General features: G+C 69.7%; 56 protein-coding genes (2 of these 56 only partly in view). 18 read left to right on the forward strand and 38 right to left on the reverse strand.

The genetic code is table 11. The annotated features are described in order from the left end of the window. From ACWD4G_RS23285 to ACWD4G_RS23300, 4 genes are all read right to left on the reverse strand, one after another. Positions 1-131, reverse strand: partial view of a hypothetical protein gene (locus ACWD4G_RS23285; protein WP_451296317.1) — the start only. 1,282 nt of this gene lie to the left of the window's left edge; 131 of the gene's 1,413 nt are visible here — the first part of the coding sequence; the start codon lies at positions 129-131; its stop codon lies beyond the left edge, outside the window. After that, positions 121-750: a DUF6114 domain-containing protein gene (locus ACWD4G_RS23290; protein ID WP_451296319.1), complete on the reverse strand. Its 630-nt coding sequence runs from the start codon at positions 748-750 to the stop codon at positions 121-123. The genes ACWD4G_RS23285 and ACWD4G_RS23290 overlap by 11 nt, the downstream gene beginning before the upstream one ends. Positions 751-919: 169 nt before the next feature. Beyond that, positions 920-1,555, reverse strand: a complete 636-nt coding sequence (locus ACWD4G_RS23295) for a DUF6230 family protein (protein WP_451296321.1) — start codon at positions 1,553-1,555, stop codon at positions 920-922. A gap of 716 nt (positions 1,556-2,271) precedes the next feature. Further along, positions 2,272-3,261 carry a tetratricopeptide repeat protein gene (locus ACWD4G_RS23300; RefSeq protein WP_451296323.1) on the reverse strand — a complete coding sequence of 330 codons (990 nt, stop codon included), beginning with the start codon at positions 3,259-3,261 and terminating at the stop codon, positions 2,272-2,274. Between the two features lie 208 nt (positions 3,262-3,469). Here ACWD4G_RS23300 and ACWD4G_RS23305 point away from each other — a divergent pair, with 208 nt between their 5' ends. Next, positions 3,470-4,108 carry a TetR/AcrR family transcriptional regulator gene (locus tag ACWD4G_RS23305; protein ID WP_451296325.1) on the forward strand — a complete coding sequence of 213 codons (639 nt, stop codon included), beginning with the start codon at positions 3,470-3,472 and terminating at the stop codon, positions 4,106-4,108. A 121-nt stretch (positions 4,109-4,229) separates the two neighbouring features. Here the strand turns inward: ACWD4G_RS23305 and ACWD4G_RS23310 are convergent, their stop codons facing one another. The 4 genes from ACWD4G_RS23310 to ACWD4G_RS23325 all read right to left on the reverse strand — a co-directional run bounded on the left by ACWD4G_RS23310 (position 4,230) and on the right by ACWD4G_RS23325 (position 8,009). Further along, on the reverse strand, positions 4,230-5,930 hold the full coding sequence (locus ACWD4G_RS23310; protein ID WP_451296327.1) for an acyl-CoA mutase large subunit family protein: 1,701 nt from the start codon (positions 5,928-5,930) through the stop codon (positions 4,230-4,232). Between the two features lie 94 nt (positions 5,931-6,024). Next, positions 6,025-6,363 carry a DUF3817 domain-containing protein gene (locus ACWD4G_RS23315; RefSeq protein WP_451296329.1) on the reverse strand — a complete coding sequence of 113 codons (339 nt, stop codon included), beginning with the start codon at positions 6,361-6,363 and terminating at the stop codon, positions 6,025-6,027. A gap of 56 nt (positions 6,364-6,419) precedes the next feature. Further along, positions 6,420-6,929: a MarR family winged helix-turn-helix transcriptional regulator gene (locus ACWD4G_RS23320; protein ID WP_451296331.1), complete on the reverse strand. Its 510-nt coding sequence runs from the start codon at positions 6,927-6,929 to the stop codon at positions 6,420-6,422. 306 nt (positions 6,930-7,235) lie between these two features. Then, positions 7,236-8,009: a PepSY domain-containing protein gene (locus tag ACWD4G_RS23325; RefSeq protein WP_451296333.1), complete on the reverse strand. Its 774-nt coding sequence runs from the start codon at positions 8,007-8,009 to the stop codon at positions 7,236-7,238. A gap of 172 nt (positions 8,010-8,181) precedes the next feature. Here ACWD4G_RS23325 and ACWD4G_RS23330 point away from each other — a divergent pair, with 172 nt between their 5' ends. Both ACWD4G_RS23330 and ACWD4G_RS23335 read left to right on the forward strand, forming a co-directional pair. After that, positions 8,182-8,904, forward strand: coding sequence for a response regulator transcription factor (locus ACWD4G_RS23330; protein WP_451296335.1), 723 nt, complete (start codon positions 8,182-8,184; stop codon positions 8,902-8,904). Further along, positions 8,901-10,331: an ATP-binding protein gene (locus tag ACWD4G_RS23335; protein ID WP_451296337.1), complete on the forward strand. Its 1,431-nt coding sequence runs from the start codon at positions 8,901-8,903 to the stop codon at positions 10,329-10,331. The genes ACWD4G_RS23330 and ACWD4G_RS23335 overlap by 4 nt, the downstream gene beginning before the upstream one ends. 95 nt (positions 10,332-10,426) lie before the next feature. Here the strand turns inward: ACWD4G_RS23335 and ACWD4G_RS23340 are convergent, their stop codons facing one another. From ACWD4G_RS23340 to ACWD4G_RS23355, 4 genes are all read right to left on the reverse strand, one after another. Continuing rightward, positions 10,427-10,903: a MarR family winged helix-turn-helix transcriptional regulator gene (locus tag ACWD4G_RS23340; RefSeq protein WP_451296339.1), complete on the reverse strand. Its 477-nt coding sequence runs from the start codon at positions 10,901-10,903 to the stop codon at positions 10,427-10,429. 110 nt (positions 10,904-11,013) lie between these two features. Beyond that, a complete protein-coding gene (locus ACWD4G_RS23345; protein ID WP_451296656.1) occupies positions 11,014-11,811 on the reverse strand; it encodes an AIM24 family protein in 798 nt (265 codons plus the stop codon). 2 nt (positions 11,812-11,813) lie between these two features. Beyond that, positions 11,814-12,464 (reverse strand): AIM24 family protein, encoded by a 651-nt coding sequence (locus ACWD4G_RS23350; protein WP_451296341.1) that lies wholly within the window; start codon positions 12,462-12,464, stop codon positions 11,814-11,816. 1 nt (position 12,465) lies between these two features. Next, the gene (locus ACWD4G_RS23355) at positions 12,466-13,098 is read right to left on the reverse strand and encodes an AIM24 family protein (protein WP_451296658.1); all 633 of its coding nucleotides are present in this window, start codon (positions 13,096-13,098) and stop codon (positions 12,466-12,468) included. A 191-nt stretch (positions 13,099-13,289) separates the two neighbouring features. Here ACWD4G_RS23355 and ACWD4G_RS23360 point away from each other — a divergent pair, with 191 nt between their 5' ends. Further along, on the forward strand, positions 13,290-13,634 hold the full coding sequence (locus tag ACWD4G_RS23360; RefSeq protein ID WP_451296343.1) for a DUF3817 domain-containing protein: 345 nt from the start codon (positions 13,290-13,292) through the stop codon (positions 13,632-13,634). Continuing rightward, positions 13,631-13,939: an MTH1187 family thiamine-binding protein gene (locus ACWD4G_RS23365; RefSeq protein WP_451296345.1), complete on the forward strand. Its 309-nt coding sequence runs from the start codon at positions 13,631-13,633 to the stop codon at positions 13,937-13,939. Before ACWD4G_RS23360 ends, ACWD4G_RS23365 begins: the two co-directional genes overlap by 4 nt. 201 nt (positions 13,940-14,140) lie before the next feature. Here ACWD4G_RS23365 and meaB read toward each other — a convergent pair whose 3' ends face one another. Next, positions 14,141-15,097, reverse strand: a complete 957-nt coding sequence (meaB, locus tag ACWD4G_RS23370) for a methylmalonyl Co-A mutase-associated GTPase MeaB (RefSeq protein ID WP_451296347.1) — start codon at positions 15,095-15,097, stop codon at positions 14,141-14,143. Between the two features lie 61 nt (positions 15,098-15,158). Beyond that, positions 15,159-16,361, reverse strand: coding sequence for an acetyl-CoA C-acetyltransferase (locus tag ACWD4G_RS23375; protein ID WP_451296349.1), 1,203 nt, complete (start codon positions 16,359-16,361; stop codon positions 15,159-15,161). 151 nt (positions 16,362-16,512) lie between these two features. Here ACWD4G_RS23375 and mce point away from each other — a divergent pair, with 151 nt between their 5' ends. The 7 genes from mce (at position 16,513) to ACWD4G_RS23410 (ending at position 26,666) form a co-directional block, all read left to right on the forward strand. After that, entirely contained in the window at positions 16,513-16,953 is a 441-nt protein-coding gene (mce, locus tag ACWD4G_RS23380; protein WP_451296351.1) for a methylmalonyl-CoA epimerase, read from the forward strand. Positions 16,954-17,205: 252 nt separating this feature from the next. Further along, a complete protein-coding gene (scy, locus tag ACWD4G_RS23385; RefSeq protein ID WP_451296353.1) occupies positions 17,206-21,054 on the forward strand; it encodes a polarized growth protein Scy in 3,849 nt (1,282 codons plus the stop codon). Between the two features lie 247 nt (positions 21,055-21,301). Beyond that, complete coding sequence (locus ACWD4G_RS23390) at positions 21,302-22,240, forward strand: cellulose-binding protein (RefSeq protein WP_451296355.1); 939 nt, start codon at positions 21,302-21,304, stop codon at positions 22,238-22,240. Positions 22,241-22,562: 322 nt separating this feature from the next. Beyond that, on the forward strand, positions 22,563-23,540 hold the full coding sequence (locus ACWD4G_RS23395) for an ABC transporter ATP-binding protein (protein ID WP_451296357.1): 978 nt from the start codon (positions 22,563-22,565) through the stop codon (positions 23,538-23,540). Positions 23,541-23,542: 2 nt separating this feature from the next. Further along, on the forward strand, positions 23,543-24,313 hold the full coding sequence (locus ACWD4G_RS23400) for an ABC transporter permease (RefSeq protein ID WP_451296359.1): 771 nt from the start codon (positions 23,543-23,545) through the stop codon (positions 24,311-24,313). A 197-nt stretch (positions 24,314-24,510) separates the two neighbouring features. Then, a complete protein-coding gene (locus ACWD4G_RS23405) occupies positions 24,511-25,800 on the forward strand; it encodes an ABC transporter ATP-binding protein (protein ID WP_451296361.1) in 1,290 nt (429 codons plus the stop codon). After that, positions 25,797-26,666, forward strand: coding sequence for an ABC transporter permease (locus tag ACWD4G_RS23410; RefSeq protein ID WP_451296363.1), 870 nt, complete (start codon positions 25,797-25,799; stop codon positions 26,664-26,666). The genes ACWD4G_RS23405 and ACWD4G_RS23410 overlap by 4 nt, the downstream gene beginning before the upstream one ends. A 17-nt stretch (positions 26,667-26,683) precedes the next feature. Here ACWD4G_RS23410 and ACWD4G_RS23415 read toward each other — a convergent pair whose 3' ends face one another. Then, positions 26,684-27,016, reverse strand: coding sequence for an ATP/GTP-binding protein (locus ACWD4G_RS23415; protein WP_451296365.1), 333 nt, complete (start codon positions 27,014-27,016; stop codon positions 26,684-26,686). Positions 27,017-27,250: 234 nt separating this feature from the next. Here ACWD4G_RS23415 and ACWD4G_RS23420 point away from each other — a divergent pair, with 234 nt between their 5' ends. After that, complete coding sequence (locus ACWD4G_RS23420) at positions 27,251-28,279, forward strand: LLM class flavin-dependent oxidoreductase (RefSeq protein ID WP_451296367.1); 1,029 nt, start codon at positions 27,251-27,253, stop codon at positions 28,277-28,279. 147 nt (positions 28,280-28,426) lie between these two features. Here ACWD4G_RS23420 and ACWD4G_RS23425 read toward each other — a convergent pair whose 3' ends face one another. Beyond that, the gene (locus ACWD4G_RS23425; protein ID WP_451296369.1) at positions 28,427-28,819 is read right to left on the reverse strand and encodes an SCO5389 family protein; all 393 of its coding nucleotides are present in this window, start codon (positions 28,817-28,819) and stop codon (positions 28,427-28,429) included. Positions 28,820-29,212: 393 nt separating this feature from the next. On the opposite strand from ACWD4G_RS23425, the gene nucS reads away from it, so the two are divergent. After that, complete coding sequence (nucS, locus tag ACWD4G_RS23430; RefSeq protein ID WP_451296371.1) at positions 29,213-29,884, forward strand: endonuclease NucS; 672 nt, start codon at positions 29,213-29,215, stop codon at positions 29,882-29,884. A gap of 253 nt (positions 29,885-30,137) precedes the next feature. Here nucS and ACWD4G_RS23435 read toward each other — a convergent pair whose 3' ends face one another. The 3 genes from ACWD4G_RS23435 to ACWD4G_RS23445 all read right to left on the reverse strand — a co-directional run bounded on the left by ACWD4G_RS23435 (position 30,138) and on the right by ACWD4G_RS23445 (position 34,459). Then, positions 30,138-32,729, reverse strand: a complete 2,592-nt coding sequence (locus ACWD4G_RS23435) for an ATP-binding protein (RefSeq protein ID WP_451296373.1) — start codon at positions 32,727-32,729, stop codon at positions 30,138-30,140. A 382-nt stretch (positions 32,730-33,111) separates the two neighbouring features. Then, on the reverse strand, positions 33,112-33,435 hold the full coding sequence (locus ACWD4G_RS23440) for an STAS domain-containing protein (protein WP_451296375.1): 324 nt from the start codon (positions 33,433-33,435) through the stop codon (positions 33,112-33,114). A 175-nt stretch (positions 33,436-33,610) separates the two neighbouring features. Continuing rightward, positions 33,611-34,459: a 3-hydroxyacyl-CoA dehydrogenase family protein gene (locus ACWD4G_RS23445; protein ID WP_451296377.1), complete on the reverse strand. Its 849-nt coding sequence runs from the start codon at positions 34,457-34,459 to the stop codon at positions 33,611-33,613. 177 nt (positions 34,460-34,636) lie between these two features. Between ACWD4G_RS23445 and ACWD4G_RS23450 the strand changes: the two genes are divergently transcribed. Then, positions 34,637-35,209: a cob(I)yrinic acid a,c-diamide adenosyltransferase gene (locus ACWD4G_RS23450; RefSeq protein WP_451296379.1), complete on the forward strand. Its 573-nt coding sequence runs from the start codon at positions 34,637-34,639 to the stop codon at positions 35,207-35,209. A 6-nt stretch (positions 35,210-35,215) separates the two neighbouring features. On the opposite strand, the gene ACWD4G_RS23455 is transcribed toward ACWD4G_RS23450, so the two are convergent. Next, complete coding sequence (locus tag ACWD4G_RS23455) at positions 35,216-35,791, reverse strand: hypothetical protein (protein WP_451296381.1); 576 nt, start codon at positions 35,789-35,791, stop codon at positions 35,216-35,218. A 153-nt stretch (positions 35,792-35,944) separates the two neighbouring features. On the opposite strand from ACWD4G_RS23455, the gene ACWD4G_RS23460 reads away from it, so the two are divergent. The 3 genes from ACWD4G_RS23460 to ACWD4G_RS23470 all read left to right on the forward strand — a co-directional run bounded on the left by ACWD4G_RS23460 (position 35,945) and on the right by ACWD4G_RS23470 (position 39,795). Beyond that, positions 35,945-37,141, forward strand: coding sequence for a sensor histidine kinase (locus tag ACWD4G_RS23460; RefSeq protein WP_451296382.1), 1,197 nt, complete (start codon positions 35,945-35,947; stop codon positions 37,139-37,141). 28 nt (positions 37,142-37,169) lie between these two features. Beyond that, positions 37,170-37,811 (forward strand): response regulator, encoded by a 642-nt coding sequence (locus ACWD4G_RS23465; RefSeq protein ID WP_451296384.1) that lies wholly within the window; start codon positions 37,170-37,172, stop codon positions 37,809-37,811. 151 nt (positions 37,812-37,962) lie between these two features. Continuing rightward, positions 37,963-39,795 (forward strand): glycosyl hydrolase family 18 protein, encoded by a 1,833-nt coding sequence (locus ACWD4G_RS23470; protein ID WP_451296386.1) that lies wholly within the window; start codon positions 37,963-37,965, stop codon positions 39,793-39,795. Positions 39,796-39,862: 67 nt separating this feature from the next. Here the strand turns inward: ACWD4G_RS23470 and ACWD4G_RS23475 are convergent, their stop codons facing one another. From ACWD4G_RS23475 to ACWD4G_RS23560, 18 genes are all read right to left on the reverse strand, one after another. Next, the gene (locus tag ACWD4G_RS23475) at positions 39,863-40,318 is read right to left on the reverse strand and encodes a DUF2550 domain-containing protein (protein ID WP_451296388.1); all 456 of its coding nucleotides are present in this window, start codon (positions 40,316-40,318) and stop codon (positions 39,863-39,865) included. Positions 40,319-40,451: 133 nt separating this feature from the next. Further along, positions 40,452-40,826, reverse strand: a complete 375-nt coding sequence (locus ACWD4G_RS23480) for a F0F1 ATP synthase subunit epsilon (protein WP_451296390.1) — start codon at positions 40,824-40,826, stop codon at positions 40,452-40,454. A gap of 126 nt (positions 40,827-40,952) precedes the next feature. After that, positions 40,953-42,389, reverse strand: a complete 1,437-nt coding sequence (atpD, locus tag ACWD4G_RS23485; protein WP_451296392.1) for a F0F1 ATP synthase subunit beta — start codon at positions 42,387-42,389, stop codon at positions 40,953-40,955. Then, a complete protein-coding gene (locus tag ACWD4G_RS23490) occupies positions 42,389-43,306 on the reverse strand; it encodes a F0F1 ATP synthase subunit gamma (RefSeq protein WP_451296394.1) in 918 nt (305 codons plus the stop codon). The genes atpD and ACWD4G_RS23490 overlap by 1 nt, the downstream gene beginning before the upstream one ends. Before the next feature lie 21 nt (positions 43,307-43,327). Continuing rightward, positions 43,328-44,926 carry a F0F1 ATP synthase subunit alpha gene (gene atpA, locus ACWD4G_RS23495; protein ID WP_451296396.1) on the reverse strand — a complete coding sequence of 533 codons (1,599 nt, stop codon included), beginning with the start codon at positions 44,924-44,926 and terminating at the stop codon, positions 43,328-43,330. Positions 44,927-45,045: 119 nt separating this feature from the next. Further along, positions 45,046-45,867, reverse strand: coding sequence for a F0F1 ATP synthase subunit delta (locus ACWD4G_RS23500; RefSeq protein ID WP_451296397.1), 822 nt, complete (start codon positions 45,865-45,867; stop codon positions 45,046-45,048). After that, entirely contained in the window at positions 45,864-46,406 is a 543-nt protein-coding gene (locus ACWD4G_RS23505; RefSeq protein WP_451296399.1) for a F0F1 ATP synthase subunit B, read from the reverse strand. The genes ACWD4G_RS23500 and ACWD4G_RS23505 overlap by 4 nt, the downstream gene beginning before the upstream one ends. 41 nt (positions 46,407-46,447) lie before the next feature. Further along, positions 46,448-46,678 carry an ATP synthase F0 subunit C gene (atpE, locus tag ACWD4G_RS23510; RefSeq protein ID WP_007384721.1) on the reverse strand — a complete coding sequence of 77 codons (231 nt, stop codon included), beginning with the start codon at positions 46,676-46,678 and terminating at the stop codon, positions 46,448-46,450. A gap of 75 nt (positions 46,679-46,753) precedes the next feature. Then, positions 46,754-47,581 carry a F0F1 ATP synthase subunit A gene (gene atpB, locus ACWD4G_RS23515; RefSeq protein ID WP_451296401.1) on the reverse strand — a complete coding sequence of 276 codons (828 nt, stop codon included), beginning with the start codon at positions 47,579-47,581 and terminating at the stop codon, positions 46,754-46,756. A 225-nt stretch (positions 47,582-47,806) separates the two neighbouring features. After that, a complete protein-coding gene (locus tag ACWD4G_RS23520) occupies positions 47,807-48,244 on the reverse strand; it encodes a hypothetical protein (protein ID WP_451296403.1) in 438 nt (145 codons plus the stop codon). A gap of 404 nt (positions 48,245-48,648) precedes the next feature. Next, positions 48,649-49,941, reverse strand: a complete 1,293-nt coding sequence (locus ACWD4G_RS23525; protein WP_451296405.1) for an MraY family glycosyltransferase — start codon at positions 49,939-49,941, stop codon at positions 48,649-48,651. Between the two features lie 129 nt (positions 49,942-50,070). Continuing rightward, positions 50,071-51,309 carry a serine hydroxymethyltransferase gene (locus ACWD4G_RS23530; protein WP_451296407.1) on the reverse strand — a complete coding sequence of 413 codons (1,239 nt, stop codon included), beginning with the start codon at positions 51,307-51,309 and terminating at the stop codon, positions 50,071-50,073. Between the two features lie 249 nt (positions 51,310-51,558). Next, complete coding sequence (locus tag ACWD4G_RS23535) at positions 51,559-52,233, reverse strand: arsenate reductase/protein-tyrosine-phosphatase family protein (protein WP_451296409.1); 675 nt, start codon at positions 52,231-52,233, stop codon at positions 51,559-51,561. Continuing rightward, positions 52,230-52,877 (reverse strand): L-threonylcarbamoyladenylate synthase, encoded by a 648-nt coding sequence (locus ACWD4G_RS23540; protein WP_451296411.1) that lies wholly within the window; start codon positions 52,875-52,877, stop codon positions 52,230-52,232. The genes ACWD4G_RS23535 and ACWD4G_RS23540 overlap by 4 nt, the downstream gene beginning before the upstream one ends. 68 nt (positions 52,878-52,945) lie before the next feature. Further along, positions 52,946-53,785 carry a peptide chain release factor N(5)-glutamine methyltransferase gene (prmC, locus tag ACWD4G_RS23545; RefSeq protein ID WP_451296660.1) on the reverse strand — a complete coding sequence of 280 codons (840 nt, stop codon included), beginning with the start codon at positions 53,783-53,785 and terminating at the stop codon, positions 52,946-52,948. A gap of 75 nt (positions 53,786-53,860) precedes the next feature. Continuing rightward, entirely contained in the window at positions 53,861-54,937 is a 1,077-nt protein-coding gene (gene prfA / locus ACWD4G_RS23550) for a peptide chain release factor 1 (RefSeq protein WP_451296413.1), read from the reverse strand. 140 nt (positions 54,938-55,077) lie between these two features. Further along, complete coding sequence (gene rpmE, locus ACWD4G_RS23555) at positions 55,078-55,299, reverse strand: 50S ribosomal protein L31 (protein WP_030574381.1); 222 nt, start codon at positions 55,297-55,299, stop codon at positions 55,078-55,080. Positions 55,300-55,677: 378 nt separating this feature from the next. Next, positions 55,678-55,780, reverse strand: the 3' portion of a protein-coding gene (locus ACWD4G_RS23560; RefSeq protein WP_451296415.1) for an LCP family protein. Its footprint extends 1,031 nt past the window's final position; the window shows 103 of its 1,134 coding nt (coding positions 1,032-1,134); its start codon lies off the right edge, out of view; its stop codon occupies positions 55,678-55,680.

A 55,780-nucleotide genomic window follows, 5' to 3' on the forward strand; every position in this document is an offset into this window, starting at 1 on the left:
AGGGCTATCGCTTTGCCCGCCGGCATCTTCAGCCGGGTGAGAAGGGGCTTCTTGGGCGCCGCGTGCCGCGGTCCGGATCTCGCACGGGACTCTCCCACCGAAGTCCCGTGGGTCACCTCGTCAGCCGGCACTGTGCCTCCCGTTCGTCCCGTTCGTGGGGGTGGTACCTGACAGGTCGTCACCCTCGCCGCCGACCGCCCCGTTCAGCGAGCCCGCCGGCTCGGGGGCGTCGGACTTCAGCAGGGGGTCCGTACCTGGTTGTGCCGTGGTGTGGAGCTCTTCGTTCTGGGGAGCCGGGGCCTGAGCGGAGGCCTTGCCCGGCATCGAGTACGTGGACGGCACCGCCGCCTCCTCATGACCCGGCGACCAGGAGATGGCGAGGGCGCCACCGATGAGCGCGGGCAGGAAACCGAAGCCGAAACCACCGAGGTTGGCGACCGGGATGGAGACCAGCGCCAGGAGGATCGCCGCGGTGCCGGCGAAGGTGCGTACATGCCGCTGGAACCACAGGCTGATCCCGAGCACCACCAGCAGTACGCCGATGATGAGCGAACCGGCGCCGGTCGTCGTCGACATGGCGAGCGTCAGATGACCGATCTGCAGATTCGCGTACGGCAGGTACATGATCGGGAAACCGCCGAGCAGCACGAACAGGCCCGCCCAGAAGGGACGAGAACCCCTCCAGTCGCCAAAGCGCCGCCGAAAGGCGCGGAGATAGTCTTCGTTCTGCCCCGTTGACTCGGCGCTCATGGACAACAGCTCCCTGGAACGGTGTTGCTGTGAGAAGTTCGCGTACGACACGTAGTACGAAGCGCGCGTACGGGAGTTCACGTACGGAGTTCGCGCGCGGGGTACCCCCCGCGGCGAGGGGGACGGGCGGGCGAGAAAGCCGATGCCCCCTCACCCGCCCAGGGAGTGCCTAGTAGCACTCCACGACGCCCTTGTGGAGCGACATCTTGAGGTTGCTCAGCTTGAAGGTTCCGGCGGTGGTCGCCCACGCCGTCTGCTTCACATCGGTCAGCGTCGCGCTGTCGGCCTGCTGACCGAACGCGTACGGGTTGGCCTGCTCCGAGCCGCCCTTCATGCCAGGACCCTTGCTGGCGTCCTTGGCCGCCACACCGATGTCGATGCCCTTGAAGACGGCGTCCGCCTCAAGGTCCTCGACGTCGATGTAGAGGTTCTCGGCCTCGACCTTCTCGCCACCGGTACCGGCGGTCAGCTTGAGGCTGACGCTGCCGAGGATCGGGACGTTCGGGGTGACGACCGACTGGCACATGTTGGTGATCGACGCGGACTTGAACGCCGAAACGGCGACGGGGTGAACCGTCTTCTCGCCCTTGAGGGTGTAGCCCTCGTCGAGCGCTCCGTACTGCGAGAAGCCCGTACCGTCGAGCCGGTCAGCCGTCACCTTGAACGACTGGCCCGACACACTGAACGACGCGGCGAGAGCGCCCTGCGCGAGGGCGACACCTATCGCAGCCGTGGCGGCGACGCTGGGCACCATGACCACAGCGAACCGCTTCCATCTGGTCCCGCCACGCACCTGGGACTCCATATTTCCTCCTTCTCGGACGTACATCTCCTGCCACCGGCTCGCCCCTTGACGGCGGCTCGGCCGGGCAGGGATGGGAGAAGTGCTACGTCCTCGGGAAGGGGAGCGCCCGCGCTCGGCGGCGCGAGAAGCGCCCGAATCACCGGCGATCACCCCCGAGCGACAACCACTGGTCGCGCCTGACACGCATCACGCACAACCTGCTGGACAGGCTCTGCCGTTGAGCAGAGACCCCCCTGTCCAAGAGTCGGCGCCACTGTCGCCGGCTCTACTCGGTGGGGACCCAGAAAACCCGTTGACCCGACTGGCTGGCGGGGTGCGGGAACGGACCGAGCGTGGCCGATCGTGGTGCATTCTCGCCGCCCTCGCAAGGGGGGTCGTTACTCGCTAGTAACGGAGGGATAACCGAACAACGACCCATCGACATCGGGCGACGACCGAGGGTGGCACCCCGTGAGCCGACAGACCGGTGGAGAGTCGGACAGAGTCCCGCAGAACGACGGTTCCGGCTTACTGCCAGTAACAGCGGCCGCGATTATCAAGATTTGATAAAGCGCGGCCGCGTGTCGCTGGGTCGACAAATCTTCCCCGCCAGCCCCACCCGTCCCGGCAGTTCGCGACGCGGTTCGCACGCGTATCGGAACGCACGCGCGAACGCCGTGGCGAACACGGTCGGAACGCGATGGCGAACGAGGCCGGAACGCCGTTTGCGAACCGGATCAGAACAACGCGCGCGCCAACGCCCTGCGCGCCGCCGTCACCCGCGGATCGTCGCCACCCACCACATCGAACAGCTCAAGCAGCCGTACGCGTACGGTCTCCCGGTCGTCCCCCGCCGTACGCCGCACGGTGTCGACGAGTCGCCCGAAGGCGTCCTCCACATGGCCGCCCACGAGATCGAGGTCGGCGGCGTCGATCTGCGCCCGGGCGTCACCGGGGTTCTCGGCCGCGGCCTTGCGCACGTCCTGCGGGTCCATGCCCTGCACCCGCTCCAGCAACTCGGCCTGGGCGAGGCCGAGTCTGGCCTCGGTGTTGCCCGGGTCGTCGCTCAGTACGTTCTTGTACGCCCGCACCGCGCCGCCGAAGTCACCCGCGTCCAGCGCCTGTACGGCGGCCGCGAGCAGATGGTCGTACGGGCCGGCCGGGACCTGGGGCGCGGCCTCCACACCGGCGCCGGCGCCGGCGCCCGGCTCGGCGTCCGGGTCCACCACGAGCCCGGTGAGCCCGAAGCGCTGCTCGGCGACCTGCACCAGCTGGTCGAGGGTGGCGCGGATCTGCTGCTCGGGGGCGGCCCCCTGGAAGAGCGGCAGCGCCTGGCCCGCCACGATCGCGAACACAGCCGGAATCCCCTGAATCCCGAACTGCTGCATCAGCATCTGATTGGCGTCGACATCGATCTTGGCGAGCACGAAGCGGCCGTCGTACTCGACGGCCAGCCGCTCCAGCACCGGGCTGAGCTGCTTGCAGGGCTGGCACCACTCGGCCCAGAAGTCGATGACGACGGGCACCTCGGCGGACCGCTGCAGAACCTGGCTCTCGAACCCGGCCTCGTCGACATCGATGACGAGATCGGCCGGGGAGACGGCCCCTCCCCCACCCTCCCGGGCGGCCTCGGCACGCGCCTGCTCCGCCTTCGCCTTGGCCTCCTGGGCCGCCTTCACCGCGGCGAGGTCGACGACTCCGCTCATGGACATGTTCCGTGGCTGCATGAGTACATCCTCCCCCCTCCGGGCGCACGCGTGAAAAGCGATCGATGAGCCGACCGCGACGACGGCCGGCCGAGGTGCTGGACTCCCCCTCACCCTTTCGCTACGAGTCGTAGCGTAACTGTGTCCGCGAGGGCTATGTACCCACTCCCCCGTGATCTGTCTCACGATGACGGCGAAGTTCTGGTGAACGGCCGGATATGGTCGGCGAATGGAGAGCCGCACCCCCGCGTCCCGTGCCGTGGGACGCCCGCGCAGCGCCGCCGCGGACGCCGCGATCCTGGCCGCGACCCGAGCGGCTCTGGTCGACCTGGGCTGGTCGAAGCTGACGCTGGGCGATGTGGCGACGCGCGCCGGAGTCGCGAAGACCACGCTCTACCGGCGCTGGGCGGGCAAGAACGAGCTGGTCGTGGACGCCGTGGCCGAACTGTTCGACGAACTCCGCCTTCCCGACCGGGGCAGTCTCGCGGCGGACATCGAGGGGGTGGTCCTGCAGTTCGCGGCGATCCTGGCCCGCCCCGAGACGAAGAGCGGGCTGATGGCCGTACTGGCCGAGTCCACCCGCGACGACGCCCTGCGCGAACGCATCCGCATCTCCATCGTCGACCGCCAGAAACGCCTCGTCCTGGAGGGCCGCGCCCGCGCCGAACACCGGGGCGAACTCCTCCCGGAACAGACCCCGGAGGAGGCGGCCCGCACGGTGGACCTGATCTTCGACATGGTCGCCGGCGCGGTGGTCCACCGCACCCTGTTCACCGGCAAACCAGCGGACAAACCCTGGGTCCACAATTTCACCAACCTCCTCCTCCAGGGCCTCACCCCTCAACGGGACTCCGGGCCTATGCGATAGCCCTCACCGGGGGCCGGGCCGATGCCATTGGCCTCACCGGGAGGCCGGGGCCGATGTCATCTGCCTCACCGGGCGTCCGGCCTCGCGCCGGAGTTCCCAGCGGGAGTCCCGGCATAGCGCCTCAGAAGACGGGGGGTTCGGTGTAGGCGCCCCATTCCGCGCGGAGCGCCCCGCAGATTTCCCCGAGGGTGGTCTCGGCTCGGGCGGCGGCCAGCATCGGCTCGATCATGTTGGCTCCGCCCCGCGCGGCGTCCAGCAGGTCGTCGAGGGCGCGTCGTACGGCGGCGGCATCACGCGCGGTCTTCCTCCCCGCCAGCCCCCGCACCTGCTCCCGCTCCATCTCGTGCCCGACCCGGAGGATCTCCAGGTCCCCGGTCACGGACCCCTGGTGGACGTTCACCCCCACCACCCTCTTCTCCCCCTTCTCCAACGCCTCCTGATACCGGAACGCGGACTCGGCGATCTCCCCCGTGAACCACCCGTCCTCGATCCCCCGCAGAATCCCGGAGGTCATCTCCCCGATGGGATGCCGCCCATCGGGATGGGCCCGCAACCCCCGCTCCCTGATCCCTTCGAAGATCCCCTCCGCCTGCTCCTCGATCCGATCGGTCAGCTGCTCGACGTACCACGAACCCCCGAGCGGATCGGCGACGTTGGCGACCCCGGTCTCCTCCAGCAACACCTGCTGCGTCCTGAGCGCGATCTCCGCCGCCCGCTCGCTCGGCAACGCCAGCGTCTCGTCGAGCGCGTTGGTGTGCAGCGAGTTGGTGCCGCCGAGCACCGCGGCGAGCGCCTCCACCGCCGTGCGCACCACGTTGTTGTACGGCTGCTGGGCGGTCAGCGAGACTCCGGCGGTCTGCGTATGGAACCGCAACCACTGCGCCCGCTCCGACCGCGCCCCGTACACCTCCCGCATCCACCGCGCCCAGATCCGCCGCGCCGCCCGGAACTTGGCGATCTCCTCGAAGAAATCCACCTGGGCGTCGAAGAAGAAGGACAGCCCCGGCGCGAACACGTCCACGTCCAGCCCCCGGCTGAGCCCCAGTTCGACGTACCCGAACCCGTCCGCCAGGGTGTACGCCAGCTCCTGCGCGGCGGTCGCCCCGGCCTCCCGGATGTGGTAGCCGGACACGGACAGCGGCTTGTACGCCGGGACGCGGGCCGCGCAGTACTCCATCAGATCCCCGATGAGCCTCAGATGCGGCTCGGGCCCGAAGAGCCACTCCTTCTGCGCGATGTACTCCTTGAAGATGTCGGTCTGCAGCGTGCCGTCGAGTACGGCCGGATCGACGCCCTGCCGCTCGGCGGCGACGAGATACATGCAGAACACCGGCACCGCCGGCCCACTGATCGTCATGGAGGTGGTGACGTCCCCCAGCGGAATCCCCCGGAACAGCACCTCCATGTCGGCGGCCGAGTCCACGGCCACCCCGCAGTGCCCGACCTCCCCCACCGACCGGGGATCATCCGAGTCCCGCCCCATGAGCGTCGGCATGTCGAATGCCACGGACAGCCCACCGCCCCCATGGGCGAGGATCATCCGATACCGCTCATTGGTCTGCCCGGCACTCCCGAACCCGGCGAACTGCCGAATCGTCCAGGCCCGCCCCCGATACCCGGTCGAGTACAACCCCCGCGTGAACGGAAACTCCCCCGGCCACCCGATCCGCTCGAACCCCTGATACACATCCCCCGCCCGAGGCCCATACACAGCCTCGACCGCCTCCCCGGACAACGACGAGAAGTCCCCCTCCCGCCGCCGAGCAGCCTCAAACCGCCCCTGCCACCGCCGCCGCCCCTCCTGGATGCCCTCAGCGTCCATACCACCAAATTTACTAGGGCGTCCTAGCACATGCCCACGGCAGACCGCCGTACGCGCTCCGTACGGCGGTGGGGCCGACCGATGGGGTCGGCGCTCAGGCCTTGGCGGTCACGGGCGAGGCGTCCTTGGCCTCGACCCCGAGTTCGTGGGTGATACGCCGCTCCACGAAGAAGGCCGCGGTGGGGATCGTGCCCGCCAGCAGCACCCACAGCTGCTTGCGCACCGGCCACTTCGCCTTGGAACCGAGATCGAAGGCGAAGACGAGGTACAGGACGTACAGCCAGCCGTGTGCGATACCGATGACCTGGGTGAAGCTGTCGGCGCCGTCCAACTTGAGCAGATACTTGGCGATCACACCGAGGGTCAGCAGGACCAGCAGCACACCGGTGACATAGGCCATGACGCGATAGCGGGTGAGCACGCTCTTTTTCATGCACCCGAGCGTAACCACCCGTCTCGAACGATCTTCGGGCGCCCCTCGACGTGCGCTCAGCCCTCCTCGAAGTCCCCCGCCGCCACCCGCAGGGGTCGGAGCATGGCGAAGATTTCGGCGCATTCCTCTGCGTCGTAGGCGCTGAGGCCGAAGTCCATGGACATGAGTTCGCGGGTGGCGGCCTCGCAGACCTCGCGGCCCTTGTCGGTGATGGAGGCGAGGGTGCCCCGGCCGTCGTTGGGGTTGGGGCGTTTGTCGACCAGGCCGGACTTGACCAGGCGGTCCACGGTGTTCGTCACCGATGTGGGGTGCACCATCAGCCGCTCGCCGATCTTCGACATCGGCAGCTCGCCCTTCTGGGAGAAGGTGAGCAGCACCAGCGCCTCATAGCGCGCGAAGGTCAGCCCGTACGGCTTGACGACCGCGTCGACCTCCGCCAGCAGGATCTGCTGGGCGCGCATGATCGAGGTGATCGCGGCCATGGACGGGACGTTTCCCCAGCGCTGCCTCCAGTGCTCGTCGGCGCGCGCGATGGGATCGAAGGAGAGGCTGAGCGGCTTCGGCACGACATCGACCTTACCGGCCGGTCACATCATGGTCAGCCCCGTCTCGCTTTTCGGTCCCGCCTCCCTGAAATCCCCCCACCCCACCCGGACTCACCACCGGCCGGGTGGGGTGGGGGGGAGCGGGGCTCCGGCGGGGCGACCTCGCGTATCGGGGCGGCCTCGTATACGGGGCGGCCTCGCATACCGGGGGCCGCACACGGCGGTAGGGGCACCCGGTGTCGGGTGCCCCTACCTGTGGGGGGACGGGGAGGCGTCGGTCGCCCTCGGGGGCTCGGCGACGTCGGCCCCTCCGCCGGGGAGGGAAGGTCAGTCGTCCGAGCGGTCCGCCGTCACCTTGGCGGAGTCGAGGTCCACCCGCCAGTCGCTGCCGGTGCCGTCGGCGGCGGTGGTGTCGACGCTCCACGCCTGGTCCGCGCTGTCCTCGTCGAGGTCGACGGAGGTGACGGTGCCCTTGGCGGCACCCGCCTCGGCGGCCTCGGCTGCGGTCACGGAGCTGCCCTTGAGGGCGGCCCGGATCGCCTCGGTCTCGGCGGCGTCGTCCCCGTCCTCGTCCCGGTCGACATGGGAGCCGAGGACCTTGCCGGTGGCCGGGTCGATCTGGACGCTGTGCCAGGTCCCGCCGTTGGTGAAGAGGTCGACGTCCCAGACGTGGGTGTTGCCCTCGTCGTCGAGGTCGGCGGACACGGCCGTACCGGCCTTGTGCTTGAGGGCGGCCTCGATGGCGTCGGCCGCCGTGATCTTCCCGGCCTTGGCCTCGGCGGCGTTCTCGGCCTTGTCGTCGGCGTCCTCGTCCGTGTCCCGGGCGGCCCGGTCCTCGGCGCGGTCGGCGGCCTCGTCCTGAGCCGTGTCGCCGCCGGCGTCACTGCCGTCGCCGGCGTCACCGCCGTCGGTGTCGTTGACGTCCACGTCGTCGCGGTCGTAGCCGTTGCCGTCGTCCGAGTTGTCGTCGCCGTCGTTCGACACGGTCACGGTCTTCTTCGCGGGCGCCTCGTCGTCGCCCGAGACCGCGATGGCGGTGGCGGTGCCGCCGCCGATCAGGGCCACGGCCGCGATGGTGGCGATGACGATGTTGCGCTTCATGGGATTCCTCCAGAATGCGACTGGTCGCAACCAGTAACGGATGGTGTCGCCGGTTGCAGTCGGCTTGTCCGCCTCGTCTGCTGTCGACGGGAACCAATCTGGCGGAGCGTCACTGAAGCAGACCTGAAGCCGCCTGAAGACCGCTTCAGGTTCGGTTTGCCAAGCTGAAGCCATGCGCCCACCCGTCTCCCACCACCGCCCTGTCCGAGGCGCTTCGCGCCGCACCCCTCGATTCTTGATCGCGGAAGACGAGAAGCGACTCGCCGTGTCGCTGGCCAAGGGCCTGACGGCCGAGGGGTACGCCGTGGACGTCGTCCACGACGGCATCGACGGCCTGCACCGGGCGAGCGAGGGGTCGTACGACCTCGTGATCCTCGACATCATGCTCCCCGGCATGAACGGCTACCGCGTCTGCGCCGCCCTGCGCGCCGCCGGCCACGACGTACCGATCCTGATGCTCACCGCGAAGGACGGCGAGTACGACGAGGCCGAGGGCCTCGACACGGGCGCCGACGACTACCTCACCAAGCCCTTCTCATACGTCGTCCTGGTCGCCCGGGTGAAGGCCCTGCTCCGCCGCCGGGGCCCGGCCGGCGGCGCCTCACCCCTGCACACCGTGGGCGCCCTCAAGCTCGACACGGCCGCCCGGCGGGTGTTCCTCGCGGAGGACGAAGTCGCCCTCACCACCAAGGAGTTCGCGGTCCTGGAACAGCTCGTCCTGCGGGCCGGCGAGGTCGTGTCCAAGGCCGACATCCTGGAGCACGTCTGGGACTTCGCCTACGACGGCGACCCCAACATCGTCGAGGTCTACATCAGCACCCTGCGCCGCAAGCTCGGCCCCACGCTCATCAAAACGGTCCGCGGGGCCGGTTACCGCCTGGAGGCCCGCCCATGAAGCGCCGTCTCGCCTCCGTACGGGCCCGCGCCACGCTCGCCGCGACCGTCGTCGTGGCCATCGCCCTGGTCGCCGCGGGAACCGCCGTACTGCTCTCACTGCGGTTCACCCTCATCGACAAGGCGGACTCGGAGGCCGACTCCGTGGCCCGCAACGCCGCCTCGGCGCTGGCCAACGGATTCGCGTACGACGAGCTGAACCTGCCGGACGGCGACGAGAACCCCGTCGAGGTCCTGGACCGGAACAACACGCCCGTCGCCGTCGGCGAGGACGTCGAGGGCATGAACGTGACCGAGGTCGCCTCGGACCGCCTCAACTCCGAGACCAACGACGACGCCGACGACAGGGCCGAGGGCGACCGTGAGGCGGAGGACGAGGACACCCTCGCACCAGGCGGGATCGCCGACGAGACCTGGTACGGCGAGGGCACCGCGACCGTCGAGGGGGAGACGGAGCACTACCGGTTCGCCGCGGTCGACGTGATCACCCCGGGCGGGGTTCCGCTCACCGTGTACGCGGGCGCCCCGCTCTCCGTCGAGGAGGACGCCGTCGACACCGCGCTGACGACGATGCTCATCGGTCTGCCCCTGCTGCTGCTGACGGTCGGCGGGGTGACGTACACCGTCACCCGGCGGGCCCTGCGCCCCGTCGAGGGCATCCGCGCCGAGATGGCCGCGATCACCGCCTCGGAGGACCTCTCCCGTCGCGTCCCCGAACCGGACACCCACGACGAGATCGCCCGCCTCGCCCGTACGACGAACGAGACACTGGCCGCCCTGGAGACCTCGGTGGAACGCCAGCGCGCCTTCGTCGCCGACGCCTCCCACGAACTGCGCAGCCCCATCGCGTCCCTGCGCACCCAACTCGAAGTGGCCGCCGCGCACCCGGAGTTGCTGGACCTGGACGGCGCGGTCGAGGACACGGTCCGCCTCCAGTCCCTGGCCGCCGACCTCCTCCTCCTGGCCCGCCTGGACGCCGGCGAACGCCCCGCCCCGAACGCCCACTTCGACCTGGCGAAGGTGGTGAGGCAGGAGACCGCCGACCGGCCCGGCGTGACCGTCGAGGCGACGGCGGACTCCCTGGAGGTGAACGGCTCGAAGGCCCAGCTCACCCGAGTCCTCACCAACCTCCTGGACAACGCCCAGAGACACGCCAGAAGCCGGGTGACGGTCACCTTGCGCACCCAGCCCCCCTGGATCGTCCTGTCGGTGGCCGACGACGGCTCCGGAGTCCCCGACCCGGACCGCACCCGAATCTTCGAACGCTTCGTCCGCCTGGACGAGTCAAGAGCGAGGGACGAGGGTGGAGCCGGCCTGGGCCTGGCAATAGCAAGGGACATCGCGGTACGCCACGGAGGCACGCTGACGGTGACCGACTCCCCAGAGGGGGGCGCCCTCTTCGAGCTTCGGCTACCCCAGCAAACCTAGGGGCGCGGGGAACTGCGCGACCAGCCGAACTCAGCCGGCAGCCGACAACACCCCGCAGCCCCCACGGCGCTCCATTCGGCTCTCCCAGCGGAGCGCTACGGCTTACCCCGGTGGCTCCGAAGATGCTCCGCAATCGGAGTCAAAGACGTCCGCAACTCCTCCAACGCCTCCGCCGGCAGCAGATCAATGAAGTGCCGCCGCACGGAGGCGACATGATGTGGCGCCACCTTCTTCATCGTGTCCATGCCGTGCTCGGTGAGCACGGCGAACAGCCCCCGCCGATCGGACTCGCAGTTCTCACGCCGCACAAGATCCGCGTTCTCCATACGCGTGATCTGGTGCGAGAGCCGGCTCTTGGACTGCAGGGTCGCGGCGGCGAGGTCGCTCATCCGCATCCGCAGCCCCTCCGACTCGGAGAGGTTCACCAGGATCTCGTAGTCGTTCATTGTCAGGCCGAACGGCTGCAGATCCCTTTCGAGCTGGTGCATCAGCAATCTGTTGACGTCCAGATGGGTGCGCCAGGCGCACTGCTCCGCATCGGTCAGCCAGCGCGTGGCCGTCTCGGTCTCCATGAATGAAGTCTACCTAAAAGGTTGAAAGGCGAACTACTGAGGGTTGCGGTGGTACGGGTGGAACCGTGACGGCGTGCACACGTTCGACGTCACACTCCGCAGACTACCGCTCACAGCCCGAAGCGACGCTGTAGGTCTCCGAGCTGTCCGGGAAGGCGCGGTGCACCGGCCTGGCCGCCGTGACCCCCGACCATCCCGCCGCCACCAGGCACTCCCGGCTCGTGCGGGACCATGCCCGTGGCCTGCTCCGCCATCAGCGTCTCCGACGACTGGAGCAGCACCGTACCGGCCCCGACGAACTCGAACTGGTGCTCCTCGCCGGAGGCTCCGCCGAGGCCCGTCAGCGCACGTAGACCGCCCATCACGCCCTGCATGTACCCGTGGTCGTAGTGGTGGCACGGGGACGGGCAGTCGGCCCAGCCGACGAGGGCCTGGGGATCGACCCGAATGGGGGGTTCCATGAAGACCACCGGACCGTTGGAGGCCGCCACGAACTTCCCGGTCCCGATCAGCGTCAGGAACCCCGGAACGATCGACTGCTTCAGCGCGAGACTTGGCTGAAACGCGAGAAGGTTGCCCGAGCGAATGGTCAGATTGCCCTCGTCCAGATCGTACGAATTGACGTCGAAGGCCCGGTCGGCGAGGAGCATCTTGCCGGAGCCCTGTGCCACCACCCAGTCGCTCGCGTGCAGAGGCGAATGGAACGACGTACGCACGAGACCGTCCAGCCGGCCGTGCCCGATGCCGTTGAACTCCATCTGGCCGTAGTAGGCGATCATCTTGCCCTTCTGCAGGAACCACTGGCTCCCCTTGAGTTCCACGCAGAAGGTGTAGTTGTTGACGTTGTCGTCGCTCGGCAACGTCATGGGGTCGAAGACGGTCGGGCCGGCGCCCGGGGCCCCGTACATGCTCACAGCTTCTCCTCCGAGGCCTGGACGTACACCGCACCGCTGCCGCTCAGCTCCAGCTGGAACGCCTCGCCGGAGCCGCGGCCCACCATGTCGCGCCAGCCGAGCGCGGTGGAGAGCTTGTTGCGTACGTCGCCGTGGTGCGCCACATACGCCTGGGGGTCCACATGGACCGGGCGCTGGGGGGTGATCGGGACCTCGAAGACACCGCCGTGGGCCATCACGGCGACCGCGCCGTGGCCCTTGAGGGTGGTGGTGAACAGGCCCTGGCCGCTGATCTGGCCGCGCACCATGCCCATGACGCCGCCCTGCGAGCCCATGAACATCGTGCCCTGCTGGAGGGTGCCCTCGAAGGCGAGCAGCCGGTCGGCCTCCACGTAGAGGGTGTCGCCGGTGAGCTGGATGACCTGGATGTGGTGGCCGCCGTGGCCGAAGAGGACCGTGCCGTTGCCCTCGACCGACATCAGCGGGGTGTCCTCGTTCGCCACCCGGCGGCCGATCATCGACATCACGCCGCCCTGGCCGCCGGCCATGTTCGGCGTGAACGACACCTCGCCCTTGTAGGCGAGCATCGCACCGCGCTGGCTGAACAGCCGCTGACCGGGCATCACGGTCGCCTCGATCATCTTGGAGTTGATCTCACGGAAGGCCATGTCACACCTCCCCCGCGATCGTGTTGCGCTCGCTCGGCTGGACGTAGACCAGGCCCTCGCCCTCGAAGCGGATCTGGAAGGCCTCGCCGCCGCCCTCCCCGAGGAACGTGCGGAACGTCACACCGGACTGGAACGACTGCTGGAGATTGCCCTGATGGGCGATGTACGCCCCCGGGTCCACCGTCAGCGGGTACTGGTGACTCACCCTCAGCACCACCGCCGGGCCGTCCGACATGATCGCCGCCTGGCCGTGGCCCTCTATCGTCGTCGTGAACAGGCCGTTGCCCTGCGAGGCGCCGCGCAGCCCCGTGAAGCTCGTGCCCGTGCGCAGCCCGGAGTCCGTCGCGAGCAGATTGCTCGACTCCACGTACAGCTTGTCCCCCTGGAGATTCACGAGGTTGATCTCCGAGGCGCGGTCCGCGAACCAGCAGGTCCCCCGCCCGGTCACCTCCATCAACGTCATCTGCTCACCGGTCAGGCGCCGCGTCACCATCCCGCGCAGCCCCTCACCGCCGCCGCTCAGCTTCTTGAACGACATCTGACCGTCGTACGCGACCATCGAGCCGTTCTTCGCCTTCACGGCGTCCCCGGTCATCTCGACGGCGAGCACTTTGCTGCCTTGAAGTCGGAACATTGCCACGGGGTGACGGTAACCGGCCGAGGGTGGGACAGGACAGGTCCCAGAGGTGTATCTCGACCCTGAGGGGACCCCTAGGGCGTCGGGAGATTGACGGATGCCAGAATGGGCGGCGCTTGTGCTTCCGTTCACAAAGACCCGACACGCGAGTGCGCCGACTCGCCCGCCGACCCCACCGAAGGTGACCCGTGGACATCAAGACCGCCTCCGCCCTGCGCCGACTGCGCCTCGTCTCCGCACCCGAAGCGGTGTCGTTTCTGCTGCTGCTCGTCTGCTCGGTGCTCAAGCGCACGACCGACTTCAACGCGGTGCCGGTGATGGGCTGGGTCCACGCGATCCTGTTCATCCTGTACCTGATCTTCTGGGCGGACGCCTGGAACCGTACGAAGTGGTCGCTCAAGACCGCCGCCCTGTACTTCATCCTCTCGGTCCTGCCCACCGGCGGCTTCTTCGCCGACCGCAAGCTGCGCCGTGAGGCCGAGGACGCCCTCATCGCCTCCCGCGCCCGCAAGGAAGGGATCGTGAACGCGTGATCGTCGCCTTCTCGGTGACCCCGCTCGGCGTCGGCGAGGACGTGGGGGAGTACGTCGCCGACGCCGTCCGAGTGGTCCGCGCATCCGGTCTGCCGAACCGCACCGACGCCATGTTCACGTCCATCGAGGGCGACTGGGACGAGGTGATGGACGTCGTACGGCGTGCCGTGGCCGCCGTCGAGGCGCGGGCGCCCAGGGTGTCCCTGGTCCTCAAGGCGGACATCCGCCCCGGGGTGACGGACGGGTTGACCTCGAAGGTCGAGACCGTGGAACGCCTGATCGCTCCGCTGGGTGGGCCGCGATAGGTGGGGGCCGAGATGGGTCGTCTGTCAGCTGACGCGCCGTCGTGGCTGGTCGCGCCCACGCGGCGGAGCCGCATATCGACACAGCCCCGCGCCCCTTTAGGGCGCTGCCGAACCGTAGGTCGGGGACGCGTCCCTCCTCGAACGGCCCGGCTGCCCCCGATGCGGCACTCAGTGCCACAGCGTGCGTGTGGCCTCCTGCGCTCACCCCCGCGTAAGGCCCGCGATCAGTTCGTCGGCCGCACCGTACGGGTCCAGTTCCCCCGCCACGATCCGTTCCGCCAGCGCGCTCAGTCGGCGGTCGCCGTGCAGGTCGCCGATGCGTTGGCGCAGGGCCGTGACGGCGATCGTCTCCACCTCGTGGGACGCCCGTGCGCGCCTGCGGTCGGCCAGGACGCCGCGCTCCTCCATCCAGGCCCGGTGCTTCTCCAGGGCCGCCACGACCTCGTCGATGCCCTCGCCCCGTGACGCGACCGTCTTCACGATCGGGGGGCGCCAGTCGCCGGGGCGGCGGGCCTCGCCCAGGCCGAGCATGTGGTTGAGTTCGCGGGCCGTGGCGTCGGCGCCGTCGCGGTCGGCCTTGTTGACGACGTAGACGTCACCGATCTCCAGGATTCCCGCCTTGGCGGCCTGGATGCCGTCGCCCATGCCGGGGGCCAGCAGCACCACGCTCGTGTCCGCCTGGGAGGCGATCTCCACCTCCGACTGGCCCACGCCGACCGTCTCGACCAGGATCACCTCGCACCCGGCCGCGTCCAGGACGCGGATCGCCTGCGGGGCGGCCCAGGCCAGGCCGCCCAAGTGGCCGCGGGTCGCCATCGAGCGGATGTAGACGCCGGGGTCGGAGGCGTGGTCCGACATCCGGACCCGGTCGCCGAGCAGGGCGCCCCCGGAGAAGGGGGACGAGGGGTCCACGGCGAGGACGCCGACCCGCTTGCCCGCCCGGCGGTAGGCGGCCACCAGCGCCGAGGTCGACGTCGACTTGCCGACGCCCGGCGATCCTGTCAGCCCCACCACGTACGCCCCGCCGGTCAGCGGGGCCAGCGTCCGCATCACCTCGCGGAGCTGTGGGGACGCCCCCTCCACCAGGGAGATCAGCCGGGCGACGGCACGTGGCCGCCCCTGTCTGGCCTGGGCCACCAGCGTGGGGACGTCCTGCATCACAGCTCCGATCGAGTCGGACCGGTCGGAGGAGACCGACCAGGTCAGACGTACAGCGTCCTCAGGCCTTCGGTACCCGCACGATCAGCGCGTCCCCCTGCCCGCCGCCGCCGCACAGGGCCGCCGCGCCGACGCCGCCGCCCCGGCGCTTGAGCTCCAGCGCCAGATGCAGGACGAGGCGGGCGCCCGACATGCCGATGGGGTGACCGAGGGCGATCGCACCACCGTTGACGTTCACCTTTTCCGGGGAAACGCCCAGGTCCTTCATTGACTGGACGGCCACGGCGGCGAAGGCCTCGTTGATCTCGACGAGGTCGAGGTCGGCAACGTCCAGGCCCTCCTTCTTCAGGGCGTGGTCGATCGCGTTCGACGGCTGCGACTGGAGCGAGTTGTCGGGTCCGGCGACGTTCCCGTGGGCGCCGATCTCGGCGAGCCACTGAAGGCCCAGCTCCTGGGCCTTCTCCTTGCTCATCACGACCACGGCCGCCGCGCCGTCGGAGATCTGCGAGGACGTACCGGCGGTGATCGTGCCGTCCTTGGCGAACGCAGGGCGCAGCTTGCCCAGGGACTCGGTCGTGGTCTCGCCCCGGATGCCCTCGTCCTGGCTGAAGACGACCGGCTCGCCCTTGCGCTGCGGGATCTCGACGGGGGTGATCTCGGCGTCGAAGAGGCCGTTCTTCTGGGCGGCGGCGGCCCGCTGGTGCGAGAGCGCGGCGATCTCGTCCTGCTCGGGGCGCAGGATGCCGAGGCGGGTGTTGTGCTTCTCCGTGGACTCGCCCATGGCGATGCCCTCGAAGGAGTCGGTGAGACCGTCGTGCGCCATGGAGTCGAGCATCTCGATGGCGCCGTACTTGTAGCCCTCGCGGGACTTGGGCAGCAGATGCGGGGCGTTGGTCATGGACTCCTGGCCGCCCGCGACGATCACGTCGAACTCGCCGGCGCGGATCAGCTGGTCGGCGAGGGCGATCGCGTCGAGGCCGGACAGGCACACCTTGTTGACGGTGAGCGCCGGGACGCTCATCGGGATGCCGGCCTTGACGGCCGCCTGGCGGGCCGGGATCTGGCCCGCGCCGGCCTGGAGCACCTGGCCCATGATCACGTACTGCACCTGGTCGCCGCCGATCCCCGCACGGTCGAGGGCGGCCTTGATGGCGAAGCCGCCGAGGTCGGCTCCGGAGAAGGACTTCAGCGAACCGAGCAACCGTCCCATGGGCGTACGTGCGCCCGCGACGATCACCGAGGTCCGGCCGTTCGTTCCAGTCATGAGATGCGATCCCCTTCCAGCTGCTAGGACAGCCGAGGAGTGAACGAGGGTTTACTTCGAATGTACTGAGTGGCACTCCGTGCCGTCACCGGGCTGTCAGTGTGATCGCTGGCACGTTGCGTAACCGTCGTGGGAGCGCTGCACTGACTCCATGCTGACGCGAATCGACCACATCGGGATCGCCTGTTTCGACCTCGACGCCACCGTCGAGTTCTATCGGGCGACATACGGCTTCGAGGTGTACCACTCCGAGGTCAACGAGGAGCAGGGCGTCCGCGAGGCCATGCTCAAGATCAACAGTACGGATGACGGCGGCGCCTCCTACCTGCAGCTTCTGGAGCCGACCCGGGAGGACTCCACGGTCGCCAAGTGGCTGGCGAAGAACGGCGAGGGGGTCCATCACATCGCCTTCGGTACGGCGGACGTGGACGGCGAGGCGGCCGCGATCAAGGACAAGGGCGTACGCGTCCTGTACGAGGAGCCTCGACGCGGTTCCATGGGGTCACGGATCACGTTTCTGCACCCCAAGGATTGTCATGGCGTACTGACAGAACTGGTCACTTCGGCGCCAGTTGAGTCACCTGAGCACTGACCCCCGTACATATGGGCCGGTAGGGTTGGGGTCGGCCGTCCCCTTTCGGGGTGACGGCCCGGGTCCTGCCGCCTTCCGGATGACGGGGATGGCGGGGTCCAAGGGCCGGGGTCCAGGTTTCGGGGGACGAGGGTTAGGGCGGCAGCCCGTGCTCCGCCGTTGATCTGACACCATTCCCCGGGGGCGCCGTTCGCCGGTTGGACGGAGCTCGTTTGCCAGAGGTTGCGACCAGGGGACGGATGGGACCGCGCAGTGCGGGGCTACGAACGCCAGGAGCGAGAGCCGGCGGCTGACGTCGACCACCTCTCTCGGTTCGAGGCCGAGATGGAGCGGCTGAAGACCGAGCGGGAAAAGGCGATCCAGCACGCCGAGGACCTCGGCTACCAGGTCGAGGTGCTGCGCGCCAAGCTGCACGAGGCGCGTCGCACCCTCATGTCCCGGCCCGCCTACGACGGTGGCGACCTCGGGTACCAGGCCGAGCAGATGCTCCGCCAGGCCCAGATGCAGGCCGACCAGATGCGCGCCGACGCCGAGCGCGAGCTGAGCCAGGCCCGGGCGCAGACCCAGCGGATTCTCCAGGAGCACGCCGAGCAGGCCGCCCGCCTCCAGGCGGAGCTGCACCAGGAGGCCGTCACCCGCCGCCAGCAACTCGACCAGGAGCTGTCGGAGCGCCGCCAGACGGTCGAGTCGCATGTCAACGAGAACGTGGCGTGGGCCGAGCAACTGCGCGCCCGCTCCGAGGCCCAGGCGCGCCGTCTGGTCGACGAGTCGCGCGCCGAGGCCGACCAGGCGCTGGCCGCCGCCCGCGCGGAGGCCGAGCGGCTCACCACCGAGGCCCGTCAGCGGCTGCAGAGCGACGCGGAGGCCGCGCGCGGCGAGGCCGACCAGATCCTGCGCCGGGCCCGCGCCGAGGCCGAGCGACTGCTGAACGCGGCGTCCACCCAGGCCCAGGAGGCCACCGACCACGCCGAGCAGCTGCGCTCGTCCTCGGCGAACGAGTCGGATGCCGCCCGCCGTCAGGCCGCCGAGCTGAGCCGGACCGCCGAGCAGCGCATGGCGGAGGCCGACACCGCCCTGCGCGAGGCCCGCACGGAGGCCGAGAAGCTGGTCAACGAGGCCAAGGAGAACGCGGCCAAGGCCCTCTCCAGTGCCGAATCGACCAACGAGCAGCGCACCCGTACGGCCAAGGAGCAGGTCGCCCGGCTGGTCGAGGAGGCCACGAAGGACGCCGAGGCCACCAAGGCGGCCGCCGAGGAAGTCGTCGCGGACGCCAGGGCCGAGGCCGAGAAGATCGTCGCCGAGGCCTCCGAGAAGGCCCGCTCGATCACCGCCGAGGAGTCGGCGTCGGCGCTCGCCAAGACGGCCAAGACCGCCGAGGACGTGCTGAACAAGGCGTCCGAGGAAGCCCGGAACACGACCAAGGCCGCCGCCGAGGAGGCCGAGCGCATCCGTGCCGAGGCCGAGGCCGAGGCGGACCGGCTGCGTGCCGAGGCGCATGACATCGCCGAGCAGCTCAAGGGCACGGCGAAGGACGACACCAAGGAGTACCGCGCCAAGACGGTCGAGCTGCAGGAGGAGGCGCGTCGGCTGCGCGGCGAGGCCGAGCAGCTGCGCTCCGAGGCGGTCGCCGAGGGCGAGAAGATCCGCGCGGAGGCCCGCAAGGAGGCCGTCCAGCAGATCGAGGAGGCGGCCAAGACCGCCGAGGAGCTGCTCGCCAAGGCCCGTACGGACGCCGATGAGCTGCGGCAGACGGCCACCGCGGACAGCGAGAAGGTCCGCACGGAGGCCATCGAACGCGCTTCGACGCTGCGCCGGCAGGCCGAGGAGACCCTGGAGCGCACCCGCAAGGAGGCCGAGCGGTATCGGGCCGAGGCCGTCGAGCAGTCCGACGAGCTGAAGGCGGAGGCCGAGCGGGCCGCGCTGGAGCTGCGCGAGGAGACCGAGCGGGGCGTCGAGGCCCGCAAGGCGGAGGCCGCCGAGGAACTGGCCCGGCTGCACGGCGAGGCCGAGGCACGTCTCGCCTCCGCCGAGGAGGCGCTCACCGACGCCCGCTCCGAGGCCGAGCGCATCCGCCGCGAGGCCGGCGAGGAGACGGACCGGCTGCGTTCCGAGGCCGCCGAGCGGATTCGTACGCTCCAGGCGCAGGCCGAGGCCGAGGTGCAGCGGCTGCGGGACGAGGCCGCCTCCGACGCGTCCGCTTCCCGCGCCGAGGGCGAGGCCATCGCCGTACGGCTCCGGTCGGACGCGGCGGCCGAGGCCGAGCGGCTGAAGTCGGAGGCGCAGGACACCGCCGACCGGGTACGGGCCGAGGCGCAGGCCGCGGCCGAGCGGCTGGCGACGGAGGCGTCCGAGACGCTGGCCGCCGCGCAGGAGGAGGCCGCCCGGCGCCGCCGCGAGGCCGATGAACTCCTCGGTGCCGCCCGGCAGGAGGCCGACCAGGAGCGTGAGCGGGCCCGCGAGCAGAGCGAGGAGCTGCTGGCCTCGGCGCGCAAGCGCGTGGAGGAGGCCCAGGCCGAGGCCGTACGGCTGGTCGAGGAGGCCGAGCGGCGTGCCACGGAGATGGTGTCGGCCGCCGAGCAACACGCCCAGCAGGTACGGGACTCGGTGGCCGGGCTGCACGAGCAGGCCCAGGAGGAGATCGCCGGTCTGCGCAACGCGGCGGACCACGCGGCGGAGCGTACGCGCCGGGAGGCCGAGGAGGAGTCGGACCGGGTACGCGCCGACGCCTACGCCGAGCGGGAGCGGGCCTCGGAGGACGCGGCCCGGGTCCGGCAGCAGGCGCGCGAGGAGACGGACGCCGCGAAGGCGCTCGCCGAGCGTACGGTCGCGGAGGCCATCGCCGAGGCGGAGCGGGTGCGTTCGGACACCGCCGAGCACGCCCAGCGGGTGCGTACGGAGGCTTCGGACACCATCGCGCGGGCCGACCAGGACGCCTCGCGCACCCGGGCGGAGGCCCGTGAGGACGCCAACCGCATCCGGTCGGACGCGGCCACCCAGGCCGACACCCTGATCACCGAGGTCACCGCCGAGGCCGAGCGGCTGACGCGGGAGACCAACGAGGAGGCCGAGCGGGTCCGGGCCGAATCGGTGGCCGCCGCCGAGCGGTTGGTGGCGGAGGCGACGGACGACGCCGAGCGGATGCGGGCCGAGGCCGCCGAGATGGTCGGCTCCGCTCAGCAGCACGCCGAGCGGGTCCGCAGGGACGCCGAGCGGGCGCGCGACGAGGCGGAGGACGAGGCCGAACGGATGACGTCGGCGGCGCGCGAGGCGGCCGACCGGATGCTGGACGAGGCCCGCAACGCCGCCAACAAGCGGCGCTCCGAGGCCGCCGAGCAGGTCGACAAGCTGATCTCGGAGACCGCCGCCGAGGCCGACAAGCTGCTCGCCGAGGCGCAGAAGCAGTCGCTGCAGACCACCGCGGACGCCGAGGAGCGGGCCGACTCCATGGTGGGCGCGGCCCGCAAGGAGGCCGACCGGCTGGTCTCCGAGGCGACCGTCGAGGGCAACTCCATGGTGGAGAAGGCCCGTACGGACGCCGATGAGCTGCTGGTCGGTGCGCGCCGGGACGCGACCGCCATAAGGGAGCGGGCGGAGGAGTTGCGCGACCGGATCACGGCCGAGATCGAGGCGCTGCACGAGCGCGCCCGCCGTGAGGCGTCGGAGACGATGAAAACAACGGGTGACCGTTGTGACGCGCTCATCAAAGCGTCCGAGGAACAGTTGGAGAAGGCGACCGCGAAGGCCAAGGAGATCGTTTCCGAGGCGAACTCCGAGGCGGGCAAGGTCCGTATCGCGGCGGTGAAGAAGGCGGAGGGTCTGCTCAAGGAAGCCGAGCAGAAGAAGACCACGCTGATCCGCGAGGCCGAGGAACTCAAGGCGGAGGCGATCCGCGAAGCCCGCCGTACGGTCGAGGAGGGCAAGCGGGAACTTGAGGTGCTGGTCCGCCGCCGCGAGGACATCAATGCGGAGATTTCCCGTGTCCAGGACGTCCTGGAGGCGTTGGAGTCTTTTGAGGCCCCGTCGAGCGGCAAGGACGGTGGAGTCAAGGCGGGCGCCGCGGCGGGTGCTACTCGATCGGGTGGCAAGTCGTCAGACGGCTAGCGGGGCCGGGCCGTTGCGGGTATGGTCCCGCGCCGCCCGGTCACCCGGATGTCGCCATGGACACCAATTTGTGTTCTTTCTGTGCTTGCCAGGGCCTTGATGCAAAGTTTCTGGCAAGTATTCCGATGGTCGGCCACTCAAAAGGGGTGTCATTCTCCAGATCAAACGTGCATCTGCTCGATGACACGCCGCTTCGCCCCCTAGGATTCCACCTATCACCTCACCGGTCTCATTCGACAGGAACCCCATGAGCGACACTTCCCCCTACGGCTTCGAGCTTGTGCGGCGTGGATACGACCGCGCTCAGGTGGACGAACGTATCTCCAAGCTCGTCTCCGACCGTGACTCCGCTCTCGCCCGTATCACCGCGCTCGAAAAGCGCATCGAAGAGCTGCACCTCGAGACGCAGAACGCCCAGGCCGCGGTCACCGACGCCGAGCCGTCCTACGCCGGGCTCGGCGCCCGCGTCGAGAAGATCCTCCGCCTCGCCGAGGAGGAGGCGAAGGACCTGCGCGAGGAGGCCCGCCGCGCCGCCGAGCAGCACCGCGACCTCGCCGAGTCGGCCGCCCAGCAGGTGCGCAACGACGCCGAGTCGTTCGCGGCGGAGCGCAAGGCCAAGGCCGAGGACGAGGGCGTCCGGATCGTCGAGAAGGCCAAGTCCGACGCCGCGCAGCTGCGGGCCGAGGCGCAGAAGGACGCGCAGTCCAAGCGCGAGGAGGCGGACGCCCTCTTCGAGGAGACCCGCGCCAAGGCCGCGCAGGCCGCCGCCGACTTCGAGACGAACCTCGCCAAGCGGCGTGAGCAGTCCGAGCGCGACCTGGCCTCGCGTCAGCAGAAGGCCGAGAAGCGGCTCGCCGAGATCGAGCACCGCGCCGAGCAGCTGCGGCTGGAGGCGGAGAAGCTCCGCACCGACGCCGAGCGTCGTGCCCGCCAGACGGTGGAGACGGCCCAGCGTCAGGCCGAGGACATCGTGGCCGACGCGAACGCCAAGGCCGACCGCATCCGTTCGGAATCCGAGCGCGAGCTGGCGGCCCTCACCAACCGCCGCGACAGCATCAACGCGCAGCTGACGAACGTGCGCGAGATGCTGGCGACCCTCACGGGTGCCGCGGTCGCCGCCGCCGGCACCCCGGCGACGGACGACGAGCCGATCTCCCGCGGCGTTCCGGCCCAGCAGACGAGGTAGCCACCAGCCTGGTTCACAAGGGCCCGCACCCCCTCCGGGGCGCGGGCCCTTCGGGTTCGCTTAACCGCGGGCAATCGTGCCGCTGGGGCGGCACGGGTGGGCGCGGCGGCACCCTGTGAGCGCCGGTAAGCGTGACTCCGGCCCGGCCAGCACCGTCGTACGGTCGCCCAAATAGCTCGGGGGTGCGTGCAGTATCGCGGCTACAGACCGTGCGTGGCTGGTCGCGCAGTTCCCCGCGCCCCTATTGGGGCTGGCCCAGCTGCCACAGTCGGCCAAGCCACCTCCGGTGGCACCCTCTCCGTGGCCCCCTTAGCGTGGCCGCATGATCGAGCTCGACGGGCTGACCAAGCGGTATGGCGAGAAGGTCGCGGTGAACAATCTGACCTTCGCCGTGCGGCCCGGCATGGTCACGGGGTTCCTCGGGCCCAACGGGGCCGGGAAATCGACCACCATGCGGATGATTCTGGGCCTGGACCGGCCCACGGCCGGCGACGTGCGGATCGACGGGAAGCACTACGACGGACTCCACGACCCGCTCAAGTACATCGGCGCGCTGCTGGACGCCAAGGCCGTACACGGCGGCCGTAGCGCCTTCAACCATCTCCTCTGCCTCGCACAGAGCAACGGCATCCCCAGGGCCCGGGTGCGCGAAGTACTCGACACGGTGGGGCTCACGGCGGTCGCCCGGAAGAAGGCCAAGGGGTTCTCCCTCGGGATGGGTCAGCGCCTCGGCATCGCGGGCGCGCTGCTCGGTGACCCGCGCATCCTGATGTTCGACGAGCCGGTGAACGGGCTTGATCCGGAGGGGATTCATTGGATTCGGAATCTGATGAAGTCCCTCGCGGCACAGGGTCGTACCGTGTTCGTTTCCTCGCATCTGATGAGCGAGATGGCACTGACCGCCGATCACCTGGTCGTCATCGGCCAGGGCCGGCTGCTCGCCGACACCTCCATGGCCGACTTCATCCAGCGCAACTCCCGGTCGTACGTACGGATTCGCACTCCCCAGCGGGAGAGGTTGCGCGATGTGCTGTACGAGGCCGGGATCACCGCCGTCGAGGCGGGCAACGGCACGCTCGAAGTGGACGGGGGCAAGTCCGAGCAGATCGGGGAACTGGCGGCGGAGCATCAGGTCGTGCTGCATGAGCTGAGTCCGCAGCAGGCCTCGCTGGAGGAGGCGTTCATGCAGCTCACGGCCGAGTCCGTGGAGTATCACGCGCACAGCGAGACAGCCCCGGACCGGCCTTCGCCCCGGGTCCGGGCCCAGGGGTGGGGCGACGGCTGGAAGAAGGAGGGCTGAGGATGGCCGCGGCACAGGTCGTACGGTCGGAGTGGACCAAGATTCGGTCGGTGGCCTCCACCGTGTGGACGCTTTCGCTCGCCGTGATCGTCACGATCGCGCTCGGTGTGCTCATCTCACTGCTGGCGGCGAACGAGTTCGACAGCATGAGCCGCGAGGACCAGCTGTCGTTCGACCCGACGTTCATCAGTTTCGCGGGGACGAGCCTAGGTCAGCTGGCGATGATCGTGTTCGGGGTGCTGGTGGTGTCGAACGAGTACAGCACCGGGATGATCCGGGTCTCGCTGGCCGCCGTACCGCAGCGCGGCACCTTTCTGTTCAGCAAGATCGCGGTGGCCACGGCGCTCGCCTTCGTCGTCGGCATCGCGACCAGCTTCGTGACGTTCTTCCTCGGGCAGGCGATGCTCGGCGAGCACAAGGCCCACATCGGTGACCCGGGCGTCATGCGGGCGGTCATCGGCGGCGGGCTGTACATGACGCTCATCGCCGTGTTCTCGATGGGCGTGGCCGCGATGCTGCGCTCGCCGATGCTGTCGCTCGGCATTCTGATGCCGTTCTTCTTCCTCATCTCCAACATCCTCGGCGGAGTCGACGCCACGAAGAAGGTCGGCCAGTATCTGCCCGACCAGGCCGGCAGCAAGATCATGCAGGTGGTCGCCCCGGTGGACGACGACACCCCGTACGGGCCCTGGGGCGGACTCGCGATCATGGTGGCGTGGACGGTGGCGGCGCTGATCGGCGGATATCTGCTGTTGAAGCGGCGCGATGCGTGAATGGGAGCGACATGAGGCGTGAGCCGGTGCGGCCCGGCACATGAGCCCGAGTGGCCCGGCGCGTGAGCCGTATCCCTTTACTTTCTCTTGGCCGGAACCGTCAACGCCCGGATAAGCTCCTAACCCTTACGGGGGCGTGCGCCCCGACGTCCTGAGACGAGACCGAGACGTCCGAAACCGTTCGATGGGTGCGGAGCATGATCGAGGCAGTCGGCCTGACGAAGCGCTACGGCGCCAAGACGGCCGTGTACAACCTTTCCTTCCAGGTGCGGCCGGGGGCCGTCACCGGCTTCCTCGGGCCCAACGGCTCGGGCAAGTCGACGACGATGCGCATGATCCTCGGCCTCGACAACCCCACCTCCGGGCAGGTGACGATCGGCGGCTACCCGTACCGCAAGCTGCCGAACGCGGCCCGCCAGGTCGGTGCCCTGCTCGACGCCAAGGCGGTGCACGGCGGCCGGAGCGCGCGCAGCCATCTGCTGTCGCTGGCACAGTTGTCGGGTATCCCGGCCCGCCGTGTGGACGAGGTGCTGGGCGTCGTCGGCCTCCAGGATGTGGCCAAAAAGCGCTCCAAGGGCTTCTCGCTCGGCATGGGCCAGCGGCTCGGTATCGCCGCCGCGCTGCTCGGCGACCCCCAGGTACTGCTGTTCGACGAGCCGGTCAACGGCCTCGACCCCGAGGGCATCCTCTGGGTGCGCAATCTGATGAAGGCGCTCGCCGCGGAGGGCCGTACGGTCTTCGTCTCCTCGCATCTGATGAGCGAGATGGCGCTGACCGCCGACCATCTGATCGTGATCGGACGCGGTCAGCTGCTGTCCGACATGAGCGTGAAGGACTTCATCTCGGCGAACTCGGCCGACTTCGCGCGCGTGAGGACGCCCGACAGCGAGCCGCAGCAGCGCGAGAAGCTGACGTCCGCGCTGACCGAGGCGGGTGGCCAGGTGCTGCCGGAGCAGGACGGCGCGCTGCGCGTCATGGGTCTGCCGCTCCCCCGGATCAGCGACCTCGCGCACGACGCCGACGTACGGCTGTGGGAGCTGTCGCCGCACCAGGCCTCGCTGGAGGAGGCGTACATGCGGATGACGCAGGGCGCCGTCGACTACCGCTCGACCATCGACCAGAAGGCCGGGCTCCAGCAGCCCCTGCCGCCCGGCGCGACCCCGCCCATGCCCGTCCCGGGCCAGGGCCAGCCCGGCTGGTACGCACCGCCGGCCCCGCAGCAGGGCGGTCAGCCCTTCGCACCGCCGCAGCCAGGTCCGTACGGGGCTCCGGCGCCCTCCGCCCCGGCGCCGGCCCCCGGACAGCCGCAGCCGCAGCCGCAGCCGAACCCCTACGCCGCCCAGGCGGCCCCCGCCGCACCGCAGGCCCCCGCCGCGCCTCAGGCACCCGCGCCCGCGCAGCCCGCCGCCGCGCCTTCCGCCCCTGCCGCACCGGCGGCGCCCGCCACACCCGCCGCCGACCTGACCAAGTCCGAGGACGCCCGATGAGCACGCCCCAGCCGCACATCGCCCAGCAGCAGCCGCCCGCGCCGAACTGGCAGGGGGCGCCGGGGAGTTCGTACACCTCGCCGATCCCGGTCGTGCGCACCCATCTCGGGCATGCCCTCGCCTCCGAGTGGACGAAGATCAAGTCGGTGCGCTCGACGATGTGGACGCTGGGCGTCTTCATCGTCCTTCAGGTCGGCCTCGGTCTGCTCTTCGCGCTGATCGCCGCCTCCACGGAGATGAACCTGGAGGGTGAATCCCCGCTGGGGCTCGGCCTGTTCGGGCTGATGCTCGGCAGCGTCTGTCTGATCACGCTCGGGGTGCTGACCACGGCCTCCGAGTACGGCACCGGCATGATCCGTACGACGACGACCGCGTGCCCGAGCCGGGGCCGGGTGCTGGCGGCGAAGTCGCTGGTGTTCTTCGGGCTCTCCTTCACGATCACCCTGGTCACCAGCGCGTTCGTGGGCTTCGCCCAGGTGGCGATCCTGGAGGGCAACGGCGCGGCGACGCCCACCGGTGAGGAGTGGCTCAAGGCGACGATCGGCGTCAGCCTGTTCCTGTCGCTGTTCGGTCTGCTGTCCCTGCTGATCGGTTCGCTGATCCGGCACTCGGCGGGCGCGATCACCATCATGCTCGGGGTGTTCCTGGCCCCGCTGGTCATCGCGATCTTCATGTTCGCGGAGTCGCTGAAAGACGTACAGGAGTTCCTGCTGGAGTACTCGATCCCGAGCCAGCTCAGCGTCTTCTACGGCTCGGAGCTCAGCCAGTCCGGCCCGTCCGGCTGGGACCCGCTGTGGATCATGCTCGCCCTGGTCGGTGTCACGGCCGTCGCCGCGTACGCCCTGCTGGAGAAGCGGGACGTCTGAACCCGGTCGGCCCCGGCTCAGAACCGCGGCGCGTTACGGGACCGCTGCACCCGCGTGGTGCGGCGGTCCTTCGCGTTCCAGCAGGCCTTGTGCCAGTGCCGGCGCTCGTCGACACCCGAGTGCTCGGGCCAGGCGACGACATGGGGCACCCCGGAGGGGATCATCTGGTCGCAGCCGGGGCAGCGGTACGTCTTGCCCTGGGCACTCGCGCCCGCCACATGCCGCACGCTCCAGTCGTCGCCCTGCCAGCTCTCGCTGGACTGCCAGCCGCCGTACCGGTCCGAGCGGTCGTCCTCGGCCCGACCGCCTGACGAGCCAACGCCCTTGGGGCGATTGCGACGCGGAGACACGGGACACCTCACGGGGCTATACAGGGAGCAGGGTGGGTGTCCAGCCTACGCGGGCCCGGTGGGGGTACGCGTACGTCACCAAACACCCCAGAACACACCTCAGAATGTCCTCCGTCCGCACGATTCTGCAGACAATCCGCAAATCTCGCCGCCAAGCCGTGTCTTCGGCACGTGTCAGGCGGTTATGCCGGGTGGGGGAGCTCCCGAGTCGGAGCCGAGGAAGCAGGAAGTGCGATGCGCGTAGGAACATTTGTACTGGGAGCCCAGTTCCCCGGCCAGGGCCAGGGGGAGGCGCTCCATCGGGCGGTACGGACGGCGGATGTCGCCGAGGAGTCCGGGCTGGACTCCGTCTGGCTGGCCGAGCACCATTTCGTGCCGTACGGCACATGCCCGTCGGCGATCACTCTCGCCGCGTTACTCCTGGGGCGCACCCGGCGGATTCGCGTCGGCACGGCGGTCAGCGTGCTGCCGACCGTCCACCCCGTGGCCCTGGGCGAACAGGCGGCCCTGCTCCATGTCACCTCGGGCGGCCGGTTCTCCCTGGGTGTCGGACGCGGCGGGCCCTGGGTCGATCTCGAAGTCTTCGGCACCGGACTCGACGCCTACGACAACGGCTTCCCGGAATCACTCGATCTGCTCACGCGCTGGCTGCGCGAACCCTCGGTGTCGGCCTCGGGGGAACGATTCAGCTTCCGTGAGGTCCCCGTCGTACCGAGGCCGTCGGAGGACATCGGCGAGCGGCCCGGGCCGGAGGTCGTGGTCGCCTGCACCTCGCCCGCGAGCGTACGACTGGCCGCCGAGCGCGGGCTGTCGATGCTCCTCGGAATGCACGTCGGGGACGAGGAGAAGGCCGAGATGGTCGCGATGTGGCGCAACTTCGCCCGTGCGGCGGGCCGTTCACCCGAGGAGATCGCCAGCGCGGCCCATGTCTCCGCCGGGGTCTGCCAGATCGCGGACCGGCGCACCGACGCCGTAGAGGCGCTCACCAAGGCGATGCCGGGCTGGCTGAAGCAGGGCCTCGACGCCCATGTGACCGTGGACGGCCGGGCCCGCTCCATGCGGGACCCGCTCGCGTACACCGAACTGCTCTGCGGCCTCCACCCGGTGGGGACGCCGCGTCTGTGCGCCGACCGGCTGGCGGCGACGAGCGAGCGCACCGGTATCTCCCGCTTCGCGCTGCTCGTCGAGGGCTCCGGCGATCTGGCGGCGACGGAGGAGAACGTACGACGACTCGGTGCCGAGGTGCTGCCTCACCTCGGCTGAGCCGCGACGTTCAGCGAGGCGCTGAGCCTGTTCGCGAAAACACCGGTCGCGTCAGCGAGAACACTGAGCGCGTTGCGGGGAGCTTGCCGCCCCGATTACTGATGCACCTCCCGCGGTTGGAGCGGCAAGCTGTACTGCGGCATGCCCTCAGCAGTCCCGGAGTTCCGGAGACTGGTTGAGGAGCTGGCCGCGGATCGAGGTGAATTTGGCCAGCCTCTCGTCCACGGACGGGTCCATGGGGAACACCGCCACCCGGTGGCAGTTCTGGAAGGCCAGCCGTACACCGAAGTGCCGCTGCAGCGCGCCGCGAATCGCGTCACTGGCGAGCGCGCGGAGCAGCTGTCCGCGTGCCTGCTCGTCCGGCGGCGGCGTCTGGTTGTCGGCGAACTCTCCGCCGTCCACCTTCAGCTGGGCCACCAAGGAGCTGATCATCTCCCACGCGTAGGGCAGGGAGGTCCGGACGCAGTCGACGAAGGCTGCTTCGTCGACCTCGCCTCGCTCGGCCTGTTCGAGTAGGGCCGGTGAGACGTCGAGCGACATGGGTTCTCCTCTCGCACCCCCACAACAACAGGGGTTGACGGACAGGGTTCGAGCTCACTCGCCGAACACGCAGAGTGCACGGTTCGCGACCTCGCGTTTCTACCGTATGCAACGGCAGGGGGCCGCACCAGGAGAATGCGCGCACCGACGCGGCCCTTGACGCACACAATCAGCCATTGCCGAACAGGAGTTGACAGTGGCACATGCCGGGGGGACGGCGAAGCCCGATGGGAGAGCACTGCGGCGGTGACAGAGGGCGACAGTTCCCCCTGGGGTGGGAGGGGCTCGGGAGCAGTCGTCGAACGCGTTTCGGTGGAGGGACGTCGTCGGCCCGGATGGGGTTGTGTGGACCGAATCGCGCGGAGGTGGGGGTGTCGAGTAGCGTTGCCGACCATGCGTCTCGTCATTGCCCGCTGCTCCGTGGACTACGCGGGCCGGCTCACCGCCCACCTTCCCTCGGCCCCCCGTCTGATCCTGGTGAAGGCGGACGGCAGCGTCTCGATCCACGCGGACGACCGGGCCTACAAGCCCCTCAACTGGATGTCGCCGCCCTGCACGCTGAAGGAGGGTACGGGGGAGGAGGCCGGCGTCTGGACCGTCATCAACAAGGCGGGCGAGAAGCTCATCATCACGATGGAGGAGGTCCTCCACGACTCCTCGCACGAGTTGGGTGTGGACCCCGGGCTCATCAAGGACGGCGTCGAGGCGCACCTTCAGGAGCTGCTGGCCGACCGCATCGAAACGCTGGGCGACGGCTACACCTTGATCCGCCGCGAGTACATGACGGCGATCGGGCCGGTGGACATCCTGTGCCGGGACGGCGAGGGCGGGACCGTGGCGGTCGAGATCAAGCGGCGGGGTGAGATCGACGGTGTCGAGCAACTCACCCGCTATCTGGAGCTGTTGAACCGCGATCCCCATCTCGCGCCCGTCCGGGGCGTCTTCGCGGCCCAGGAGATCAAACCCCAGGCCCGAGTCCTCGCCACCGACCGGGGCATCACCTGCCAGGTCCTCGACTACGACGCCCTCCGCGGCATCGAGGACGACAAGCTGCGGTTGTTCTGAGCGAACAGCCGAGCCCCACCGCAGCACAGCGCCGCTTTCACCGGCCCCGTCTTGGCGCTACGGGCCCGGCTTCGCCGGCTCTCTCTTGCCTCGGCGCACCTTTTCCGCCGCGGCGGCGATCGACCACGACGGCGTTGTCCGGCGGTGCCGAACATTCCTCAGGCCGGTTCGGCACCGCCGGACAGCGTCGTACGGGCTGATCGCCGTCGCGGCGGGAAGAGGGGGCGAGCCGAGTACGCCGCGTGGAGCAGGGTCAGGCCAGCGTTTCGGTCGGGGGGTCCACTGTGGCCTCGGGTTCGCTTGCCGAGCTGCTGGTCTCGACGGGCTCATTGGAGGCGGGTGCGCTCATGGTGTCGGTGTTCTCCGGCGGTGTCGGTTCCTCCGACGGCGTCGGCCCCTCCGACTCCGATTCCGACTCGCTGGGGGTCGGCTCTGACGACTCCGACTCCGATTCCGACTCGCTGGGGGTCGGCTCTGACGACTCGGACTCGGAGGGCGTCGGCTTTGTCGACTTCGAAGGCGACGGGTCCCCGGCCCCCTCGGTGCCGCTCGGGTCGTCCGTCGGCCCCGCCGTGTCCGTAGGTGTCGGGTCGTCCCCCGTGCCGTATGTGCCGTCGGGGCCCGGGTCCGTGGGGGCGGGGACCACGCCGGGGTTTTCGTTGTCGGGGTTCTGCTTCGGCTCGTCGGCGCCCAGCCCCCCGCTGTCGGTGCCCTCGCTGGCGGACGGGTTGACGCCGATGCGTTCGGCGGGGGCGTCGGGGGTGTTGTCGGAGGTCGCGCCGAGGGTGACGACCGTGCCGAGGACGGCGGCCAGGAGGGCGCCGGCTCCCACGGCGGCCAGGTTGCGGCGGGCGCCGCCGACGAGGCTCTTGAGGCCGCCGGCCTTGTGCGCCGGAGAGGGCGAGCCGGGGCGCTGGGTGACCAGGGTCGTCTCGACACCGGTCGTCAGAGGAGGCCCCACCGCGCCGACCGCCCCCGTGCCCAGGCCGGTGCCGGCGCCCAGGCCCACCGCGCCGAAGCCCGCCGACGCGTACCCGGAGGGCACCCCGCCCGGCGGCGAGGCCGACTCCTCGTGGCGGGCGTCCGGTACCTCCTCCCCCGCTGCCGTGCGCCCGCCGGGCGGTGTCGCCCCGGAGCGGTCGGCGACGAGGGCGAGGGCACGGCGGCCGGCGACGGCGCCGCGCTTGTCGGCGAGGGCGCCGCGCAGCGCGATGGAGGCCTCCAGTTCGACGCGGGCCAGGTCGAGCCGGCCCAGGCAGAGCGCGAGGACACCGAGTTCATGGTGGAAGTACGCCTGGTCGCCGGTCTCCCCCGCGAGCAGCGCGGCCTCGGAACCGGCCCGCAGCGCCCGGTCCCAGGCGCTCCAGCGCAGCCCGGCCGCGAACGCGGGCGCCGCCTGCCGGGCCAGCTGTACGGCGATGCTCTCCTCGTCCTCCTGCGGCGGCTCGGTGAGCGGCCCGAGGAGCGTGAGCGCGGCGAGTACGGCGTCGGCCTCGGCCGAGACCCGCTCGGGGGTGACCGAGGGGTGCCCGGCCCACCAGGCGTAGTGCCGGGCGGCCGTCCGGGCGTGCCCCTCGACGTCGTCGGCGTATCCGGCGGCCTCCAGTTGGGTGCGCACCCCGGCGGCGAGCCGGTAGCGGGCGCCGACCGGGGTGACGAGGGCGCTGCCGACGAGTTCGCCGAGGGCGGCGTCGGCATGGGTGTCGCCCACGAGGGCGGGCAGATGCGCCTGGTGCGGGACCTCGCCGCCGAGTGCGACCGCGAATCGCAAGGTCTCGCGCGCCGACTCGCTCAGCCGGGAGGCGAGCAGCGCGGCGGGCGCGGCACCCTCGGCGAGCGAGGGCAGGGGGATCTCGTGGTCGTCGTCGGCGGCGGTGTCGTAGGCCGTCTCGACCGGCGGGGCGTCGGCGAAGACGCCGAACTCGTCGACGGCGTTCGCCCCGGCGCGCAGCCGGTCGCGCTGTCGGAGCAGGGCCCCGGCCTGGGCGAACCTGAGCGGCAGCCCCTCGGACTCGAAGAGCAGGTCACCCGCCCAGCTGACCTCGTCCTCGGTGAGCGCCCGCCCGACCCCGCGCTCCAGCAGCTCCAGGCTGCCCTCCCGGTCGAAGCCGCCGAGGACGATCTCCTCCAGGGGAGCGTCGGCGGACGGCAGGGGTACGTCGGGGGTGGCGGCCAGCAGGAAGGCGCACTCGGGGGTCGCGTCGAGCAGCTCGTCGAGGGCCACCCCGCCGAACTCCAGGTCGTCCAGGACGACGACCGCGCCGATCTCCCGTACGACATCGAGGATCTGCTCCCGCACGGGCCGGAACAGGGGCGCGCTGTACACGGCGGCGAACAGGTCGTACAGCAGGTCGTCCGGTGTGCGTCCGTGGCCGTCTAGCCGTACGACGCCGTCGGGGGCCAGATCGGCGCAGTCCGCGGCGACGGCGTCGAGGAGCATGGTGCGGCCGGAGCCTGGGGCACCGGTGAGACGGACGGAGCGGCCGCGGGCGAGGAGACGGACGAGCCGTTCCCTCTCGTCGTCGCGCCGGAGCAGGGCCAGCCTGGGCAGCGAGGGGCCCGGCGGTACGGGCGGCCGGGCGGCGCGGTCGAGTTCGGCGCGCTCGTCCGGCGCGTGCTTCACGGGCCGGGCCGGCAGTTCGCCCGGCGGGCAGTTCTCCACCTCGCTGCCGTCGACGGGGTTGACCGTGACCAGGAAGTCGCCGGAGACGAGCTGGACGGTGCGGGCGAGTGCCGGAGCGTGCTGGCCGAAGTCCTGCGCCAGGGCGTCCCTCGGGGGACGCTTGCCGAGCGCGGTCGCGTCGTCGTGGCCGTACTCTTCGGGTCCGCGGTCCATCGGGTCCATCGGTTCTAGCCCCCCAAAAGCGTCTCGTGTGCTGGAGCCCCTCCCGGCCGTGTCGCACACCGCGCTGTCGCTTCTGGTCCGGAACCCGCGTGAGGGTTGCTGGCAGCGGGCAGCCGAACCCTAAACCTTCGCACAGTATCTCCGACAGCCCGGGGTCGCGGGCCGTCGCAGACATCACAGTCTCGTGAGGATTGCCGGTGCGCTCCGCTTATGAGGCTGTTGGGTCACTGCGGGTGGATTGTGGTTGCTCGCTCCCTCACGCTCGGCTGCGCTCGCGCGGGGGGGGACCCCCATCGCGGCGGACCGCACGATGTCACAGCCCCGCGCCCCTTACGGGGCGCGATCGCACCCCCAGGTGATACGCGTGGGCTCGCGCACGCGTTCACACCCTCGGCAAGGACTCCACCCCGATGCCGCCCTCGATCGCCAGGATGCGGTGCAGGCGGGTTGCCACGAGGAGGCGCCGCATCTGCGGGGGGACCCCGCGCAGCACCAGCCGCCGTCCGCACCGTCCCGCCCGCCGGTGGGCTCCCATGATCACGCCCAGTCCGGTGGCGTCCCAGGAGTCCAGCTCTGACAGGTCGAGCACCAGGTCGCCGGCTCCGTCGTCGACGGCCGAGTGCAGGACCGTACGGGCGTCCGCCGCGCTGCGTACGTCGAGGCGGCCCCCGACGACCAGCTCGGCGTGGTCGCCCCTGATGTACATAAGCGCTCCCCGTGGATGCGTCTCGTACTCCGTGATGTGGGTGATGCAACCTCTGACGGCGTTCGACACCACCAGGTTGCCGTCTGTGAGCGAACCGATACCGAATTCACCTCAAGGGGTGAGGCCCTGGAGGTGCATGCGTGAACACGCGACGGGAGTGACGCGTGCGGCTCGCTCAGTGGGTGTAGAAGCCCTGCCCGCTCTTGCGGCCGATGTCACCGGCGTCGACCATGCGGCGCATCAGCTCCGGTGGGGCGAACTTCTCGTCCTGGGACTCGGTGTAGATGTTGCTCGTGGCGTGCAGCAGGATGTCGACGCCCGTCAGATCGGCGGTGGCCAGCGGTCCCATGGCGTGGCCGAAGCCCAACTTGCAGGCGAGGTCGATGTCCTCGGCGGTGGCGACGCCCGACTCGTAGAGCTTGGCGGCCTCGACGACGAGTGCCGAGATCAGACGGGTCGTCACAAAGCCGGCGACATCGCGGTTGACGACGATGCAGGTCTTGCCGACGGACTCGGCGAACTCCCGTGCGGTGGCGAGGGTTTCGTCGCTGGTCTTGTAGCCGCGGACCAGTTCGCAGAGCTGCATCATCGGCACCGGGGAGAAGAAGTGCGTGCCGACGACCCGCTCGGGGCGCTCGGTCACCGCCGCGATCTTGGTGATCGGGATGGCGGAGGTGTTCGAGGCGAGGACGGCGTCGTCGCGTACGAGCTTGTCGAGGGCCCGGAAGATCTCGTGCTTGACCTCCAGCTTCTCGAACACGGCCTCGACGACGATGTCCGCGTCGGCCACGGCGTCGAGGTCGGTGGTGGCGGTGATCCGCGCGAGCGCCGCCTCGGCGTCCGCCGCGTCCAGCTTGCCCTTGCTCACGAACTTGTCGTACGACGCCTGGATGCCGCCGATGCCACGGTCCAGCGCCTCGTCGGTGACATCGCGCAGGACGACGTCCCAGCCCGACTGCGCGGACACCTGAGCGATACCGGACCCCATGAGCCCGGCTCCGATGACGGCGAGCTTCCGTGCCACTGTGCGACTCCCCTGGTACGCGCTGTTGACGTGTTTCCTCTCCGGCGGACACTAGCGCTCGTGAGGCGTTGTGTGACCGCTTAGTAACGCGAGTCACGTCTCAACTGACGGACATCACACCGGCGGGGCGCGGCAGCGGGTCCTCCGGTGGGTGGGGGCCCTCACTACGCTGGTCGTATGGTCAATCTGACGCGTATCTACACCAGGACCGGCGACAAGGGCACCACGAACCTCGGGGACATGAGCCGGGTGCCCAAGACGGATCTGCGGATCTCGGCGTACGCGGACGCCAATGAGGCGAACGCGGCGATCGGGACGGCGATCGCGCTCGGCGCCCTGGACGAGGAGATCGTGAAGGTGCTCGTCCGGGTGCAGAACGACCTGTTCGACGTGGGCGCCGATCTGTCCGCGCCGGTCGTGGAGAACCCCGAGTACCCGCCCCTTCGGGTGGAGCAGTTCTACGTCGACAGGCTGGAGGCGGACTGCGACCGCTTCAACGAGCGGCTGGAGAAGCTCCGTTCCTTCATTCTGCCGGGTGGTACGCCGGGTGCGGCCCTGCTGCACCAGGCCTGCACGGTCGTACGGCGGGCGGAGCGCTCGACGTGGGCGGCCATCGAAGTCCACGGCGAGACGATGAACCCCCTCACCGCCACCTACCTCAACCGACTCTCCGACCTCCTGTTCATCCTCGCGAGGAGTGCGAACAAGGAGGCCGGAGATGTGTTGTGGGTGCCGGGCGGCGAGCGCTAGCGCGCCCTACAAGAGCTTCGCCGGCTCGCGCTCCGCGTCCCGCTCGCTCGGCGGGCGCTGCTTCGGCCAGATCAGATAGGCGAGGGCGACCAGCCCGTGGATGCCGGCGGCCCTGAGTGCCGTCCATTGGAACGACCTCAGCGAGTCGACGTTCCCGTCGTCGCCGACGTACCAGACGGCCCCCTGGAGCAGGGCCAGGGCCACGGCCGCGGCGGCCACCGTGCGAAGCCACAGCCTGCCCTCGTACGCGGCCCGCGCCATGCCGTACTTCGGCGGCTTCGGCGGGGGCGGGGCGCCGGCCAGGCGATGCGCGGCATGGCCGTCCAGCCAGCTGATCATGTAGTGGCCGTAGCCCACGGTGAAGCCGATGTAGAGGGCGGCGAGCCCGTGTTCCCAGCTCGGCTCGGCGCCGCTCTTGAGGTCGATCGCGGTCACCACGAAGAGCACCAGTTCCAGCACGGGCTCGCACAGGAGGAGCACCACACTGGTCCGGCGCCGCTTCAGCAGATAGCGGACGGCCAGGGCCAGCGCCAGCAGTACCCAGAAGCCGACCTCGCAGGCGATGATCAACGCGACGATCACGGTTCGCTCCTTTCGGTCACCCTTCCAGGCTCCCGACGCCGGACGCCCGACGCGTCGTCGGCGGTGACGAAGTCGCGGTACATCGAAAGATGCAGTCCGGGACCGTTCCCGGGGATCAGGCGGCGAGGGCCCGCCCCGTGTTGGATGTGAGGCATGGCCGTACGACTGCCCCGCCCGAACCGCTTCGACCTGTGCGCCGCGCTCGCCGGACTGCTCGGGGGTCTGCTGCTGTGGGGCGTGGGTCTCGGCAACCGGGGGCCCGACGACCCGAGCGTGCTGCTCCACGGCCCCGGATGGATTCTGCCGCCGCTCGTGGTGACGGCCGGCTGCGAGACGGTCCGCCGCACCCTGCCGCGCACCGCGCTGCTGCTCGGCACGACCGCGGTGGCCGTGGACGTGATGACCCGGGGCAACCTGGCCACCGTGATCATGTTCACGGACCTGGTGTACGCGGCCGTGGTGTACGGCCCGCCCACCACGGCCCGCCGGGTCCCGTGGATCACGGGGCTGCTCACCGTGGCGAGCACCGTCGTACCCTTCGCGTTCTGGCGGACGCCCGAGGCGCTGCTGATCGGCGTGATCACCGGACTGGTCGCCTTCATGCCGGCCATCACCGGCTGGATCGTCCGCAACCACCGCGACGCCGCCGAAGCGGCGAGGCTGCGCGCCGAACAGACCGCCCTGCTGGCGGAGATGGACCGCACCCAGGCCGTGACCGCCGAACGCGCCCGGATGGCACGGGAGTTGCACGACATGGTCGCCAACCACCTCTCGGCGATCGCGATCCACTCCACGGCCGCGCTCTCCCTCGACAAGCCGGAGACCACCTGGCAGGCCCTGAAGGTCATCCGGGAGAACAGCGTCGAGGGGCTCGCCGAGATGCGGCGGCTGATCGGCATCCTGCGGGACACGAGCGAGGACACCGAGCCGTCCGCCGCGCCCACGCTCGACGGCCTCGGCTCCCTCGTCGAGAACGCCCGCACGAACGGCCTCGACGTCACCCTCGACGCCGAGCACGCCGACACCCTCCCCGCCCCGGTCGGGCTGGCCGCGTACCGGATCGTCCAGGAGTCCCTGACCAACGCCCTCAAGCACGCCTGCCCCGGCCGGGTCACGGTGGTCCTGCGACAGTTGGACGGTTCCCTCGACATCGCCGTGACCAGCCCGTACGGCGACCGCGACGGCCCGAGCGCCCCCGGCTCGGGCGCCGGGCTGGTCGGGATGCGCGAGCGGGTCGCCCTGCTGGGCGGCACCTTCGAGGCGGGTCCCGCGACAGCCCCGGCGTCCGCCGAGGGCAAGATCTGGGCCGTACGCGCCACCCTCCCCGTCACCGAAGGAGAACCCGCGTGAACCGTGTGCTCGTCGAAGGAGAACCCGCATGATCCGTGTGCTCGTCGCCGAGGACCAGTCCGCCGTACGGGCCGGGATCGTCCTCATCCTGCGCAGCGCGCCGGACGTCGAGGTGGTCGGTGAGGCGGCCGACGGCGAGCGGGCGGTGGCGCTGGCCCGGGAGCTGCGGCCCGATCTGGTGCTGATGGATGTTCAGATGCCGCGTCTGGACGGGGTGTCGGCGACCCGGCAGATCGTCGGCGAGGGACTGGCCGATGTCCTCGTGCTGACCACCTTCGACCTCGACGAGTATGTGTTCGGCGCGCTACGGGCGGGCGCCGCCGGGTTCCTGCTGAAGAACACCGACGCCCACGATCTGATCGAGGCCGTACGGACGGTGGGGCGCGGTGAGGGTCTGATCGCCCCGGCGGTCACCCGGCGGCTGATCGCCGAGTTCGCGGCGAAGCCGGTGCGCGAGCCGACGGCCGACCCGGCCGTACTGGATTCCCTCACCCGGCGCGAGCGGCAGGTGCTGTCCTGTATCGGGGAGGGCCTGTCGAACGCGGAGATCGCCGGGCGGCTGGACATGGCCGAGGCGACGGTGAAGACCCATGTCAGCCGTCTGCTGGGGAAGCTGGATCTGCGCAGCCGGGTCCAAGCGGCCGTGCTGGCACAGGAGTTGGACGTCTGACCACTTCCGGCCGCCCTTCGGCCGGCCATTCCTCGGCAAGTGGTCCAGACCCATTGACCTATGGTCCAGACCTTTCTATTCTCACCCACACCGTGGCATGTCATGCCCACGATCGCTCATGCCCACCCCACATCTCCCCAAGGAGGCGCACATGCGCTTCAGGCACAGAGCGGCGGCCGGGTTCGCCACCCTGCTGCTCCCCTTCGCGGGCCTCGCCGGACTCGCCTCCCCCACCCAAGCCGCCGCCGCGTCTTCATCGGCTACCGCCACCTACACCAAGACCCAGGACTGGGGCTCCGGCTTCGAAGGCAAGTGGACGGTGAAGAACACCGGCACCACCACCATCGGCTCCTGGACCGTCGAGTGGGACTTCCCCTCCGGGACGTCCGTCACCTCGGCCTGGGACGCCGATGTCACCTCCTCCGGCACCCACTGGACCGCCAAGAACAAGTCCTGGAACGGCACCCTCGCCCCCGGTGCCTCCGTCTCCTTCGGTTTCAACGGGAGCGGCTCAGGCTCCCCTTCGAACTGCGAGCTGAACGGCGGCAGCTGTGACGGCGGTCCCTCCGTCCCCGGTGACGCGGCACCCTCCGCGCCCGGCACCCCGACCGCCTCGGACATCACCGACACCTCGGTGAAACTCAGCTGGTCGGCGGCCACCGACGACAACGGCGTCAAGGACTACGACGTCCTGCGCGGCGGCACCAAGGTCGCCACGGTGACCTCCACCTCGTACACGGACACCGGTCTGACCGCCGGCACCGACTACTCGTACACCGTCCAGGCCCGCGACACCGCCGACCAGACCGGCCCCGCGAGCGGCGCCGTCTCCGTACGGACCACCGGCGGCGGCACCGACCCGAACCCCGCCGCCAAGGTCAACCTCGGCTACTTCACCGAGTGGGGCGTCTACGGCCGCGACTTCCATGTCAAGAACCTGGTGACCTCGGGCTCCGCGTCGAAGATCACCCATATCAACTACGCGTTCGGCAACGTCAAGAACGGTCAGTGCACCGTGGACGACACCTACGCCGCGTACGACAAGGCGTACACCGCCGACCAGTCCGTCAGCGGGGTCGCCGACACCTGGGACCAGCCGCTGCGCGGCAACTTCAACCAGCTCCGCCAGCTCAAGGCGAAGTACCCGCACATCAAGGTGCTGTACTCCTTCGGCGGCTGGACCTACTCCGGCGGCTTCGGCCAGGCCGCGCAGAACCCGGCCGCGTTCGCCCAGTCCTGCAAGGCCGTGGTGGAGGACCCGCGCTGGGCGGATGTCTTCGACGGCATCGACATCGACTGGGAGTACCCCAACGCCTGCGGTCTGACCTGCGACACCTCGGGCCCGGCGGCCTTCAGGAACCTGATGTCGGCCCTGCGCACCGAGTTCGGCTCGGACTACCTGGTCACCGCCGCGATCACCGCCGACGGCTCCTCCGGCGGCAAGATCGACGCGGCCGACTACGGCGGGGCCTCGGCCTCCGTCGACTGGTACAACGTGATGACGTACGACTACTTCGGCGCCTGGGCCTCGACCGGTCCGACCGCCCCGCACTCCCCGCTGACCTCGTACTCCGGCATCCCGACCGCCGGCTTCAACTCCGCCGACGCCATCGCCAAGCTGAAGGCGAAGGGCGTCCCGTCCGCCAAGCTGCTGCTCGGCATCGGCTTCTACGGCCGGGGCTGGACCGGAGTCACCCAGTCCGCCCCCGGCGGCACGGCGACCGGCGCGGCACCGGGCACGTACGAGGCGGGCATCGAGGACTACAAGGTGCTCAAGAACTCCTGCCCCGCCACCGGCACCGTCGCGGGCACGGCGTACGCGCACTGCGGCACCCAGTGGTGGTCGTACGACACCCCGTCGACGATCGCCGGAAAGATGACCTGGGCCAGGAACCAGGGCCTGGGCGGCGCGTTCTTCTGGGAGTTCAGCGGCGACACCAGCAGTGGAGAGCTGGTGACCGCGATCAGCAACGGGCTCGGCTAGACATCAGGCAACGTTGACGCTCCCCCAGACTTCGTCCGGGGGACCCCCACCCAGCGAGTGAATGTGGCTACGCCACATTCACTCGCTGTCCGGGCGGGGCTGCCTCAAGCCACGCGAGGAAACCGGTCAGCGCGTCCTCGCTCATCGCCAGCTCAAGACGGCTCCCCCGGTGCAGACACGCGAGGATCACGGCATCGGAGAGCAGGGCCAGCTCCTCCTCGCCCTCCGGGGTACGACGGCCGGCCACCTCGATCGCCGAGCGCTCAAGGACCCGGCGGGGGCGGGGCGAGTACGAGAAGACGCGGTACCACTCGATGCGGTCGCCGTTGTAGCGGGCGACGCCATAGCCCCAGCCCTTGCCGTTCTCGTCGCCCTTCTCGGGTTTCTCCGGGGCGTTCCAGCGGAGGCTGCAGTCGAACGTACCGCCGGAGCGCTGGATGAGTCTGCGGCGCAGACCGAAGACGAAGAGTCCCACCACCACGAGCGCGATCGCCGATCCGCACACAGCCAGAGCGAGGACCATCGACACCGACCTCCTCGTCTCCTAGGTAATGGAACGTAAAAAACACCCACATTTGCCTCAGCCGCGGCTGGGTCGGGATGAATACATCCGGACCCAGCCGCGGCTGAGATACAGCATCACACGGTGAGCGGGCTCAGCGCGCCGCCACCGTACGCAGTCGGACATCGGCGCGGCGCTCGGCGGCGGCGTCGCCCTCCGCCTTCGCCTGCTCCAGCTCCCGCTCGACGCGCTGGACGTCGATCTCGTCGGCCAGCTCGGCGACCTCGGCCAGCAGGGACAGCTTGTTGTCCGCGAACGAGATGAAACCGCCGTGCACGGCGACGACGATCGTGCCGCCCTCGCTCGTACGGATGGTCACCGGGCCCGACTCCAGCACACCGAGCAGCGGCTGGTGACCGGGCATGACGCCGATGTCGCCGGACGTGGTGCGCGCGACGACCAGGGTGGCCTGGCCCGACCAGACCTCTCGGTCGGCCGCGACCAGCGCGACGTGCAGCTCAGCAGCCAAGGTGGCTCCTCGGGTCACCACCCGGCGCCTCCGCCGGGTGTTGGGTTCAAGTCTAGTAGGCGTGGATGAGGGGGCGGGACGACCCCCGCCCCCTCAGCAAGAGCACACGGCTCAAGAGCGACAGCGTCAGCTGACGCCCAGCTCCTTCGCGTTCTTCTTCAGGTCCTCAAGACCACCGCACATGAAGAACGCCTGCTCCGGGAAGTGGTCGTACTCGCCGTCGATGATCGCGTTGAACGCGGTGATCGACTCCTCCAGCGGCACGTCCGACCCGTCGACGCCGGTGAACTGCTTGGCGACGTGGGTGTTCTGGGACAGGAAGCGCTCCACGCGACGGGCACGGTGGACGACGAGCTTGTCCTCCTCGCCGAGCTCGTCGATACCGAGGATCGCGATGATGTCCTGCAGGTCCTTGTACTTCTGCAGGATGTTCTTCACGCGCATCGCGGCGTTGTAGTGGTCCGCCGCGATGTACCGCGGGTCGAGGATGCGGGACGTCGAGTCCAGCGGGTCCACGGCCGGGTAGATGCCCTTCTCGGAGATCGGACGGGAGAGAACCGTCGTCGCGTCGAGGTGGGCGAAGGTGGTGGCCGGGGCCGGGTCGGTCAGGTCGTCCGCAGGGACGTAGATCGCCTGCATCGAGGTGATCGAGTGACCACGGGTCGAGGTGATGCGCTCCTGGAGGAGACCCATCTCGTCGGCCAGGTTCGGCTGGTAGCCCACCGCGGAGGGCATACGGCCGAGCAGGGTCGACACCTCGGAACCGGCCTGGGTGAAGCGGAAGATGTTGTCGATGAAGAACAGCACGTCCTGCTTCTGCACATCGCGGAAGTACTCCGCCATGGTCAGACCGGCGAGGGCCACGCGCAGACGGGTGCCCGGGGGCTCGTCCATCTGACCGAAGACCAGGGCGGTCTTGTCGATGACGCCCGACTCGCTCATCTCGTCGATGAGGTCGTTGCCCTCACGGGTGCGCTCACCGACGCCGGCGAACACCGACACACCGTCGTGGTTGTTGGCGACGCGGTAGATCATCTCCTGGATGAGCACCGTCTTGCCGACGCCGGCACCACCGAACAGACCGATCTTTCCACCCTTGACGTACGGGGTGAGAAGGTCGATGACCTTGACGCCGGTCTCGAACATCTCGGTCTTCGACTCAAGCTCGTCGAAGTTCGGCGCCTTGCGGTGGATGCCCCAGCGCTCGCCGTCGTAGGTCTCGTCGACGTTCAGCACCTCACCGAGGGTGTTGAACACCTTGCCCTTGGTGAAGTCGCCGACCGGCACGGTGATGGAGGTGCCGGTGTTGACGACCGGGGCCTGGCGGACCAGACCGTCGGTGGGCTGCATGGAGATGGCGCGGACCAGACCGTCACCCAGGTGCTGGGCGACCTCCAGGGTCAGCGTCTTCTTCTCGCCCTCCTTGGCCGGGTCGGAGACCTCGACGTGCAGGGCGTTGTAGATGTCGGGCATCGCGTCGACGGGGAACTCCACGTCGACGACCGGGCCGATGACCCGGGCGACGCGGCCCGTGGCAACGGCCGTCTCAGAAGTCGTCGTCATTACTTGTCACTCCCCGCGGTCGCGTCGGCAAGGGCTGCGGAGCCACCGACGATCTCGCTGATTTCCTGGGTGATTTCGGCCTGGCGGGCCGCGTTGGCAAGCCGGGAAAGGTTGTTGATCAGTTCCCCGGCGTTGTCGGTGGCCGACTTCATCGCGCGGCGGGTGGCGGCGTGCTTGGAAGCGGCCGACTGCAGCAGCGCGTTGTAGATACGGCTCTCGACGTAGCGCGGCAGCAGGGCGTCGAGGACGTCCTCCGCCGACGGCTCGAAGTCGAACAGCGGGAGGATCTCGCCCTTGGTGGACGACTCCTCCGCGACCTCTTCGAGGCTGAGCGGCAGCAGCCGGGCGTCGAGCGCCTGCTGCGTCATCATCGAGACGAACTCGGTGTAGACGATGTGGAGTTCATCCACGCCGCCGTCCGCCGTGTCCTTCTCGATGGCCTCGATCAGCGGGGCCGCGACCTTCTTGGCGTCCGCGTAGGAGGGCTCGTCGGTGAAGCCCGTCCACTGCTCCGTGATCTTGCGCTCACGGAAGTTGTAGTGGGCGACACCGCGCCGGCCGACGATGTACGTGTCGACCTGCTTGCCCTCGGCCTCAAGGCGTGCCGTCAGCTGCTCCGCGGCCTTGATGGCGTTGGAGTTGAAGGCACCGGCGAGACCGCGGTCACTCGTCAGCAGCAGCACTGCGGAACGCGTGACCGTCTCGGCCTGCGTGGTCAGCGGGTGCTTGGTGTTGGAACCAGTGCCCACCGCCGTGACCGCGCGCGTCAGCTCGGTCGCGTACGGCGTGGAGGCCGCCACCTTGCGCTGCGCCTTGACGACGCGCGAGGCGGCGATCATCTCCATCGCCTTGGTGATCTTCTTGGTCGCGGTGACGGATCGGATGCGACGCTTGTAGACCCGGAGCTGAGCTCCCATGAGTCAGGTCCCTTCCTTACGTCACTTGGAGACGTTGACGGCCGCCGGAGCGTCCTCGCCGAGCAGCTTGCCGTCCGCGGTCTCGAACTGCTTCTTGAAGTCGGCGATCGCGTCGGCCACGGCCGTCAGCGTGTCGTCGGACATCTTGCCGCCCTCCTTGATGGAGGTCATGAGGCCCTGCTCCTTGCGGTGCAGGTACTCAAGCAGCTCCTTCTCGAAGCGGCGGATGTCGGCGACCGGGACGTCGTCCATCTTGCCGGTGGTGCCGGCCCACACGGAGACGACCTGGTCCTCGGTGGACATCGGCTCGTACTGGGCCTGCTTCAGCAGCTCGACCATGCGCTGACCGCGCTCCAGCTGCGCCTTCGACGCGGCGTCCAGGTCGGAACCGAAGGCGGCGAACGCCTCCAGCTCACGGAACTGGGCGAGGTCCACGCGCAGACGGCCCGAGACCTGCTTCATCGCCTTGTGCTGGGCGGAACCACCGACTCGGGAGACGGAGATACCGACGTTCAGCGCGGGACGCTGACCGGCGTTGAAGAGGTCCGACTCCAGGAAGCACTGGCCGTCGGTGATGGAGATGACGTTGGTCGGGATGAACGCCGAGACGTCGTTGGCCTTGGTCTCGACGATCGGCAGACCGGTCATCGAGCCCTTGCCCATGTCGTCGGAGAGCTTCGCGCAGCGCTCCAGCAGACGGGAGTGCAGGTAGAAGACGTCACCCGGGTAGGCCTCACGGCCCGGCGGGCGGCGCAGCAGCAGGGACACGGCGCGGTAGGCGTCGGCCTGCTTCGAGAGGTCGTCGAAGATGATGAGGACGTGCTTGCCCTCGTACATCCACTGCTGGCCGATGGCCGAACCGGTGTACGGCGCCAGGTACTTGAAGCCGGCCGGGTCGGACGCCGGGGCGGCGACGATGGTCGTGTACTCCAGTGCGCCGTTCTCCTCCAGCGCACGGCGGACCGACGCGATGGTCGAGCCCTTCTGGCCGATGGCGACGTAGATGCAGCGGACCTGCTTGTTCACGTCGCCCGAGCGCCAGTTGTCGCGCTGGTTGATGATCGTGTCGACGCACAGCGCGGTCTTGCCGGTCTGGCGGTCACCGATGACCAGCTGACGCTGACCACGGCCGATCGGGGTCATCGCGTCGACGGCCTTGTAGCCGGTCTCCATCGGCTCGTGCACCGACTTGCGCTGCATGACCGTGGGGGCCTGCAGTTCGAGGGCGCGGCGACCGGTGGTCTCGATCTCGCCGAGGCCGTCGATCGGGTTGCCGAGCGGGTCGACGACGCGGCCGAGGTAGCCCTCGCCCACGGCGACCGACAGGACCTCGCCGGTACGGGAGACCGGCTGACCCTCCTCGATGCCGCTGAACTCACCGAGGACGATGGCGCCGATCTCGCGCTCTTCCAGGTTGAGCGCGAGGCCGAGGGTGCCGTCCTCGAACTTCAGCAGTTCGTTGGCCATGGCCGAGGGAAGACCCTCGACCTTCGCGATGCCGTCGCCGGCAAGGGTGACCGTACCGACCTCCTCGCGCGAGGCCGCGTCCGGCTTGTACGACTGGACGAAGTTCTCCAGCGCGTCCCGGATCTCCTCCGGCCGGATCGTGAGCTCCGCCATCTGGGTTCCCTGCTCTCCTTGTTGGGCCCGAAGTTTCACTTTGGGGGTCTGGGGGCGACCCCCAGGATTCTTCTGCACGGCCCAACCGGGCCGTCCGTACGTACTGCTTGTGAAGTTGGTCAGCTCGCCAGGCGGCGGCCGGCGTCCTCAAGTCGGTCCGCGATCGAGCCGTTGATCAGCTCGTCCCCGACCTGCACCCGAATCCCGCCGACGACCTCGGGGTCGACATCGAGGTTGAGGTGCATCTGGCGGCCGTAGAGCTTCGCGAGGGCCGCGCCGAGGCGCTGCTTCTGCGTGTCGCTCAGCGGGACCGCCGAGGTGACGACGGCGACCATGCGGTTGCGACGCTCGGCGGCGAGCTTGGACAGAGACTCAAGTCCCGACTCCAGGCTACGTCCACGCGGCGCGGTGACGAGGCGCGTCACCAGGCGCTCGGTGGTGGCCTTGGCACGGCCGCCGAGCAGGCTGCGCAGCAGCTCGCCCTTGGCGGTGGTGCCGGCGGCGCGGTCGGTCAGCGCGGCCCGCAGCTCGGTGTTGGAGGAGACGATCCGGCCAAACCGGAACAGCTCGTCCTCGACGTCGTCGAGCGTGCCCGCTCGCTGCGCGGCGGTGAGGTCGGCGAGGTTCGCCAGCTCCTCCAGCACGTCCACCAGGTCCCGGGACTGCGACCAGCGGGAGCGCACCAGGCCGGCCACCAGGTCCGCGGTCTCCCCGCCGATCTGGCCGCCGAGGATGCGTCCGGCCAGATCGGCCTTGGCCTCGCCGGCCTGCGCCGGGTCGGTGAGGACCCGACGCAGCGACACCTCGCGGTCGAGCAGCGCGGTGACGGCGGCCAGTTCGTCGGCGAGCCGCCCCGCGTCCACGGACGTGGCGTCCGTCAGCGCGTCGAGTCGCTCGGTTGCGGCGGCAGCGGCCTCGCGGCTCGCTCCGTGCGCCGTCATCGAGTCGCCTCGGCCTTCTCCTCAAGGTCATCGAGGAAGCGGTCGATCACGCGGCTCTGCCGGGCGTGGTCCTCCAGGGACTCGCCGACGAGCTTGCCGGCCAGGTCGGTGGCGAGCTTGCCGACGTCCTGGCGCAGCGCGGACGCGGCGGCCTTGCGGTCGGCGTCGAGCTGCGCGTGTCCGGCGGCGATGATCTCCTCGCGCTGCCGCTGGCCTTCGGCCCGCATCTCGGCGATGAGCGCGGCACCCTGCTCCTGCGCCTCCTGGCGCAGTCGCGCGGCCTCGTGCCGGGCCTCGGCGAGCTGAGCCTTGTACTGCTCAAGAACGCTCTGGGCCTCGGTTTGAGCGGCCTCGGCCTTCTCGATACCGCCCTCGATGGCCTCGCGGCGCTCTTCCAGAACCTTGTTGATGTTCGGGAGGAGCTTCTTGGCGAGGAAGCCGAAGACGATGACGAAGGCGAGCAGGCCGATGACAAGCTCAGGGATCGGCGGAACGAGGGGGTTCTCTCCCTCGCTCGCCGCGATGAGCAGCTGGCTCATGTGAGTGCCTTTCGTCTAGTCGGCTTGACTGGTGTCGGTGATCAGTAGCCGTAGACGAACGGCATGACCAGACCGATCAGGGCGAGCGCCTCACAGAAGGCGAAGCCGAGGATCTGGTTGGCACGGATCAGGCCGGCGGCCTCGGGCTGACGGGCCAGGGCCTGGGTGCCGTTACCGAAGATGATGCCGACGCCGACGCCGGGGCCGATCGCGGCGAGGCCGTAACCGATGGAGCCGAGGGAGCCTTCGACAGCAGCAAGGGTCGTAGACATGCCAGTTCTTCCTTTACTTTACGGACCGGTGGGGGTTGGCCACCGGACGAGTTGGGGGGTCGGTGAGGCGCCTGATCAGTGGTGCTCGGCGAGAGCGCCCTGAATGTAGGTGCAGGTCAGCAGGACGAAGACATATGCCTGCAGGGCCTGGACGAACAGCTCGAAGGCGGTCATGACGATGACCATGATGAAAGAGACGCCCGCGTAGGCGATGCCGAAGCTGTTCAGCAGGTACCAGCTGGCGATCGTGAAGAGCAGCAGCAGGGTGTGACCGGCGAACATGTTCGCGAAGAGTCGGACGGCGTGGGTGAAGGGCCGGATCAGGATGTTCGAGAAGAACTCGATCAGCATCGACAGCGGCAGCACCGCGCCGAGCGACTTGTCGTAGCCCGTGACGTTCTTGAAGAAGCCGACGAAGCCCTGTCGCTTGAAGGTGAGGACCACCCACGTGATGTAGACGATGCCCGCGAGGACCGCGGGGTACGAAATGATCGCCGTGACCGGGAACTGGGCGAGCGGAACGATCGACCAGAGGTTCATCATCCAGATGAAGAAGAAGAGCGAGACGACGAGCGGGACGTACTTCTCGCCTTCCTTGCGGCCGATGGTCTCGTAGACGACACCGCGCCGGATGAAGTCGTAGCCGGCCTCGGCGACCATCTGGAGCTTGCCGGGCACGACCTGCGGCTTGCGGAAGGCGGCCCAGAAGAACCCGACGATGATGATCGAGCCGAGCAGCGCCAGCAGCATCGTCTTGTTGAAGTAGACGGCATCGTCCTGGTGGCCCCACAGGGGCTGGAACAGGAACGAGTGCAGGCCGGGAGAAACCTCGGCGAAGCCACACCCGTCGAAGATGTGGCAGTCGGTCTCGAAGGCGAGCACCTGCGTCGGGTCAGCACTCACCGCGGGCTCCTTCAGCGTGGCGCATGGGTACGGCAACCTCGTTGTGTCGGCGCGGCGCGCAGCCGCGGGTCGGCACTGGACTGGTGATACGGATGTGAGGGCGGCTGTGGGGCATCGAGCCTCGCAACTGGGCAGGCGTCAGCTCGATTGCCCGCGCCCGCGATGCCGCAGTTGGCACCGGACGATAGCAGGATCTCCTGCGGACACTTATCCCGGCCCTACTCCTCACGACGAGTGCCCCGATTTTTCGGGCTGGTTGCCCGTGGAGGAATCGGGTTCGACGTAGAGGATCTTGGCCTTCATGTGGGCACGCGTCTGGAAGACGATCCACACGAGGGTGGTGCCGACGAGCGTGAACGCGAAGGCCCGGGGGTGGAACAGCGTGGTGTTCTTGAACGCGGCCATGAAGATGAACAGCAGCAGGATCTGTGCCGCGTAGAGCATCAGGCCCATCGCCTGGAACAGGTGAGGAAGCGATTTGGCGGTGCGCTGCAGAACGTAGAGCCCGATTCCCATGAAGAGGATGGTGATCACCGCCGCGACAACGGCGCCGATGGCCCCCTTGCCTCCGACGACCACGCCGCTGATGACAGCGGCGACGGCGCCGGCGGCGGCCGTGGGTACGGCGGCCTGAAGGAGAATCCGGGCGTCATGGGACGGCATGGCGGCAACTCCGCTTGCTAAGGGGGCAGGGTGTCGTCATGGACGAGCGTAGACCCCGGGGCCGAGCGGAAATCTCACGCCGGTCGACCGTCGCACTGCGGTCGTTCGGCTGCGTCCGGGGTTCTCGTGAACCGTATCACAAACTATTTGATGAGGTCTTTACCTGAATGGTGTGCTCGGCATCACACATGAGAGTGAACCCGCCCGTCTGTGCAAAAACAGTGCCGACTTGTCTGGTATAAGCCCGCTTTGCTCCCCCACGCTCTTGCATGCGATCGGCAAAGTGTTAGTCAGATTCTTACCTTGCCGTCAGCGCGGAGCCCCCGCCTCCGCCCGCACGACGGATGCGAGAAGGCCCCGTGCGATACGTCGCACGGGGCCTTCCAAGTTCTACGGGCGCCCCCTCAGCGCCGGGCTCCCGCCGGGCTCGGCTCCTCCTCCTTGGTGCGCCCGCCGATCGCGGTGGCGCCGTTGAGGGACGGGGTCCAGTCGGGGGAGGCGGCGAGGGGCGTCTCGGCGGTGGGGGCGACCTTGCGGCGGCGGTAGCGCGGCGGGACGAAGGACTCGGCCCAGCGGGGGGCGCGAGGCGTGAAGCGGGGCAGCAGCAGCAGGAAGAGGCCCACTCCGCTGAGCATGGCGATGGCGAGGACGATCCACATGGACGCCGCGTTCACGGTGTAGGCGAGGGTGCCGAAGGCGATGACCGCCGACCAGAAGTACATGATCAGCACCGCCCGGCTGTGCGAGTGCCCGACCTCCAGCAGCCGGTGGTGCAGATGGCCCCGGTCGGCGGCGAACGGGGACTGGCCGCGCCAGGTGCGGCGCACGATCGCGAGGATCAGGTCGGCCGCCGGGATCGCGATGATGGTCAACGGCATCAGCAGCGGGATGTAGACCGGCACCATCGCGTAGACCGTGCTGCGCTCCGAGCCGTACAGGCCCATCACGTCCGGGTCGACCTGCCCGGTGACCGAGATCGCGCCGGCCGCCAGCACCAGGCCGATCAGCATCGAGCCGGAGTCGCCCATGAAGATCCGCGCCGGATGCATGTTGTGCGGCAGGAAGCCCAGGCACATCCCCATCAGCACGGCCGCGAACAGCGTCGCGGGGGCGGCGGCCTCGATGCCGTAGCTGTACCAGAGGCGGTAGGCGTACATGAAGAACGCGCCCGAGGCGATGCAGACCATGCCGGCCGCGAGACCGTCGAGGCCGTCGACGAAGTTCACCGCGTTGATGGTGATGACGACCAGGGCGACTGTGAGCAGGGTGCCCTGCCACTGGGTCAGCGCGACGATGCCGACGCTGGGGATGGGCAGCCACAGGATCGTCAGACCCTGCATGACCATGACGCCCGCGGCGATCATCTGGCCGCCGAGCTTGATCAGGGCGTCGATCTCGAACTTGTCGTCCAGCACACCGATCAGCCAGATCAGCGCGGCCCCGGAGAGCAGCGCGCGTGGCTCGTTCGAGTCGGCGAACACCTTGCCGAGGTTGGTCAGATGGTCGGCGACCAGCAGTCCGGAGCACAGTCCGAAGAACATCGCGATGCCGCCGAGTCGCGGCGTCGGTTCACGGTGGACGTCCCGGGCACGGATCTCCGGCATGGCTCCGGCCACGATCGCGAACTTCCGTACCGGGCCTGTCAGCAGGTACGTCACCGCGGCCGTGATGCAGAGCGTCAGCAGGTATTCACGCACGGGCTTCCCCACAGGTCTCGCTGGCCATCACAGCCCCACACCCTAGCGATGCGCGCATATGGTTGGGGACTTCCGGGTAGCGACGATGGTTGCACGTGATGCTGTGCGGTGTGGGGCGAGTACCCCACCTCACTGCCGATACGGCGGAAATCTTCCGGCCAGATCCCGCACTTCTTCACGCGCCCGCCGGCCGTCGTCGCCGTCCCGCAGCGCCCTCGCGAACAGCGCGGCGAGCCGGGTCATCTCCGTCTCGCCCATGCCCTGCGTGGTCAGCGCGGCCGTACCGAGCCGAAGCCCACGGGCGTCGCCGTGCGGAAGGGCGCAGCAGTCCAGCACGATCCCGGCGGCGGCCAGCCGTCCGCGCGCGGTCCGTCCGTCGACGCCGAGTGGCGCGGGATCGACGACGAGCAGATGGGTGTCCGTACCGCCGGTGACGACGGAGAGCCCCTCCCGGGCCAGTCCCTCCGCCAGCACGCGCGCGTTGGCGACCACCTGATGGGCGTACGCCGTGAACGCCGGTGTTGCCGCCTCCCCGAACGCGACGGCCTTCGCGGCGATGGTGTGCATCTGCGCCCCGCCCTGTGTGAACGGGAACACCGCCCGGTCCACCCGCTCCGCCAACTCGCTCCCGCACAGCAGCAGCCCGCCGCGCGGCCCGCGCAGCACCTTGTGCGTGGTGGCGCAGACGATGTCGGCGTACGGCACCGGGTTGGGCGCCGCTCCCCCGGCGACGAGCCCCATGGGATGGGCGGCGTCGGCGATGAGATAGGCCCCGACCTCGTCGGCGACCTCCCGGAAGAAGGCGTAGTCGATGTGCCGGGGATAGGAGATGGACCCGCAGACGATGGCCTTGGGCCGGCGCGTACGGGCGAGGGTCCGGACCTGCTCGTGATCGATGAGCCCCGACTCGGCCTCGACGCCGTACCCCACGAAGTCGAACCACCGCCCGGAGAAGTTCGCGGGCGACCCGTGCGTGAGGTGCCCCCCGAAGTGCAGCCCCATCGCCAGCACGGTGTCACCGGGCCGCAGCAGCGCGGCGTACGCGGCCAGCACGGCCGAAGACCCCGAGTGCGCCTGTACGTTGGCGTGCTCGGCCCCGAACAGCGCCTTGGCCCGCTCGACGGCCAGCCGCTCCGCCACATCGACGATCTCGCAGCCCCCGTGGTACCGGTTCCCCGGATACCCCTCCGCGTACTTGTTGGCGAGCGGCGAGCCGAGCGCGGCCAGCACGGCGGGCGAGGTGAAGTTCTCCGCCGCGATCAGCTGCAACGTACTCGCCTGCCGTGCCGCCTCCCCCAGCAGCACCTCGGCCAGCTCAGGGTCCTGCCGCCGCAGGACATCCGCCTCAAGAACAGGACTGACCGACATGGCTGACTCCGGGGGCGCCGACGAAGACGTGAGTCCAATGTAGGCCGACACCACCTGAGGCGCCCGCGATACGACGCCTTCGCCCGCTGCGGCAACTGCTGTGGGCAATCGTTCCGCAGGGCGATGGGGGCACCTCCCGCGCTGGGGGTACCTCCCAGGCCCTTAAGGCACTGGGGGAGAAGCCGAGCGTGGGGGAGGGTGGGCACAGCCCTCAGCGCCGGGCGCCTTCCCCACCCCGGCCAGCTGCACCTACGCCCGAGCAGGCACCCCCGTCAGCGCCGTCACCACCGGATCGAGCGCCTGATGTATCTCGTCCCCCACCGACCGGAAGAACGGCAGCGGCGCCCCGTACGGGTCGTACACCTCGTCCGCCTCCGCGTCGGGGGCGAGAAGCCACCCGCGTAGAGCCGCCGCGGCCCTGACCAGCGCACGCGCGCGGACGACCATGCCCTCCTCCAGCGGAGGCAGGGTCGTGGGGTCGATCGCCCGTACGAGACGGGTGAACTCCTTCAGGGTGAAGGTGCGCAGCCCGGCGGAGTGCCCCATCGAGATGACCTGGGCCCGGTGGTCACGGGTGGCGGTCAGCACGAGGTCGGCCATGATCACATGCTCGTCCAGCAGTTCACGGCCCATGAACCCGGAGGCGTCCGCCCCGAAGTCGGCGAGGACGGCCTCCGCGTTGGCCTCCATGGGCGCCCCCTCGTGCCCCCACGTCCCCGCGCTCTCGACGATCAGCCCGCCCCACAGCGGGTCGCCGCCGAGCCGGTCCGCGAGGGCATGCCGGGTCAGCCGCTCGGTGATCGGCGAGCGGCACACATTGCCGGTGCTGACATGGAGGATGCGGAAGCTGTCACGCGGCAGCCCGGTGAACGTCCGCGTCTCTTCCGCATCCCATATGCCACGCCCCGCGTCGGGTGACGTCAATTGGCCACCTCAAGGTCGGGTACGACCTTCCGCAGCTCCTCTGCGGACAGGGCCCCGGCGCGCAGCAGCACCGGCACCTTGCCCGTGACGTCGACGATGGAGGACGGCACATTGCCGGGGGTCGGGCCGCCGTCGAGGTAGACGGAGACGGAGTCGCCGAGCATGGCCTCGGCGGCGTCGCAGTTCTCCGGCGCCGGGTGCCCGGTGAGGTTCGCCGAGGAGACGGCCATGGGGCCGACCTCGGTGAGCAGTTCGATGGCGACGGGGTGCAGCGGCATCCGCACGGCGACCGTGCCCCGGGAGTCGCCGAGGTCCCACTGGAGGGACGGCTGGTGCTTGGCGACGAGGGTCAGGGCGCCCGGCCAGAACGCGTCGACGAGCTCCCAGGCCATCTCGGAGAAGTCGGTGACCAGGCCGTGCAGGGTGTTCGGGGAGCCGATGAGGACGGGCGTGGGCATATTGCGGCCCCGGCCCTTGGCCTCCAGCAGATCGGCGACGGCCTCCGAGGTGAAGGCGTCGGCGCCGATGCCGTACACGGTGTCCGTCGGCAGCACCACGAGCTCGCCCCGGCGGACGGCGGACGCGGCCTCGCGCAGACCGGTGGCGCGGTCGGTCGCGTCGTTGGTGTCGTATCGCCGTGCCATCTAACGGGCCTCCTGCTCAAGTACGTAAAAGGTGACAGAACCGTGGTCGCCCATCACGAAGTCGGCTGTCATGGCAGCGCCTTGCGGGCGGTCGCGAACCGCGGCCGGTTGTTGAGGTCCGGGTGGTCGGCCGCGTCGGCCCAGCCCCGCTCCTCGGTGAAGATCCAGGGCACCTGGCCGCCCTGGGTGTCGGCGTGCTCGACGACGACGACACCTCCGGGGCGCAGGAGCCGATGCGCGGTGCGTTCGAGGCCGCGGATCAGTTCGAGGCCGTCCTCCCCCGAGAACAGGGCGAGTTCGGGATCGTAGTCGCGGGCCTCCGGGGCCACGTACTCCCACTCGGTGAGCGGGATGTAGGGCGGGTTGGAGATGACCAGGTCGACCTGGCCGTCGAGGTCGTGGAAGGCGTGCAGGGCGTTGCCCTGGCGCAGATCGACCCTCGATCCCGCCACGTTCTTCCGGGTCCACACCAGGGCGTCCTCGGACAGCTCCACGGCGTGCACGCGCGAACGCGGTACCTCCTGGGCGAGGGCGAGCGCGATGGCGCCGGAGCCGGTGCACAGGTCGACGATGCAGGGCTCGACGACGTCCATCGCGCGTACGGCGTCTATGGCCCACCCGACCACGGACTCGGTCTCCGGCCGGGGCACGAACACCCCTGGCCCGACCTGCAGTTCGAGATACCGGAAGTAGGCCCGCCCGGTGATGTGCTGCAGCGGCTCGCGCTGCTCGCGGCGGGCGATGACCTCCCAGTAGCGGGCGTCGAAGTCGGAGTCCTTCACGGAGTGCAGCGCGCCCCGCTTGACGCCGTGCACGAAGGCGGCGAGCTCCTCCGCGTCATTGCGCGGCGAGGGCACGCCGGCGTCGGCGAGCCGCTGGGTGGCTTGAGCTACCTCAGCGAGCAGCAGACTTCGGGGGCTTGGGGGTCGCCCCCCAATGGATCGCTGCACGCAAGTCCTCCGGTCGTACTCGTACGTGGTGCCTTACGCGGCCGCCAGCTTCGCCGCCGAGTCCGCGTCGACGCAGGCCTGGATCACCGAGTCGAGGTCGCCGTCCAGGACCTGGTCCAGGTTGTACGCCTTGAAGCCGACGCGGTGGTCCGAGATGCGGTTCTCCGGGAAGTTGTAGGTGCGGATCTTCTCGGAGCGGTCGACGGTGCGGACCTGGCTGCGGCGGGCGTCGGCGGCCTCCCGCTCCGCTTCCTCCTGCGCCGCCGCGAGCAGCCTGGAGCGCAGGATACGCAGTGCCTGCTCCTTGTTCTGCAGCTGGCTCTTCTCGTTCTGGCAGGAAGCGACGACTCCGGTGGGAATGTGCGTGATGCGCACGGCGGAGTCGGTGGTGTTGACGGACTGTCCGCCGGGCCCCGAGGAGCGGTACACGTCGATCCGCAGATCATTGGGGTTGATCTCGACGTCGACCTCCTCGGCCTCGGGTGTCACGAGGACACCGGCGGCGGAGGTGTGGATACGGCCCTGGGACTCGGTCGCGGGCACGCGCTGCACCCGGTGCACCCCGCCCTCGTACTTCAGACGGGCCCACACGCCCTGACCGGGCTCCGTGGCGCCCTGGCCGCCCTTGGTCTTCACGGCGACCTGGACGTCCTTGTAGCCGCCCAGCTCGGACTCGGTGGCGTCGATGATCTCGGTCTTCCAGCCGACGCGCTCGGCGTACCGCAGATACATGCGCAGCAGGTCCCCGGCGAACAGGGCGGACTCGTCGCCGCCGGCGCCGGCCTTGATCTCAAGGATCACGTCCTTGTCGTCGGACGGGTCCCGGGGCACGAGCAGCAGGCGCAGCTTCTCCGTGAGTTCTTCCCGCTGCTTCTCCAGCTCCTTGACCTCGGCGGCGAAGTCCGGGTCGTCGGCGGCCAGTTCACGGGCCGTGTCGATGTCGTCGCCGGTCTGCTTCCAGGAGCGGAACATCCCGACGATCGGGGTCAGCTCGGCGTAACGCTTGTTCAGCCTGCGCGCGTTCGCCTGATCGGCGTGGACCGACGGGTCGGCGAGCTGCTTCTCCAGGTCGGCGTGCTCCCCGACCAGTTCCTCGACCGCCTCGAACATCTCCGGCTCCCTGTACGGCCTCTTCGGCCTGCTCTGCCTGTTCGGCCTGTTCTACGAAATGAGTGGGCTGCACCGCAAAGCGCCGGTCCCGGAGGCCCCCGAACTTCTCCGGGGGCACCGCGACCGGCGCTGGGGGCTCGCTACTTCTTGGCAGCGGCAGCCTTGCCGAAGCGGGCCTCGAAGCGGGCCACGCGGCCACCGGTGTCGAGGATCTTCTGCTTGCCCGTGTAGAACGGGTGGCACTCGGAGCAGACCTCGGCACGGATGGTGCCGCTGGAGATCGTGCTGCGGGTGGTGAACGACGCGCCGCAGGTGCAGCTGACCTGCGTCTCGACGTACTCGGGGTGGATGTCGCGCTTCAAGGTGTCTCCTAGTTTCGGGAGGGCGCCGGGTCGCTGCCGCGGGCTGCGAAAGCGTGAACCGGAACCGACGTATCAGTCTGCCAGCACTGACCGCATCTCCCAAAACCAGGGGGTGCCCCCTGGTATTCCCGGGGCTCCGCCCAGCCGCCCTGGCCACCCCAGCTACGGGCCGCCGCGCCACCCTGGCTGGGGGCCGCCGCGCCGCCCTAGCTGCGGGCAGGCGTGCCGCCAGGGGCGGCACGGGTGGGCGCAGGCGGCACCCTGCGAGCGCCGGTAAGCGCGACCCCGGCCCGGCCGGCACGCACCATGGGGTGCCTCGTAATCGCCGTAGGCGTGTACCGCGCCATCGTGGCTGGTCGCGCAGTTCCACGCGCCCCTTTAATGCTCGCCGGTGGTCACCACATCACCCGCATCCCCCGTCGCCGTCCCCTTCGTCGCCGACCTCGGTATCGGCCTGTCGGCCTTCAAGGCGGTCCAGACC

This window comes from Streptomyces sp. NPDC002643, assembly GCF_053592555.1.

Excerpts from the sequence above, each read along its gene's own strand:
- ACWD4G_RS23290 (WP_451296319.1), bottom strand. The coding sequence starts at position 750 with ATGAGCGCCGAGTCAACGGGGCAGAACGAAGACTATCTCCGCGCCTTT.
- ACWD4G_RS23295 (WP_451296321.1), bottom strand. The coding sequence starts at position 1,555 with ATGGAGTCCCAGGTGCGTGGCGGGACCAGATGGAAGCGGTTCGCTGTG.
- ACWD4G_RS23300 (WP_451296323.1), bottom strand. The coding sequence starts at position 3,261 with ATGCAGCCACGGAACATGTCCATGAGCGGAGTCGTCGACCTCGCCGCG.
- ACWD4G_RS23305 (WP_451296325.1), top strand. The coding sequence starts at position 3,470 with ATGGAGAGCCGCACCCCCGCGTCCCGTGCCGTGGGACGCCCGCGCAGC.
- ACWD4G_RS23310 (WP_451296327.1), bottom strand. The coding sequence starts at position 5,930 with ATGGACGCTGAGGGCATCCAGGAGGGGCGGCGGCGGTGGCAGGGGCGG.
- ACWD4G_RS23315 (WP_451296329.1), bottom strand. The coding sequence starts at position 6,363 with ATGAAAAAGAGCGTGCTCACCCGCTATCGCGTCATGGCCTATGTCACC.
- ACWD4G_RS23325 (WP_451296333.1), bottom strand. The coding sequence starts at position 8,009 with ATGAAGCGCAACATCGTCATCGCCACCATCGCGGCCGTGGCCCTGATC.
- ACWD4G_RS23330 (WP_451296335.1), top strand. The coding sequence starts at position 8,182 with ATGCGCCCACCCGTCTCCCACCACCGCCCTGTCCGAGGCGCTTCGCGC.
- ACWD4G_RS23335 (WP_451296337.1), top strand. The coding sequence starts at position 8,901 with ATGAAGCGCCGTCTCGCCTCCGTACGGGCCCGCGCCACGCTCGCCGCG.
- ACWD4G_RS23340 (WP_451296339.1), bottom strand. The coding sequence starts at position 10,903 with ATGGAGACCGAGACGGCCACGCGCTGGCTGACCGATGCGGAGCAGTGC.
- ACWD4G_RS23345 (WP_451296656.1), bottom strand. The coding sequence starts at position 11,811 with ATGTACGGGGCCCCGGGCGCCGGCCCGACCGTCTTCGACCCCATGACG.
- ACWD4G_RS23350 (WP_451296341.1), bottom strand. The coding sequence starts at position 12,464 with ATGGCCTTCCGTGAGATCAACTCCAAGATGATCGAGGCGACCGTGATG.
- ACWD4G_RS23355 (WP_451296658.1), bottom strand. The coding sequence starts at position 13,098 with ATGTTCCGACTTCAAGGCAGCAAAGTGCTCGCCGTCGAGATGACCGGG.
- meaB (WP_451296347.1), bottom strand. The coding sequence starts at position 15,097 with ATGCAGGACGTCCCCACGCTGGTGGCCCAGGCCAGACAGGGGCGGCCA.
- ACWD4G_RS23375 (WP_451296349.1), bottom strand. The coding sequence starts at position 16,361 with ATGACTGGAACGAACGGCCGGACCTCGGTGATCGTCGCGGGCGCACGT.
- mce (WP_451296351.1), top strand. The coding sequence starts at position 16,513 with ATGCTGACGCGAATCGACCACATCGGGATCGCCTGTTTCGACCTCGAC.
- ACWD4G_RS23390 (WP_451296355.1), top strand. The coding sequence starts at position 21,302 with ATGAGCGACACTTCCCCCTACGGCTTCGAGCTTGTGCGGCGTGGATAC.
- ACWD4G_RS23395 (WP_451296357.1), top strand. The coding sequence starts at position 22,563 with ATGATCGAGCTCGACGGGCTGACCAAGCGGTATGGCGAGAAGGTCGCG.
- ACWD4G_RS23400 (WP_451296359.1), top strand. The coding sequence starts at position 23,543 with ATGGCCGCGGCACAGGTCGTACGGTCGGAGTGGACCAAGATTCGGTCG.
- ACWD4G_RS23405 (WP_451296361.1), top strand. The coding sequence starts at position 24,511 with ATGATCGAGGCAGTCGGCCTGACGAAGCGCTACGGCGCCAAGACGGCC.
- ACWD4G_RS23410 (WP_451296363.1), top strand. The coding sequence starts at position 25,797 with ATGAGCACGCCCCAGCCGCACATCGCCCAGCAGCAGCCGCCCGCGCCG.
- ACWD4G_RS23420 (WP_451296367.1), top strand. The coding sequence starts at position 27,251 with ATGCGCGTAGGAACATTTGTACTGGGAGCCCAGTTCCCCGGCCAGGGC.
- ACWD4G_RS23425 (WP_451296369.1), bottom strand. The coding sequence starts at position 28,819 with ATGTCGCTCGACGTCTCACCGGCCCTACTCGAACAGGCCGAGCGAGGC.
- nucS (WP_451296371.1), top strand. The coding sequence starts at position 29,213 with ATGCGTCTCGTCATTGCCCGCTGCTCCGTGGACTACGCGGGCCGGCTC.
- ACWD4G_RS23435 (WP_451296373.1), bottom strand. The coding sequence starts at position 32,729 with ATGGACCCGATGGACCGCGGACCCGAAGAGTACGGCCACGACGACGCG.
- ACWD4G_RS23440 (WP_451296375.1), bottom strand. The coding sequence starts at position 33,435 with ATGTACATCAGGGGCGACCACGCCGAGCTGGTCGTCGGGGGCCGCCTC.
- ACWD4G_RS23450 (WP_451296379.1), top strand. The coding sequence starts at position 34,637 with ATGGTCAATCTGACGCGTATCTACACCAGGACCGGCGACAAGGGCACC.
- ACWD4G_RS23460 (WP_451296382.1), top strand. The coding sequence starts at position 35,945 with ATGGCCGTACGACTGCCCCGCCCGAACCGCTTCGACCTGTGCGCCGCG.
- ACWD4G_RS23465 (WP_451296384.1), top strand. The coding sequence starts at position 37,170 with ATGATCCGTGTGCTCGTCGCCGAGGACCAGTCCGCCGTACGGGCCGGG.
- ACWD4G_RS23470 (WP_451296386.1), top strand. The coding sequence starts at position 37,963 with ATGCGCTTCAGGCACAGAGCGGCGGCCGGGTTCGCCACCCTGCTGCTC.
- ACWD4G_RS23475 (WP_451296388.1), bottom strand. The coding sequence starts at position 40,318 with ATGGTCCTCGCTCTGGCTGTGTGCGGATCGGCGATCGCGCTCGTGGTG.
- atpD (WP_451296392.1), bottom strand. The coding sequence starts at position 42,389 with ATGACGACGACTTCTGAGACGGCCGTTGCCACGGGCCGCGTCGCCCGG.
- ACWD4G_RS23490 (WP_451296394.1), bottom strand. The coding sequence starts at position 43,306 with ATGGGAGCTCAGCTCCGGGTCTACAAGCGTCGCATCCGATCCGTCACC.
- atpA (WP_451296396.1), bottom strand. The coding sequence starts at position 44,926 with ATGGCGGAGCTCACGATCCGGCCGGAGGAGATCCGGGACGCGCTGGAG.
- ACWD4G_RS23500 (WP_451296397.1), bottom strand. The coding sequence starts at position 45,867 with ATGACGGCGCACGGAGCGAGCCGCGAGGCCGCTGCCGCCGCAACCGAG.
- ACWD4G_RS23505 (WP_451296399.1), bottom strand. The coding sequence starts at position 46,406 with ATGAGCCAGCTGCTCATCGCGGCGAGCGAGGGAGAGAACCCCCTCGTT.
- atpE (WP_007384721.1), bottom strand. The coding sequence starts at position 46,678 with ATGTCTACGACCCTTGCTGCTGTCGAAGGCTCCCTCGGCTCCATCGGT.
- ACWD4G_RS23520 (WP_451296403.1), bottom strand. The coding sequence starts at position 48,244 with ATGCCGTCCCATGACGCCCGGATTCTCCTTCAGGCCGCCGTACCCACG.
- ACWD4G_RS23530 (WP_451296407.1), bottom strand. The coding sequence starts at position 51,309 with ATGTCGGTCAGTCCTGTTCTTGAGGCGGATGTCCTGCGGCGGCAGGAC.
- ACWD4G_RS23540 (WP_451296411.1), bottom strand. The coding sequence starts at position 52,877 with ATGGCACGGCGATACGACACCAACGACGCGACCGACCGCGCCACCGGT.
- prfA (WP_451296413.1), bottom strand. The coding sequence starts at position 54,937 with ATGTTCGAGGCGGTCGAGGAACTGGTCGGGGAGCACGCCGACCTGGAG.